Annotated in this window: 43 protein-coding genes and 1 pseudogene (1 of these 44 cut by a window edge); 21 read left to right on the top strand and 23 right to left on the bottom strand. The window is 71.0% G+C overall.

Features of this window, described 5'->3' with window-relative positions; translation table 11 throughout:
* Positions 1-119: 119 nt before the first annotated feature.
* From ACIA77_RS13860 to ACIA77_RS13845, 4 genes are all read right to left on the bottom strand, one after another.
* Complete coding sequence (locus ACIA77_RS13860) at positions 120-1,778, bottom strand: fumarate hydratase (RefSeq protein ID WP_395886190.1); 1,659 nt, start codon at positions 1,776-1,778, stop codon at positions 120-122.
* A gap of 561 nt (positions 1,779-2,339) precedes the next feature.
* On the bottom strand, positions 2,340-3,371 hold the full coding sequence (locus ACIA77_RS13855; RefSeq protein ID WP_395886189.1) for a sigma-70 family RNA polymerase sigma factor: 1,032 nt from the start codon (positions 3,369-3,371) through the stop codon (positions 2,340-2,342).
* 312 nt (positions 3,372-3,683) lie between these two features.
* Positions 3,684-4,109, bottom strand: a complete 426-nt coding sequence (gene dtd / locus ACIA77_RS13850; protein WP_395886188.1) for a D-aminoacyl-tRNA deacylase — start codon at positions 4,107-4,109, stop codon at positions 3,684-3,686.
* Entirely contained in the window at positions 4,106-5,608 is a 1,503-nt protein-coding gene (locus tag ACIA77_RS13845; RefSeq protein ID WP_395886187.1) for a methyltransferase, read from the bottom strand. The genes dtd and ACIA77_RS13845 overlap by 4 nt, the downstream gene beginning before the upstream one ends.
* Before the next feature lie 28 nt (positions 5,609-5,636).
* On the opposite strand from ACIA77_RS13845, the gene ACIA77_RS13840 reads away from it, so the two are divergent.
* Together ACIA77_RS13840 and ACIA77_RS13835 are read left to right on the top strand one after the other, a co-directional pair.
* Positions 5,637-6,902 (top strand): amidohydrolase, encoded by a 1,266-nt coding sequence (locus ACIA77_RS13840; protein ID WP_395886186.1) that lies wholly within the window; start codon positions 5,637-5,639, stop codon positions 6,900-6,902.
* Positions 6,903-6,940: 38 nt separating this feature from the next.
* Positions 6,941-7,267, top strand: a complete 327-nt coding sequence (locus tag ACIA77_RS13835; RefSeq protein ID WP_395886185.1) for a DUF3099 domain-containing protein — start codon at positions 6,941-6,943, stop codon at positions 7,265-7,267.
* 263 nt (positions 7,268-7,530) lie between these two features.
* Here the strand turns inward: ACIA77_RS13835 and ACIA77_RS13830 are convergent, their stop codons facing one another.
* Genes ACIA77_RS13830 through ACIA77_RS13815 form a run of 4 tightly spaced genes read right to left on the bottom strand, consistent with a single transcriptional unit; the run spans position 7,531 to position 10,453 of the window.
* Positions 7,531-8,400, bottom strand: a complete 870-nt coding sequence (locus tag ACIA77_RS13830; RefSeq protein WP_395886184.1) for a carbohydrate kinase family protein — start codon at positions 8,398-8,400, stop codon at positions 7,531-7,533.
* Entirely contained in the window at positions 8,397-9,311 is a 915-nt protein-coding gene (locus tag ACIA77_RS13825) for a pseudouridine-5'-phosphate glycosidase (RefSeq protein WP_395886183.1), read from the bottom strand. Before ACIA77_RS13825 ends, ACIA77_RS13830 begins: the two co-directional genes overlap by 4 nt.
* 9 nt (positions 9,312-9,320) lie before the next feature.
* Positions 9,321-9,962, bottom strand: a complete 642-nt coding sequence (locus tag ACIA77_RS13820; protein ID WP_395886182.1) for a hypothetical protein — start codon at positions 9,960-9,962, stop codon at positions 9,321-9,323.
* Positions 9,959-10,453 carry a pyridoxamine 5'-phosphate oxidase family protein gene (locus ACIA77_RS13815; protein WP_395886181.1) on the bottom strand — a complete coding sequence of 165 codons (495 nt, stop codon included), beginning with the start codon at positions 10,451-10,453 and terminating at the stop codon, positions 9,959-9,961. The genes ACIA77_RS13820 and ACIA77_RS13815 overlap by 4 nt, the downstream gene beginning before the upstream one ends.
* Positions 10,454-10,534: 81 nt before the next feature.
* On the opposite strand from ACIA77_RS13815, the gene ACIA77_RS13810 reads away from it, so the two are divergent.
* Together ACIA77_RS13810 and ACIA77_RS13805 are read left to right on the top strand one after the other, a co-directional pair.
* Entirely contained in the window at positions 10,535-10,777 is a 243-nt protein-coding gene (locus tag ACIA77_RS13810; RefSeq protein ID WP_204090275.1) for a DUF3039 domain-containing protein, read from the top strand.
* Positions 10,778-10,963: 186 nt separating this feature from the next.
* Positions 10,964-11,803, top strand: coding sequence for a hypothetical protein (locus tag ACIA77_RS13805; protein ID WP_395886180.1), 840 nt, complete (start codon positions 10,964-10,966; stop codon positions 11,801-11,803).
* Between the two features lie 3 nt (positions 11,804-11,806).
* Here ACIA77_RS13805 and ACIA77_RS13800 read toward each other — a convergent pair whose 3' ends face one another.
* Positions 11,807-13,000 carry a YihY/virulence factor BrkB family protein gene (locus tag ACIA77_RS13800; protein WP_395886179.1) on the bottom strand — a complete coding sequence of 398 codons (1,194 nt, stop codon included), beginning with the start codon at positions 12,998-13,000 and terminating at the stop codon, positions 11,807-11,809.
* Positions 13,001-13,225: 225 nt separating this feature from the next.
* On the opposite strand from ACIA77_RS13800, the gene ACIA77_RS13795 reads away from it, so the two are divergent.
* The 5 genes from ACIA77_RS13795 (at position 13,226) to ACIA77_RS13775 (ending at position 20,020) form a co-directional block, all read left to right on the top strand.
* Entirely contained in the window at positions 13,226-14,971 is a 1,746-nt protein-coding gene (locus tag ACIA77_RS13795) for a DEAD/DEAH box helicase (protein WP_395886178.1), read from the top strand.
* 405 nt (positions 14,972-15,376) lie between these two features.
* A complete protein-coding gene (locus ACIA77_RS13790) occupies positions 15,377-16,510 on the top strand; it encodes a substrate-binding domain-containing protein (RefSeq protein WP_395886177.1) in 1,134 nt (377 codons plus the stop codon).
* Between the two features lie 96 nt (positions 16,511-16,606).
* Positions 16,607-17,380 (top strand): ATP-binding cassette domain-containing protein, encoded by a 774-nt coding sequence (locus ACIA77_RS13785; protein WP_395886176.1) that lies wholly within the window; start codon positions 16,607-16,609, stop codon positions 17,378-17,380.
* Positions 17,381-17,402: 22 nt separating this feature from the next.
* Positions 17,403-18,827 carry a sugar ABC transporter permease gene (locus ACIA77_RS13780; protein ID WP_395886175.1) on the top strand — a complete coding sequence of 475 codons (1,425 nt, stop codon included), beginning with the start codon at positions 17,403-17,405 and terminating at the stop codon, positions 18,825-18,827.
* Between the two features lie 26 nt (positions 18,828-18,853).
* Positions 18,854-20,020, top strand: coding sequence for an ROK family protein (locus tag ACIA77_RS13775; protein ID WP_395886174.1), 1,167 nt, complete (start codon positions 18,854-18,856; stop codon positions 20,018-20,020).
* 498 nt (positions 20,021-20,518) lie between these two features.
* Here ACIA77_RS13775 and ACIA77_RS13770 read toward each other — a convergent pair whose 3' ends face one another.
* A complete protein-coding gene (locus ACIA77_RS13770) occupies positions 20,519-20,698 on the bottom strand; it encodes a hypothetical protein (protein WP_204090267.1) in 180 nt (59 codons plus the stop codon).
* 341 nt (positions 20,699-21,039) lie between these two features.
* On the opposite strand from ACIA77_RS13770, the gene ACIA77_RS13765 reads away from it, so the two are divergent.
* The 3 genes from ACIA77_RS13765 to ACIA77_RS13755 are packed head-to-tail and all read left to right on the top strand — an operon-like array spanning position 21,040 to position 24,023.
* Positions 21,040-21,861 carry an EamA family transporter gene (locus tag ACIA77_RS13765; RefSeq protein ID WP_395886173.1) on the top strand — a complete coding sequence of 274 codons (822 nt, stop codon included), beginning with the start codon at positions 21,040-21,042 and terminating at the stop codon, positions 21,859-21,861.
* A gap of 22 nt (positions 21,862-21,883) precedes the next feature.
* Positions 21,884-23,236, top strand: coding sequence for a glutamine synthetase (locus tag ACIA77_RS13760; protein ID WP_395886172.1), 1,353 nt, complete (start codon positions 21,884-21,886; stop codon positions 23,234-23,236).
* A 22-nt stretch (positions 23,237-23,258) separates the two neighbouring features.
* Complete coding sequence (locus ACIA77_RS13755) at positions 23,259-24,023, top strand: DUF6885 family protein (protein ID WP_395886171.1); 765 nt, start codon at positions 23,259-23,261, stop codon at positions 24,021-24,023.
* On the opposite strand, the gene ACIA77_RS13750 is transcribed toward ACIA77_RS13755, so the two are convergent.
* The 3 genes and pseudogenes from ACIA77_RS13750 to ACIA77_RS13740 all read right to left on the bottom strand — a co-directional run bounded on the left by ACIA77_RS13750 (position 24,020) and on the right by ACIA77_RS13740 (position 26,648).
* Positions 24,020-25,477, bottom strand: a complete 1,458-nt coding sequence (locus tag ACIA77_RS13750) for an APC family permease (RefSeq protein ID WP_395886170.1) — start codon at positions 25,475-25,477, stop codon at positions 24,020-24,022. The genes ACIA77_RS13755 and ACIA77_RS13750 overlap by 4 nt on opposite strands.
* A gap of 71 nt (positions 25,478-25,548) precedes the next feature.
* Positions 25,549-26,142, bottom strand: a pseudogene (locus tag ACIA77_RS13745) (response regulator); the annotation flags it as partial.
* A 104-nt stretch (positions 26,143-26,246) separates the two neighbouring features.
* Positions 26,247-26,648 (bottom strand): sensor histidine kinase, encoded by a 402-nt coding sequence (locus ACIA77_RS13740; protein ID WP_395886217.1) that lies wholly within the window; start codon positions 26,646-26,648, stop codon positions 26,247-26,249.
* A 101-nt stretch (positions 26,649-26,749) separates the two neighbouring features.
* Between ACIA77_RS13740 and ACIA77_RS13735 the strand changes: the two genes are divergently transcribed.
* From ACIA77_RS13735 to ACIA77_RS13720, 4 genes are all read left to right on the top strand, one after another.
* Positions 26,750-27,118 (top strand): hypothetical protein, encoded by a 369-nt coding sequence (locus ACIA77_RS13735; protein WP_395886169.1) that lies wholly within the window; start codon positions 26,750-26,752, stop codon positions 27,116-27,118.
* A gap of 71 nt (positions 27,119-27,189) precedes the next feature.
* Positions 27,190-27,399: a hypothetical protein gene (locus tag ACIA77_RS13730; protein WP_395886168.1), complete on the top strand. Its 210-nt coding sequence runs from the start codon at positions 27,190-27,192 to the stop codon at positions 27,397-27,399.
* Between the two features lie 19 nt (positions 27,400-27,418).
* On the top strand, positions 27,419-27,817 hold the full coding sequence (locus tag ACIA77_RS13725) for a hypothetical protein (protein WP_395886167.1): 399 nt from the start codon (positions 27,419-27,421) through the stop codon (positions 27,815-27,817).
* Positions 27,818-27,863: 46 nt separating this feature from the next.
* Entirely contained in the window at positions 27,864-28,859 is a 996-nt protein-coding gene (locus ACIA77_RS13720; protein ID WP_395886166.1) for a phosphotransferase family protein, read from the top strand.
* Here the strand turns inward: ACIA77_RS13720 and ACIA77_RS13715 are convergent.
* The 7 genes from ACIA77_RS13715 to ppgK form a co-directional block, all read right to left on the bottom strand.
* A complete protein-coding gene (locus ACIA77_RS13715) occupies positions 28,836-29,765 on the bottom strand; it encodes a hypothetical protein (RefSeq protein WP_395886165.1) in 930 nt (309 codons plus the stop codon). The two genes, ACIA77_RS13720 and ACIA77_RS13715, sit on opposite strands and share 24 nt — an antisense overlap.
* Positions 29,766-29,842: 77 nt before the next feature.
* The gene (locus ACIA77_RS13710) at positions 29,843-31,525 is read right to left on the bottom strand and encodes an ABC transporter family substrate-binding protein (protein ID WP_395886164.1); all 1,683 of its coding nucleotides are present in this window, start codon (positions 31,523-31,525) and stop codon (positions 29,843-29,845) included.
* A gap of 53 nt (positions 31,526-31,578) precedes the next feature.
* A complete protein-coding gene (locus tag ACIA77_RS13705) occupies positions 31,579-33,711 on the bottom strand; it encodes a dipeptide ABC transporter ATP-binding protein (RefSeq protein WP_395886163.1) in 2,133 nt (710 codons plus the stop codon).
* Positions 33,708-34,709: an ABC transporter permease gene (locus ACIA77_RS13700; RefSeq protein WP_395886162.1), complete on the bottom strand. Its 1,002-nt coding sequence runs from the start codon at positions 34,707-34,709 to the stop codon at positions 33,708-33,710. Before ACIA77_RS13700 ends, ACIA77_RS13705 begins: the two co-directional genes overlap by 4 nt.
* The gene (locus ACIA77_RS13695) at positions 34,709-35,686 is read right to left on the bottom strand and encodes an ABC transporter permease (RefSeq protein ID WP_395886161.1); all 978 of its coding nucleotides are present in this window, start codon (positions 35,684-35,686) and stop codon (positions 34,709-34,711) included. The genes ACIA77_RS13700 and ACIA77_RS13695 overlap by 1 nt, the downstream gene beginning before the upstream one ends.
* Positions 35,687-37,056: 1,370 nt before the next feature.
* Positions 37,057-38,475, bottom strand: a complete 1,419-nt coding sequence (locus ACIA77_RS13690) for an RNA polymerase sigma factor (RefSeq protein WP_395886160.1) — start codon at positions 38,473-38,475, stop codon at positions 37,057-37,059.
* Positions 38,476-38,709: 234 nt separating this feature from the next.
* The gene (gene ppgK, locus ACIA77_RS13685; protein WP_395886159.1) at positions 38,710-39,471 is read right to left on the bottom strand and encodes a polyphosphate--glucose phosphotransferase; all 762 of its coding nucleotides are present in this window, start codon (positions 39,469-39,471) and stop codon (positions 38,710-38,712) included.
* A 64-nt stretch (positions 39,472-39,535) separates the two neighbouring features.
* Between ppgK and ACIA77_RS13680 the strand changes: the two genes are divergently transcribed.
* Positions 39,536-40,357, top strand: a complete 822-nt coding sequence (locus ACIA77_RS13680; RefSeq protein WP_395886158.1) for an inositol monophosphatase family protein — start codon at positions 39,536-39,538, stop codon at positions 40,355-40,357.
* An 81-nt stretch (positions 40,358-40,438) separates the two neighbouring features.
* On the opposite strand, the gene cei is transcribed toward ACIA77_RS13680, so the two are convergent.
* Positions 40,439-41,122, bottom strand: a complete 684-nt coding sequence (gene cei / locus ACIA77_RS13675) for an envelope integrity protein Cei (protein WP_395886157.1) — start codon at positions 41,120-41,122, stop codon at positions 40,439-40,441.
* 560 nt (positions 41,123-41,682) lie between these two features.
* Between cei and ACIA77_RS13670 the strand changes: the two genes are divergently transcribed.
* Positions 41,683-41,991, top strand: coding sequence for a DUF4193 domain-containing protein (locus ACIA77_RS13670; protein ID WP_204090248.1), 309 nt, complete (start codon positions 41,683-41,685; stop codon positions 41,989-41,991).
* Positions 41,992-42,175: 184 nt separating this feature from the next.
* Here ACIA77_RS13670 and ACIA77_RS13665 read toward each other — a convergent pair whose 3' ends face one another.
* Positions 42,176-42,667 carry a DUF3093 domain-containing protein gene (locus tag ACIA77_RS13665; RefSeq protein WP_395886156.1) on the bottom strand — a complete coding sequence of 164 codons (492 nt, stop codon included), beginning with the start codon at positions 42,665-42,667 and terminating at the stop codon, positions 42,176-42,178.
* A 24-nt stretch (positions 42,668-42,691) separates the two neighbouring features.
* On the opposite strand from ACIA77_RS13665, the gene dut reads away from it, so the two are divergent.
* Complete coding sequence (gene dut / locus ACIA77_RS13660; protein WP_395886155.1) at positions 42,692-43,195, top strand: dUTP diphosphatase; 504 nt, start codon at positions 42,692-42,694, stop codon at positions 43,193-43,195.
* Positions 43,195-43,869 (top strand): DUF3710 domain-containing protein, encoded by a 675-nt coding sequence (locus tag ACIA77_RS13655; protein WP_395886154.1) that lies wholly within the window; start codon positions 43,195-43,197, stop codon positions 43,867-43,869. The genes dut and ACIA77_RS13655 overlap by 1 nt, the downstream gene beginning before the upstream one ends.
* Positions 43,870-44,502: 633 nt before the next feature.
* On the opposite strand, the gene ACIA77_RS13650 is transcribed toward ACIA77_RS13655, so the two are convergent.
* Positions 44,503-45,216, bottom strand: coding sequence for an alpha/beta hydrolase (locus tag ACIA77_RS13650; protein ID WP_395886153.1), 714 nt, complete (start codon positions 45,214-45,216; stop codon positions 44,503-44,505).
* Between the two features lie 102 nt (positions 45,217-45,318).
* Between ACIA77_RS13650 and ACIA77_RS13645 the strand changes: the two genes are divergently transcribed.
* Positions 45,319-45,425: the start of an OB-fold nucleic acid binding domain-containing protein gene (locus tag ACIA77_RS13645; protein ID WP_204090244.1), read on the top strand. Its footprint extends 274 nt past the window's final position; the window shows 107 of its 381 coding nt (coding positions 1-107); the start codon lies at positions 45,319-45,321; its stop codon lies off the right edge, out of view.

The raw sequence follows: 45,425 nt of genomic DNA, 5'->3' as shown, positions 1-45,425 counted from the left end.
CGGGCGTGGGCGCCGGGGGCGGGGCCCGGCCGGCCCCCCCCCCCCCCCCCCCCCGCCGCCCCGGCCGGGGCCCCCCCCCCCCCCCGGGGGGGGGGGGGGGGGGCCGCGGCCGTTTTTGGCTAGCGGAAGCTGATCTGCAGCACCGGTTCGCTGGTGGCCGCGAAGAAGTCGTTGCCCTTGTCGTCGATGACGATGAAGGCGGGGAAGTCCTCGACCTCGATCTTCCAGACAGCTTCCATGCCGAGCTCGGGGTACTCGAGCACGTCGACCTTCTTGATGCAGTCCTTGGCCAGCCGCGCGGCCGGGCCGCCGATCGAGCCGAGGTAGAAGCCGCCGTGGTTCTGGCAGGCGGCGGTGACCTGCTTGGAGCGGTTGCCCTTCGCCAGCATCACCATCGAGCCGCCCGCGGCCTGGAACTGCTCGACGTAGGAGTCCATGCGCCCGGCCGTCGTGGGGCCGAACGAGCCGGACGGGTAACCGTCGGGCGTCTTCGCCGGGCCGGCGTAGTAGACGGGGTGGTCCTTGAGGTACCGCGGCATCTCTTCGCCCGCGTCGAGGCGCTCCGCGATCTTCGCGTGCGCGATGTCGCGCGCGACGACCAGCGGGCCGGTGAGCGACAGGCGCGTCTTCACGGGCAGCTGCGAGAGCTGGGCGCGGATCTCGTCCATCGGGCGGTTGAGGTCGACGCTCACGACCTCGTCGGACAGGTCGTCCTCGGTCACGTCGGGCAGGAACCGCGCGGGGTCGCGCTCGAGCTGCTCGATGAACACGCCGTCGGCGGTGATCTTCGCCTTGGCCTGGCGGTCGGCCGAGCACGAGACGGCGATGCCGACCGGGCACGACGCGCCGTGGCGGGGCAGGCGGATCACGCGCACGTCGTGGCAGAAGTACTTGCCGCCGAACTGCGCGCCGATGCCGAACTGGCGCGTCATCTCCAGCACCTGCTGCTCGAGGTCCGGGTCGCGGAACGCGTGGCCCAGCTCGGAACCCTCCGTCGGCAGAATGTCGAGGTAGCGCGCCGACGCGAGCTTCGCGACCTTCAGGTTGAACTCCGCCGACATGCCGCCGACGACGATCGCCAGGTGGTACGGCGGGCACGCCGCGGTGCCGAGGCTGCGCAGCTTCTCGTCCAGGAACCGCGCGAGCCGCTTCGGGTTCAGCACGGCCTTGGTTTCCTGGTACAGGAACGTCTTGTTCGCGCTCCCGCCGCCCTTGGCCATGAACAGGAACTCGTAGGACGGGTCGCCTGCACCGTCCTTGTGGTAGAGCTCGACCTGCGCCGGGAGGTTCGTGCCGGTGTTGCGCTCGTCCCAGAAGTTCAGGGGCGCCATCTGCGAGTAGCGCAGGTTCAGCTGCTGGTAGGCGTCGAACACCCCCTGCGACAGCGCGCGCTCGTCGTCGCCGCCGGTGAGCACGCCCTCGGAGCGCTTGCCGATGACGATGGCCGTGCCGGTGTCCTGGCACATCGGCAGCACGCCGCCGGCCGAGATGGCCGCGTTGCGCAGCAGGTCCATCGCGACGAACCGGTCGTTGCCGCTCGCCTCGGGGTCGTCGACGATCGCGCGCAGCTGCTGCAGGTGTGATGTGCGCAACAGGTGCTGGATGTCGGTGATGGCCGTGCGCGCGAGCGTCGTCAGCGCCGCGGGGTCGACCTTGAGGAACTTGCGGTCGGCCGCTTCGACGACCTCGACGCCGTCTGCGGTGACCAGCCGGTACTCGGTGGTGGTGTCCTTGCCCAGCGGCAGGACTTCGGTGTGCTGAAACGTGGTGGACGGCACAGCCAGGCTCCTTTGCCCTGATCGGGATCCGCTCACGGTACTCAGCGATCGCCGGCGCCCCGCACCCCCGCACGGTGACTGTGTCTCACAGCACTGGCATCCGAAGGGTTGAATGATCACGGCCGTTTGACCGGCCTGGTGACTGGGTAGCAAGCAGTGGGCAACAACCCGTTCGGCCGCGTTGACTTATGACCTACGTCACGAGACTGTCGTGGCAGGCGAACGGAGCGCCAGGTGTGAGCTTCGCGGTGCGGGTGCCAGCATCCGTTTCCGCTTTCCCCGGGAGGTCGGGTCCGTCGGGGTGGGCCCGGCCTCCCGAACCACTTTTCCGGTACCGCGGGCCAAGTCCGGACACGCCGAAGGCCCCGCGGACCACGGGGCCTTCGATCTATGCGACTACAGCGTTTCGGAGAGGCAACCTCGCGCGGGGTGGTGACCACACGCGGGGGTCCAGGGGGCTTGCCCCCTGGCGGGGGTCTGGGGGTTCGACCCCCAGAAGACACCCGAGTGAAGCGGCCGGGCGAGCGCTTTCCGCGAGCACGACTCGCCCTAGCCTCCGCTTCAGGAGGCGTAGGCGCGCAGCCGGTCGGCTCGCTCGCCCTGGCGGAGCTTCGCCATGACCTCGCGCTCGATCTGGCGCACGCGCTCCCGCGAGAGGCCGAAGTGCTTGCCGATCTGGTCGAGCGTGCGGGGCTGGCCGTCGTCGAGGCCGTAGCGGAGCCGGATGACGTGCTGTTCGCGGTCGTCCAGCGTCGCGAGGACCCGGCGGAGGTCGTCCTGCAGGAGGCCGGAGATGACGGCGCTCTCGGCGTCCGTCGCCTCGGAGTCCTCGATGAAGTCGCCCAGCGGGGCGTCTTCCTCGGTGCCCACGGGCATGTCGAGGCTCACCGGGTCGCGGGACTGGTCGAGCAGATCCGAGATCTTGTGCACCGGGATGCCGGACTCCGCGGCCAGCTCTTCGTGCGTCGCGTCACGGCCGAGCTGCTGGTGCAGGTCGCGGCGGATGCGCGCGAGCTTGTTGACCTGTTCCACGAGGTGGACCGGCAGCCGGATGGTGCGACCCTGGTCGGCCATCCCCCTGGTGATGGCCTGGCGGATCCACCAGGTGGCGTAGGTCGAGAACTTGAACCCCTTGGAGTAGTCGAACTTCTCCACCGCGCGGATCAGACCCAGGTTCCCCTCCTGGATCAGGTCGAGCAGCGGCATCCCCCGGCCGGTGTAGCGCTTCGCGAGCGACACCACGAGGCGGAGGTTGGCCTCCAGCAGGTGGTTCTTCGCCCGGTGCCCGTCGCGCACCAGCGCGGTGAGCTCGGTGCGGCGCTTGGCCGTGAGGCCCTCGCCCGTGTCGAGCATGTGCTGCGCGAAGACCCCCGCCTCGATGCGCTTGGCCAGCTCGACCTCGTCGGCCGCGGTGAGCAGTGCGGTTTTGCCGATGCCGTTCAGGTACACGCGCACCAGGTCGGCAGCCGGGCTCTGGGCGTCGAGGTCGGCGTCCGTGAGCGTCCCCACACCCACGGGCTCCTCGTTCTGCTGTTCTGGAATCCCACGCTCGCGAATCCCGCGCGCTTCGCGTTCGAGAGTCTGGACTGACATTCTCTGCCTCCCCGGTCACGGGCTGAACGTGTCTCGCCGGAGCTGCGCCTGGAGCACGGGCCCTGTGGAAAACCCGTACCTTCGGCCCAGCGGGCTTAGCTGGACACCTGTGTCAACGCACCGGGTTTCCAAAACGTTCCCGGCTCGCTGAATAGAGGACGGGCGGACTCGCCACGCGGTTGCTCGACCAAAACTGAGCTTTTGCTGAGAAGCGCGTCACTGCGGGAATAATCATGAGAATTCCATGAGAATCCGCTCATGGGTTGAACCACTTCGGGCGCGGATCCGTTCCGGGGCCAGGGAAGTAGTGGTTCAGACCTCTACGAGAACCGTGAATGGACCGTCGTTCACGCTCTCCACCGCCATCATCGCGCCGAAGCGCCCCGTGGCCACGGTCGCACCCCGGTCGCGCAGATCCTGGACCACGGCGTCCACCAGGGGTTCGGCCACCTCCGGCCGCGCCGCCGAGGTGAACGACGGACGCCGGCCCTTGCGGGTGTCGCCGTAGAGCGTGAACTGCGACACCACGAGCAGGGAAGCACCGGCCGTCGCGCACGACTGCTCGTCGCGCAGCAGGCGCAGTTCGTGGAGCTTGCGCGCCATCGTCGCGGCCTTCGCGCGATCGTCGCCGGCGTGAATTCCCAGCAGCACCAACAGCCCCGGCTCTTCGATGGCGCCCGTCACGGCGCCCCCGACCGTCACGCTCGCCCGGGTGACGCGGGCCGCGACGGCCCTCACCGGCCGGCCGGCACGAGCATGCCGTGGCGCACGAGCTCGCGGACGATCGGCAGTGCCGACGCTGCCAGCTCCGTCGCGTCGAGGCCCTGGGCGGCCGCCAGCAGTTCGATCAGGTCCTCCAGCGGCAGCAGGCCTCGGCAGCCCGCGAGCAGCCGCTCGGCGAGCTCGTCGACCTCGTGCTGCCACCCGGGTCCGTCGGTGCGGTGCAGGCGCCGCACGGTGGTCTCCCAGCCCTCGTCGCCGGGGGAGTCGACGCGTTCGAGCAGCACGGTGTCCGGCACGCGGAACGCGACGTCCAGCAGGTCGTCGCCGTGCGCGCGCAGCCACTCGACGCGGTCGAGCCAGTTCGCCGCCTCCGGGCCCAGCGGGTCGTCGTACGCCTGGCGCAGGTCTTCGCACACGACCGTGGGCGTCCGGCCGGCCGCGCGGCGCAACGTGACGAAGCCGAAGCCGATGCCCCGCACGTCGTTCTCGGCGAACCAGTCGAGCCACGCGGCCGCCTTCACTCGGCCCTCGGGTGAGCGCGGGTCGATGCCTTCGTCGCGCAGCCACGTGCCCACGTACAGCGCGGGATCGGCGACGTCGCGCTGCACGAACCACGCGTCCGTCTCGGCCGGCAGCCACCGCGCCACCCGATCGGCCCAGTCCTCGCCGTCCTTGTGCAGCCAGGAAGCGAGCAGCTGCCCGACGCCGCCGTCGGTCAGGAATCCGGGCAGCTGGCGCACGACGAGCGCGCTGGCGTCGTCGCCGGCCAGCCCCGAGTCGCGGTAGGTGTAGTCCACGCGCGGCGGGCCCACCACGAACGGCGGATTGCACACGACCTGGTCGAAGCGCCGCCGCGCGACCGGCGCGAACCACTCGCCGCGCACCAGTTCCACGTCGAGTTCGTTGAGCCGGAACGTGCCCGCGGCCAGTGCCAGTGCCCGGGCCGAGACGTCCGTGGCCGTCACGCGCTGCGCGTGCCGGGTCGCGTGCAGCGCCTGCACGCCGTTGCCCGTGCCGACGTCCAGCAGCGAGCCGACGGGCCGCCGGCTGGTGGCGCGGATGAGGCTGAGCGACGCGTGCCCGACGCCGAGCACGTGGTCCTCGGGCACGACGTGGCCCAGCACGTCGGCGTCGAGGTCCGACACGACCCACCACGAGCCCTCTTCGTCGCCGTGGGGGCGGATGTCGAGGGCCGCCTTGTACCCGTCACCGTCGGCGGCGAGGATCCCCGCCGCCGCGGCGTCCTCTGCGGACAAAGGGGAGAAAGCGGATTCCACGGACTTTTCCGGCTCCGTGAGGCCGAGCAGGAACAGCCGCACGAGCACGCCGAGGTCACCCGCGTCGAGGCTCGCGCGCCGGGCGGGCTCGGGCTCGCCGCGGCCGAGCGCCGCGTGGGCCGCGCCACCGAGGGCGGCCACCACTCCGTCGGCGTCGTACGAAGCGCGCCGGAAGGCTTCGCGCAGCCGCGCGCAGACGTCGTCGGACAGGTCGGGCAGAGGCGGGTTCGTGCTCACGGTGGGTAAGCCTGCCACGATGGCTGTCGTGACCATCGAACGTGTCCTCGCTCCGCTCGCCGCCGCCCTGCCCGGGCTGGAGGCGCTCTACGTCGACCTCCACCGCCACCCCGAGCTGGGGTTCGCCGAGACCCGCACCGCGGCGGAGCTCGCGCGCCGGCTGGCGGACGACGGTTACGAGGTGCACATGGGCGTCGGCCGCACCGGCGTGGTCGGCGTGCTGCGCAACGGCGAGGGTCCCGCGGTCATGCTGCGCGCCGACATCGACGCGCTGCCGGTCGAGGAGAAGACCGGCCTGCCGTACGCGAGCACCGCGCGCGCCGTCGACGCCGCGGGCAACGACGTGCCCGTGATGCACGCCTGCGGCCACGACATGCACGCCACCTGGCTCTCGGGCGCGGCGAGCCTGCTCGGCGCTGCTCGCGACAGCTGGTCCGGCACGCTCGTCGTCGTGTTCCAGCCCGGCGAGGAAGCCGCCGGCGGCGCGGCGGGCATGGTCGCCGACGGCCTGTTCGACCTCGCGGGCCGGCCCGACGTCGTCTTCGGCCAGCACCTCGCTCCCGGACCGGCCGGCTGGGTGCTCACCCGCCCCGGCGTGGTCATGGCGGCGAGCGACACGCTGCGGATCACGCTCCACGGCCGCGGCGGGCACGGTTCGCGCCCCGAGACCACCGTCGACCCGGTGGTGATGGCGGCGTCGGTGGTGCTGAAGCTGCAGACGGTGGTTTCCCGCGGCGTCGCCGCCACCGACCCGGCCGTGGTGACGGTCGGCTCGCTGCACGCGGGTTCGGTCGCCAACGTGATCGCCGACGACGCCGTGCTCGAGGTCAACACGCGCGCGTTCGACGGCGCGGTGCTGCTGCGGCTGCGCGAGGCGATCGAGCGGATCGTGAACGCCGAGGCCGAAGCCGCGGGCGCGCCGAAACCGCCGACGATCGAGCTGCTCAGCTCCTACCCGGTCACCTTCAACGACGAGCAGGCGGCCGACGGGCTCACCGAGGTGTTCCGCGGCCACTTCGGCCCGGAGCGCGTGATGCCGGCCCCGCTGGTCACCGGCAGCGAGGACTTCGGCGAGTTCGGTTCGGCCGCGGGCGTGCCGTCGGTGTTCTGGTTCGTCGGGGGCCTCGACGCGCAGGAGGTGATCACCGCGATGACCGAGGGGCGCTTCGAACGTGACATCCCGTCGAACCACTCGCCGCGCTTCGCGCCGATCCTCGACCCGACCCTGCGCGCGGGCGTGGAGACGCTGGTCGTCGCCGCGCTGTCGCGGTTGTCGCACCCGGGTGTCGGATGACGGCCCGGAGTGGGAGCATGGGCAGTGGAGGTGGTGCTGTGAACGAGCCCGCCCGCGGATCCGATCCCCGCCCGGCCCCGGTGCTCATCACCGAGGCGGAGCCGTCCTACGACGATCAGCTCGCCGCGCGGAAGAAGAAGTACATCATCATGATGGTGTGCCGCATCCCGTGCCTCATCCTGGCCGGGCTGACCTACCACACGTGGTGGCTGGCCGTCACGTTCCTGGTGATCTCAGTGCCCCTGCCGTGGATCGCCGTCCTGATCGCCAACGACCGCCCACCGCGGAAGTCGAAGAACGTCAACCGCTACGAGCGGGAGCCGAAGCAGATCGAGCAGCGTGATCACCGGGTGATCGACGGCTGAGTTTTTCAGGGGGTTTCAAGGGGGTTTCAAGGGCTCTTTTTGCAGGGGGCTTTGCAGGGTCCTGCGCAGGGGCGTGTTGCGTGGCGTGAGCCCCCGAAGCTTGAGTGTGCTAACGGCCGGTGACCCCGTGTCAAGGCGGGAAAGCGTGCCTTGATACGGGGTCGCCGGCCGTAGAGGAGCTTCGGATCGGGGGCAGGGGCAGGGCTGGGTGCTGGGAGAGGTGCGTAGGTCTGTTGCGTTGGGTATCGGCGCCTGGGTGGGGGTTATGGCTGGGGGCCCAGGCGGGTGACGGCCAGTGCGCCGAGTCGGGTGCCGGCGCGGAGGGCGTCCACAGTGGACTTGCCGGCCAGCCAGGTGGTGAGGACGCCGGCGTCGAAGGCGTCGCCCGCGCCGGTGGAGTCCACGCATTCGGCTTCGACGGCCGGGACCGTGGTGACGCCCTGGGTGTCGACCCAGCTGGCTCCGCCGAGTCCGGCCGTCACGACCACGGCGCCGACCGTCGCCAGGAGTTCCTTGGCGCTGGCTGGATCTGCGGACCCGGTGAGAGCCACCAGTTCTTCCGTGTTCGGCATGAGCAGGTCGGTGCCGCGCACGTCCGCCAGGAACGCGGCCGGGTCCTTGATGTGGGCGGCGGCCTGCGGGTCGACCGAGGTGGTGAGGCCGGCTTCTTTCGCCGCGGCCAAAGCGGCGAGGCCGGCGGGTCGCGACGACGGATCCAGCAGGACGTAGCCCGACAGGTGCAGGTGCCGGGCGCCGGCCAGTGATTCGGGCGTCACGTCGTCGGGTGCGAACCGCTGGTTCGCGCCGCGGTCGGCGAGCATGCTGCGCTGCCCGTCGCCGTCGACGAGCACGACGACGCAGCACGTCGGTGCCTGCGGGTCCACGGCGAAGGCGCACCGCACGCCCGCCGCTTCCAGTTCGGCCTTGATCAGGCGGCCGCCGGAGTCGTCGCCGATGCGGGCGACGAGCGTGGTGTCGGCGCCCAGGGAGCGGAGCCACAGCGCCGTGTTGGCGCCCGCCCCGCCGCCGGTGAAGCGGATCTTCGCGCGGGCGTCACCGCCGTGGGGGAGCGGTTGGTCGTGGCGCGCCACCAGGTCGAGGCCGGCGTCGCCGACCACCACGATCCCGGTCACGACCGGACCGCCAGCGCCGCCGCGACCTCGGCCGCGAGCTTCGCGTTGTTGAGCACCAGCGCCTCGTTGGCGTCGATGCTCACGCCCGCGCTCGCGGTGTGGAAGTGCTCGAGCAGCGCCGGCGTCACGTCCCGGCCCTGGACGCCGCCTTCACGCAGCTTCGCGAGCCCGCCGGCCAGCAGCCGGTCGTGCAGCTCGCGGTCCATTTCGGACTCTGCGGGGATCGGGTTCGCCAGCAGCACACCGGAATCCGCGTACGCGCGGTGCGCGGTGATCACGGCGGCGGCTTCCTTCGCGGCGTCCACGCGCCAGCCGACGGGGTGGCCGGAGGACCGGAGGTAGAACGCGGGGAACTCGTCGGTGCGGTAGCCGAGCACCGGCACCGAGCTGGTTTCGAGCACCTCGAGCGTCGCGGCGATGTCGAGGACGGACTTCACGCCGGAGCAGACCACCACCGTCGGCACCTTCGCGAGCACGCCGAGGTCGGCCGAGACGTCCCAGGTCTGCGCCGCGCCGAGGTGCACGCCGCCGAGCCCGCCGGTGGCGAACACGCCGATCCCGGCCGCGGCGGCGAGCGCCGAGGTGCCCGCCACGGTCGTCGCACCCGAGCGGCCCAGGCCGACGGCCGGGCCGAGGTCGCGCAGTGACAGCTTGTCCAGTCCGGCGCCGGGCTCGCACACGCGCTCCAGCTCGGCCGCGGACAGCCCGATCACGGGCCGTCCGTCGAGCACGGCGATGGTGGCCGGCACGGCGCCGCCGTCGCGCACGACCCGTTCGAGGCGGTGGGCGACGTCGAGGTTGCGGGGGTGGGGCAGCCCGTGCGACAGGATGGTGCTCTCGAGGGCGACGACGGGGTGGCCGTCACGCACCGCCGAGGCGACTTCCTCGTGGACGAAGAGTTGAGTGGTCACGAACGAACATCATCGGCGATCGCCGGCGTTCGCGCGCCAGCGGGTCAGCTCGGCCGCGAGGTTGGCGCGCGCGGCGGTTTCCCAGCGTGCGCGCGCGATTCCGCTGCGGTACAGCACGGGCCGGGCCAGCAGGTTCGCCAGCACGGCCGCGCGGCCCGCCGCCCACGTCTCGTCGGCGTACTTCGCGTACTCGCGGCGCACGGCCGCCACGTAGCCCGCGTACGACGACGGGTCGGCGCCGAGGATCGCGAGGTCGGCGTCGAGCAGGGCCGCGGCCGCGTCGTCGCCGTCGGGCGCTTCGTGCGCCGCGGTGGCGAGGACGAGCGCTTCGGCGCGGGCGACGTGGGGTTCGGCGACGCCCGCGCGCGTCAGCCACCGCCGCAGCCACTCGGCGCTGCGACGCTCGTCTTCGCCGGGCACGGCGTCGTAGACCACGTCGTGGGCCCACGCCGCGAGGGCGATCGCCGCGCGTTCGCCGGCCGGGAGGTGCGCCGCCAGGGCCGCGCTGTCGCGCGCGACAGCCGCGGCGTGGCCGAGGTCGTGGTAGTGCCGGTGGGGTTCGCCGTAGCGCGCTTCGAGGTCCGCCTGCGCTTCGCCCGCGGTGCCGGCGTCGCCGCCGACCCGGGCCACGGCCTCGGGCCAGGTGGTCACGAGGGGAACTCCCAGCGGGTCGGCGACGTCGTGAAGTCCTTCTCCCGCAAGGCGAACACCGTCTCGGGCCGCACCCGCACCGACGCGTTGACGGCCGGGTCGAGGAAGTCGATGCCGTAGGAGGTTTCGTACTTCGCGTTCATCGCGTCGAGGAAACCCCGGATCGCGCCGAGGTCCGTGACGAGTTCGGCGGGCCCGCGCAGCACCACGGGTTCGAGCGGGTCCTCGGTCGCGACGGATACGGCCGAGCCGGCGGCGACGTTGCGCGCCTTCGCCGAGCGCAGCGACGAGGAGAACCACAGCAGGTCGCCGGTCCACACCGCCCACACGGGCATGAGGTGCGGCAGGCCGGCGGGCGTCACGGTGGCGACCCAGTAGTCGTGGGAGGTGCGCAGCCGCTCGTCGGCCCACACCCACGGCAGCAACCCGGCCGCCGCGGGCGCGATGCCGTACCCCGGCATGTGCGGTCTGGCGGCGATCGGTCCGTCCACGGCCCCTCCCCGGCTCGGGCCCCGAAGATAGCCCCGCGGCCGGTGATTCCGGCACCCCCGGCGCTGAGGCATGATGGAGGCGTGAGCACCGAGACGCTGACGAAACCGCAGACCGACAGCACCGAGTCGACCGACGACGACTCGCCGAAGATGTTCCACTACGTGCGCAAGAACAAGATCGCCGAGAGCGCGGTCATGGGCACGCACGTGGTGGCGCTGTGCGGCGAGGTCTTCCCGGTCACGAAGTCGCCCAAGCCGGGTTCCCCGGTCTGCCCCGCCTGCAAGGAGATCTACGACGGTCTCCGTCCGGGCGGCGACGAGTAACCGCCGAACGCCCCGGGCGCGGCCGCACCGGCCCGCCCGGCGCGCGAGCCGGCCTGCCCTCGGGTCGTGGCCGCGAAGCACGCTCGGGCAAACAAACATGAAAACCCTTCACCTGGCGGCTGTGCGGTCGGGGAAGAACTGGTAGATCTGCGATCCCCGCCAGTCCTTCCCGCAGGGAGACCGCACATGCGCAGAACCGGGATCGTCCTCGCCCTCGTCGTGCTGCTCGCCGCCGCCGTGCCGGGCCTCGCCGAGGCCGTCACGGGCTGGACCGCCGTCGGGTCCGACCGCGCCCGGCCCCTCGACGAAAGCCAGGGTCTCGCGACGGTCGTCCGCCCGTCGGGCACCACCATCCGCTACACCGGCGTCGCCACGGTGGACCCCGGCCTGGCCGCGCAGGGCTGGAACCACGTCGGCGACCCGGGCTCGGCCCAGGGCTGGTACGTCGAGCCCTACCAGCGCGACGACCGCGGTGCGAAACTCTTCCGCGTGCAGGCGCCCGACGGCACGCAGGCCGACTACAAGCACGCGCTGGAGCCGTGGGAGGCGAGCAACAACTCCTTCGCCGCGGTCTCGCCCGACGCGCGCTGGCTGGTGGCCGGCGAGTGGGGCACGATGGACCGCCTGCTCGTGCACCCCATGCCGGGCGTCGCCTTCACTGATCCCGCGCAGAACCTGCCCTACGCGTCCGCCATCCGCCTCGACCACCAGGTCCGCGACGTGCAGGGCTGCGACTTCGTCACGGCCACCCGGCTGATGTGCGCCTCCGACGACCCCGACGGCAGCCTCTTCGGCACCACCAAACCGCTCCTGCAGGTCGACCTCGACGGGCCGCTGTCCGGCTCCGACGTGACCGGCCACGTGACGTCGCCGGGTCAGCTCCCGTTGCAGAGCGGCTGCAGCGGGACCTTCGAGGTCGAGGGCATCGACTTCGACGAGCGCGACAACACCCTGCGCGTGATCGTCATGTCGCCGAGCGTCTGCATCGCCGTCGACAGCAAGACGTGGCGGTTCCGGCAGCAGTAGCGGTCAGGGCAGCTTGCGCACGGCGTCGTGTTCGGAGCGTCCGGGCCGGTCGGCCTGACCGGACTGGCCGCGCACGTCGGGGAAGTCCGCCGCGTTCGCGGGTTCGGCGTCCTCGTCCGGCTCGCCACCGGCGTCGGCCGACTCGTCCTCGGGCGCCGGCTGCTCGTCGTCCTGGCGCTTGGGCCGCCGCAACGGGATCGTGCTGCGGTCCCAGAGCTTGCGGCCCTCCTCGGCGCGCATGCGCTCGTTGGCGCGCTCCATCTCGAGCCGGCGCCACTTGCGGCGCTGGCGCCGGGTCGCCTTGGCGGGCCACAGTTCCTGGAGGGCGCTGTTGAAGTACGCGCCGCCGACCACGGCCAGGCCGATGAAGAACATCAGCAGCAGGAACGCGATCGGAGCGGCGAGCGCGCCGTAGGTGTAGCCGGTCTTGGTGATCCAGTTGAGGTAGATGCGCAACCCGACGCTGGAAACCAGGAACACCACGCCCGCGAGCACCGCACCCGGCAGCCCGCGGTGCCAGGGCAGCCGCCGCGGCAGCGCCAGCTTGTACAGCGTGGTCAGCGCCAGCACGATCATCACGCCCAGCACCGGGAAGTACAGTGACCCCACCCAGGCCGACACGTTGTCGCGCCACGCCACGGGGAAGAACTCCGGCAGCAGGTCCGGCCCGATCGCCAGCAGCGGCAGCCCGACCACGAGGATCACCAGCGCGCACAGGTACAGCAGCAGCGCGAAGATCCGCTGCCACACCTCGTTGCGCACGCCGTACTGGTCGTGGGCCACGGTGATCGCGTCGACGAACGACGACATCGCCGACGAGCCCGCCCACAGCGAGATGATGAAGCCCACCGACACGATCTCGCCCTTGCCGACCGTGAGGATGCTGTTGACCGTCGGCTCGATGATCTCGTTCACCGCGTTGGTGCTGAAGATGGTGCGGCAGAACGTGATGATGCGGTCGTGCACGGCCGCGACCACACCCTGGCCGAACCACTCGCCGACGAAGCCGAGGCTGCCCAGCAGCCCGAGCAGCAGCGGCGGGAGCGAGAGCGTCTGCCAGAACGCGGCTTCGGCGGCCTCGGAGAAGATGTTGCCGTCCCAGGCCTTGGCGAGCGTGCGCGTGATGAGACGCCACGGCCCCTTGCGAGCCGTCTTCGCAGCCGTCGCCGCCTCGGCGTCCGGTCTCACCTCACCCATGGTGGGTCCCAGCATGGTCCATGTCCCGGGATTTGGCTCGTCGCGGGTCCCTCACGGGGGCGGGTCGGGGGACACCACCCGTGGCGGTGCCGGGTGCGCGCGGACCCGGAAGGTAAGCTCTCCGAAGTGCCCTCACCGCAGGCGCCGGCGTCGAAGCCGGTGCCACAGTGGGGGTTTTCGCACGTCACGGCCGCGTCCCGCGGGCCGGGGAGGGGGTGAGCGAGGTTGTCCGAGCCGACGCAGGGGGTCCTCGGGGCACCGCCGGCCGAGCAGGACACCACCGCGCGTCCGCTTCGCGCGTGGCAGCGCCGGGCTCTCACGAAGTACCTGGCCACCAGGCCGAAGGACTTCCTCGCGGTCGCGACGCCGGGCGCCGGCAAGACCGTGTTCGGGCTGCGGATCGCGGCGGAGCTGCTGTCGGACCGCACGGTCGAGGCGATCACGATCGTCACGCCGACCGAACACCTCAAGCACCAGTGGGCGGCTTCGGCCGCGGCGGCGGGCATCGACATCGATTCGAACTTCCGCAACACCACCGGCGTCACGTCGTCGGACTACCGCGGTGTCGCCGTCACCTACGCGCAGGTGGCCGCGCACCCGACGCTGCACCGCGTGCGCACGGAGAACCGCAAGACCCTGGTGATCCTCGACGAGATCCACCACGCCGGCGACGCGAAGTCGTGGGGTGACGCCACGCGCGAGGCCTTCATGCCCGCCGTGCGGCGCCTCGCGCTGACGGGGACCCCGTTCCGCAGCGACGATTCGGCCATCCCGTTCGTGACCTACGAACCCGACGCGGGCGGCTTCCAGCGCAGCAAGGCCGACCACAGCTACGGCTACGCCGACGCGCTCGCCGACGGCGTGGTCCGGCCCGTCGTGTTCCTCGCCTACTCCGGCGAAGCCTCCTGGCGCACGAGCGCGGGGGAGGAGTTCACCGCGCGGCTGGGCGAGCCGCTGACCGCCGAGCAGAACGCTCGCGCCTGGCGCACGGCGCTCGACCCGGGGGGCGAGTGGATCCCCTCGGTCCTGCAGGCCGCGGACACGCGCCTGTCGCAAGTCCGCCAGGGCGTGCCCGACGCCGGTGGCCTGGTGATCGCGACCGACCAGGAGTCGGCCCGCGCGTACGCCAAGATCCTGCAGCGGCTCTCCGGTGAGATGCCCACGCTGGTGCTCTCCGACGACCCGAAGGCCTCCGGGCGCATCAAGGAGTTCTCCGACTCCACCGACCGCTGGATCGTCGCGGTCCGGATGGTGTCCGAAGGCGTCGACGTGCCGCGGCTCGCGGTCGGCGTGTACGCCACGAGCGCCTCGACCCCGCTGTTCTTCGCCCAGGCCATCGGCCGCTACGTGCGAGCGCGCAAGAAGGGCGAGACGGCGAGCGTCTTCCTGCCGAGCGTGCCCGTGCTGCTCGAGCTCGCCAGCGAGCTGGAGGCGCAGCGCGACCACGTGCTCGGCAAGCCCCACCGCGAGAAGGACGGCTGGGAAGACGAGCTGCTCGCCCAGGCCAACCGCACCGAGGACGAACCGGGTGAAGAGGAGAAAGCCTTCACCTCGCTCGGCGCGTCGGCCGAACTCGATCAGGTGATCTACGACGGCAACTCGTTCGGTACCGCCGTCTTCTCCGGCTCCGACGAGGAGCAGGAGTACCTCGGCCTGCCCGGGCTGCTCGAGCCCGACCAGGTCCGGGCGCTGCTGCGCAAGCGCCAGGAGGAGCAGCTCGCCGACGAGAAGCGCCGCAAGCCGGAGGCCGAGAAGGCCGCACCGGCGCCCGCGCGGTCCCAGTCGGTGAGCGAGCGCCTCGGCTCGCTGCGCAAGGAGCTCAACGCCCTCGTCGGCGTGTACCACCACCGCACGAAGAAGCCCCACGGCGCGATCCACAACGAGCTACGCAGGGTGTGCGGCGGTCCGCCGACCGCCATGGCGACGGTGGAGCAGCTCGAAGAGCGGATCGTCACTCTGCGTTCCTGGTAGCGGTGGGCCGTTCGGGCAGCGGTGAGTTCGGCGAAAGGCCGGGCACCGGTGCCGATGTCCGAATCCTGCCGCCGTGGGCGTGGCGCCGGGATCATCGTCCCGTCACTGGTTCCGCTCACGAAGCGTGCCCGGGGTGCTGCGCTGCGGGTTCGGTTCACGAAGAGTCAGCAGTGACGAAGTGCGTCACGCTGGGTGCGCGCTGGCGATCACTCCGTCAGTGGATTTACCCTTTCCGGGCTGTGTTCAGCCCGCGTTGCCGAACCGTGTCCAATTGGTGTCATTTAATCGATCCAGCTATCTTCCGCGAAGCAGCTCGGCGGCATATGTTGTCGGCCACAACATATGCGCAGCGGTGCGCCGGGCTCCCCGGATCGCCGCCGCGAGCATGATCCGGAAGGAACGAGGATGCGCAGCAGAACCCTTACCCTCCTTGCCGCCACGGCGAGCGCCGGCCTGGTGCTCACCGCGTGCGGTGCCAACTCGAACACCGGGGGCTCGGGGGACACCTCCGCCTCGGCTTCCGCTCCGGCGGGCGGCGGCGCCAACGGCAAGGTCGGCGTGATCCTGCCGGAGACCGCCACCTCAGCCCGGTGGGAGGCGTTCGACAAGCCGATGCTCCAGGCCGCTCTCCAGGCCCAGGGCTTCAGCGCCGACATCCAGAACGCCCAGGGTGACAACCAGAAGTTCTCGACGCTGGCCGACGGCTTCATCAGCCAGGGGGTCAAGGTTCTGGTCATCGCCCCGTCCGACCCGGCCGTCGGTGCCGCGATCGAGGCCAAGGCGAAGACCGCGGGCATCCCGGTCATCGACTACGACCGCCCGAGCCTCGGCGGTTCGGCCGGCTACTACGTCTCGTTCGACAACGAGAAGGTCGGCGAGCTGCAGGCGCAGGGCATGGCCGACGCGCTGAAGAACAAGAAGGGTGCCGCGGTCGTCCAGATCGAGGGCGCGCCGACGGACAACAACGCGACCCTGTTCGGCGATGGCCACGACAAGGTTCTCAAGCCGCTGTACCAGTCGGGCGCGCTGACACTGGTCCAGAAGCAGCCGATCAACGACTGGGACCCGCAGGTCGGCGGCACGACCTTCGAGCAGATCTTCACCCGCGTCGGGGGCAAGGTCGACGGCGTCGTCGCGGCGAACGACGAGCTCGCTGCCGCGGTCATCACCGTGCTGAAGAAGAACGGCCTCAACGGCAAGGTCCCGGTCACCGGCCAGGACGCGACCGCGGCCGGTCTGCAGGCCATCCTGCGCGGTGACCAGCTGCTGACGATCTTCAAGCCGATCAAGCAGGAGGCCGACAACACCGCGAAGCTGGCCGCCGCCCTGGCCAAGGGTGACACGGCGGCCGCCGACGCGATCGCCACCGGCACGCTGCACGACCCGAAGAACAACCGCGACCTCAAGTCGGTTCTGCTCACCCCGCAGCTGATCACGGTCAACGACGTCAAGACCGTGATCCAGCAGGGTTACGTCAAGGCCTCCGAGGTCTGCACCGGCGACGTCGCCGCCAAGTGCACCCAGTACGGCATCAGCTGACCCGTACCGCGTAGCACCAACCCAGCAGCCGGGCCGGGATGCGTTCCCCGACGACGCATCCCGGCCCGGTACCCACGCGAGAGAACAGCGAACCCCATGAGCGAGCCCATTCTCGACATCAAAGGCCTGAACAAGAGCTTCGGCCCGGTCCACGTCCTCCACGACGTGGACTTCGCCGTGCGGGCCGGTGAAGTGACCGCGCTCGTCGGCGACAACGGTGCCGGCAAGTCGACGATGGTCAAGTGCATCGCCGGCATCCACCCGTACGACACGGGCACGGTGACGTTCAACGGCCAGGAAGTCCACATCCACAACCCGAAGGACGCCGCCTCGCTCGGCATCGAGGTCGTGTACCAGGACCTCGCGCTGGCCGACAACCTCGACATCGTGCAGAACATGTTCCTCGGCCGTGAGCGGGGGAGCAGCTGGCTGATGGACGAGGCCAGCATGGAGCAGGCCGCGCGCGAGACGCTGGCCTCCCTTTCGGTGCGCACCGTGAAGTCCGTGCGCACGCTCGTCTCCGCACTCTCCGGTGGTCAGCGGCAGACCGTGGCCATCGCCAAGTCGGTGCTGTGGAACAGCAAGGTCGTGATCCTCGACGAGCCGACCGCCGCCCTCGGTGTGGCCCAGACCCGCCAGGTCCTCGACCTGGTCCGCCGGCTGGCCGAACAGGGCCTCGGCGTCGTGCTGATCAGCCACAACATGGCCGACGTCTTCGAGGTCGCCGACCGCATCGACGTGCTGTACCTGGGCCGCCTGGTCGCCGAGGTCCAGACCAAGGACGTGACGACGAGCCAGGTGGTGGAGCTCATCACCTCCGGCCGCTCGGGCGACCTCGGCCTGGCCCGCCCCGAATCCGTCGTGCTGTGAGCAACGAGAAAGAAAACCGGACATGACTGAGACCCCTGCCAAGTCCGCCAAGTCGGACGCGGCGATCGCCGACTTCGGCATCGACACCACGTCGATGTCGACGGGCGAGGCGATCAAGGACTACTTCGCGCGGATGAAGGACGGCCAGCTCGGCTCGGTCCCCGCCGTGCTGGGCGTGATCGTCCTCGCGATCCTCTTCAGCTCCCTCTCGAGCGACTTCTTCACCCTGCGCAACATCGCGAACCTGCTCTCGCAGGGCGCGGGCCAGACCATCATCGCGATGGGCATCGTCTTCGTGCTGCTGCTGGGTGAGATCGACCTGTCGGCCGGTACCGCTTCCGGTGTGTGCGCGTCGCTGATGGCGCTGCACTACGTGCGCAACGGCAACCTGCTCGGGTCCATGGGCACCGGCGTGTTCATCACGTTCATCGCGGTGCTCGCGATCGCCGTGATCCTGGCGCTGCTGCAGCGGATCTGGGCCGGGGCGGTGGTGTCGCTCATCGGGATCCTGGTGATCCTGATCGGCGCGCCGCAGAACGCGTGGCTCGAGATGGTCATCGCGATCACCACCGGTACCGCCATCGGCTGCATCACCGGTTTCCTCGTCTCGAAGATCGGCATGCCGTCGTTCGTCGTGACCCTGGCGCTGTTCATCGTGTGGCAGGGCGTGATCCTGCAGTTCATCGGTGAGGGCGGCACGCTGCCGATCAGCACGAGCGACACGCTCAACGCCGTCGCCAACGGCAACCTGTCGGTGCTCGGCAGCTGGATCCTGTTCATCGTCGCGGTCGGCGGTTACGCGGTCATCGCGCTGGGGCAGCACTTCTCGCGGCTCAAACGAGGTCTCGTGGTGCAGCCGACGCCGATCGTGCTGTTCAAGGTCGGCGTGATCGCGGTGATCTCGGCCGTCGCCACCTACCTGCTGACGATCAACCGCTCGTCCAACGACCTCGTGGTGATCGACGGCATCCCGTACGTGGTCCCGATCGTGCTGGTGCTGCTGTTCGCGGGCACCTACGTGCTCAACCGCACGAAGTACGGCCGGCATCTCTACGCCGTGGGTGGCAACAAGGAAGCGGCCCGTCGCGCCGGTATCAACGTGGCGAAGCTGCGCACCAGTGTGTTCGTGATCAGCTCGTCGTTCGCGGCGATCGGCGCGATCGTGTACTCGTCGAAGATCGGCTCGGTCAACCCGCAGTCCGGTGGCCTCAACACGCTGCTGTTCGCGGTGGGCGCGGCGGTCATCGGTGGCACGTCGCTGTTCGGCGGCAAGGGCCGGATCATCGACGCGGTGATCGGTGGTGCCGTGCTGGCGATCGTGAACAACGGCCTTGGCCTGCTCCAGCAGCCCGCGGCCGTCGTGAACATCGTCACCGGCCTGGTGCTGCTGCTCGCCGCCACGGTGGACGCGCTCTCGCGGCGCCGAGCTGCTGAGTCGGCGCGCTGACGCCCGATGTCACGCTCAAGCCGGTGATGAGCACACCCGTCGCACGACCGGACGAGGTGCGCCGGCACAACCGCACGACCCTGCTCCGGCTGCTGCACGTCGGTGGCCCGAGCACCCGGGCGGCGCTGGCCGCCGAGCTCGGGCTGAACCGGAGCACGATCAAGACGCTCGTCGACGGCCTCGCGGAAGCCGGGGTCGTCGAGGAGCGGGTGCCGAGGCCGGGCCGAGGGGCGGGCCGCCCCTCGCTCCTGGTCCTGCCCCAGCCCCACGCGGCGGTCGTGCTCGCGGTCGACCTGCAGGTCGAGCACGTGGCGCTCGCACTCGTCGGGCTGGGCGGCCAGATCCTGGGCCGCAACAGCTGGAACCTGCGCGGGCGCATGCGCGAGGCCGACGAGGTCATCACGCACGTGATCGAGTCGGCCGCCGTGCTCGCCGGCGACCTCGGGGTCACCCCCGTGGCCGTCGGGGTGTCGGTGCCCGGAGTCGTGCGGCGCGCCGACGGCCACGTGCACGAGGCGCCGAACCTGCGCTGGACCGACGTCGCCCTCGGCGAGCGGCTGACCGCCGTGCTCAACATCCCCGTCCTGGTCGGCAACGACGCCGAGCTCGGCGCTCTGGCCGAGCACCTGCGCGGCGCGGCTCGCGGGTCGTCCGACGCCGTGTACGTGTCCGCCGACGTCGGTGTCGGTGGTGGCGTGATCGCCCAGGGCTCGTCGCTGCGAGGCGGTGCGGGGTACGTCGGGGAGATCGGCCACATGGTCATCCGCCCCGGCGGCCGCGCTTGCTACTGCGGCAGCAGCGGCTGCTGGGAGACGGAGATCGGGGAGGCGGCGCTGTGCCGCGCCCTCGGCCTGCCCGAGGACACCGCCCGCGGCGCCATCCTCTTCGAGCTGCGCGAGCTGGCGCGCGACCCCGAAGCGGCGGCCGAGCGGCTCGCCGAGTTCGCGGAGTGGCTGACCCTCGGACTCGTCAACGTGGTCAACCTGCTGGGCCCGCAGCTGGTGGTGCTGGGCGACCTGCTCACGGTGCTGCCGGAGTCGGTGATCCGCTCGGTGGCCGCGGAGGTCCGCCGGCGCAGCCTGGTCAGCCGGGCGGTCGGCGGCACGCGGATCGTCAGCTCGGCGCTGGGCGCCGACGTGAAGCTCCTGGGCGCGGCCGAGGTCGCGTTCGAAGTGGTCCTCGACACAGTCTGAGACCCGGACTCGCCGAAGGCGGCAGGTGCCCGCGCACCTGCCGCCTTCGGCGTCACTGGGGGTCAACCGGACAGGAATTGTCAGTGCTGGCTGGAATTGCGCGTCCGGCCCGGGTGAGGTTCACCACGATTCGGTCCGCATTCGGCCACGGCCCGGTTTCGCCGGGGCTTTGCCCGTCGTGCCGGACAGGAATTGTCAATTCCGCACCGGGTGCGAAAAGGGAAGTTGCACAGCCCAAGTGGCGTTCGGCATTCGTCCTGCGCTGTTCGCGCTGTGCGGTTAAGCACTGCGCCGTTCGAGCACTGGTTGTGCCGGCCTGTTCGTTCGGCGACGCGTATTCGGCGCCGGCGTTGATCCGTTGGGGCCGGTGTGCTGAGCCGGTCGGCCCAATGCCCGTGCGGCGGTGCGCCCTCGGGCAGGTCCGGATACGTCGAAGGCGGCAGGTGCTTCGCGCACCTGCCGCCCCCGGGTCGAGTTGGTGGGTTCCCCTGCGGGCCCCTACTTCTGGATCTCCGCGGCCAGTTCCTTGAGCTTGGCCTCGTGCTCACGGGCGTGGTGCCCGCAGAAGAGCAGCTCGCCTCCGGAGCTGAGGACGGCGCGTACCTGAGCCGCGGCCCCGCACCGGTCGCAACGGTCGGCAGCGGTCAGTTCGGGGCGGGTGAGCGTCGGTGATGTCATGGGGGTCTCCCTCCGTCCCGGTACCGGTCGCCCGGTACCTCGATCCAGCTACGCCCACTTCGGAAGTGATGCCCTCGGCGGGGATCGCCTCCGGCTCCGTGGTGTTCGTGCTTCCAATATTGCAGACGTTTCGTGGCCCGCAAGTGTTCCCGCGCCGGTGGGACCTGTGTCACGCCGAATTACCCCGGTTGCCGTAGTGGCGTCCCGCTCCTTAGGACAACGGCACCCGTTTCCTGCTGTTTTCCGAGGTCAGGCACCATGCGGGAGTGAGTTCTACGCTATCCCGTAAACGCAGCGCGACCATTCCCGCTCCGGTCTTGTTCGTTCTCAGCGGAATTTCGATGTATGCCGGTGCGGCCATCGCGGTGGGGCTGTTCGGGCACGGCTCGCCGGCCGGGGTGGCGTGGCTGCGCTGCCTGGGGGCGGCCGTGGTGCTGCTCGCGTGGCGGCGCCCGCCGCGGGCCGCGTGGCGGGGCCGGCGGTTCCGGCTCGCCGCGGCGTTCGGTGTGGTCACCGCGGTGATGAACGTCGCGTTCTACGAAGCGCTCGCCCGCCTGCCGCTGGGCACCGTCGTCGCGCTGGAGTTCGCCGGGCCCGTGGTCGTCGCCGCGCTGGGCTCCCGCACGCGCCGGGACCTCGGCGCGCTCGTGCTCGTGGCGGCCGGCGTCGTCGCGATCGCCGACGTGCGGCTGGCGGGCGGCGCGCTGGGCGTGGTGTTCGCCCTGGCCGCCGCGGCCGCGTGGGCGGGCTACATCGTGCTCGGCAAGCGCGTCGCCGTGGCCGGCGACGGCATCGACAGCCTCGCGGTCGGCTTCGCCGCGGCTACGGTCGTGCTCTCGCCCCTGGCGGCCGGTACGGGCGAAATGTGGTCTTCGCCACGTATGCTGCTGCTCGGCATCGGTGTGGGGGTGCTCTCCACCGTGGTGCCCTACGTACTCGACCAGCTGGTGCTGCGGCGCGTCGGCCAAGCCCGGTTCGCCGTGCTGCTGGCGCTGCTCCCGGTGACGGCCGGCGTCACGGGGTACGCGCTGCTCGCCCAGGTGCCGAGCCTGCCCGAGGCGCTGGGCACGCTCGCGGTGGTCGCCGGGCTCGTGCTGCGCGGCCGGGACGACGGCACGCGCACCGGCAGCGTTGGCCGGGATCGCGCCGAGCCGCGATACTGACCCGATCCCCCGGGAGGTGGCGATGACCAAGGCAGCGTCGGCGGCGGCGAAGGACCTGGCCGCGACCGGGGTGAGCGGGGTTCACCTCGCCTGGGCGGACAACAACGGCATCCCGCGCTCGCGCATCGTCCCCATCGGCGGTCTCGCAGCGGCCGCCGACCGCGGCATCGGCGCGACCTCGCTGTTCCCCGTGTTCGACAGCCACGACGCCATCACCTACGGCCACGCCGGCCTCTCCACCCCGTCCGGCGACATCCGGCTCGTGCCGGTCATGGAGCGCCTGCGCCGGCTCTCCGGCCAGCCCTCGCTCGCGTGGGCCCCCGCGCGGCAGCTCGCCGCCGACGGTTCGCCCTGGCCGTACTGCCAGCGCTCGGTGCTGGAGCGCCAGGTCGCGGAAGCCACCCGGCGGGGGCTGGAGTTCCGCGCGGGCTACGAGCTCGAGTTCACCGTGACACCGGCGGGCAGCACGGACGTCGTCGCGGCTCCCGGGCACCCCGGCCCCGCGTACAGCCCGCACGCGCTCGTCGGCCTCGACGGGTTCGTCGCCGCCCTGCTGCACGACTTCGCCGCCAACCGCCTGGAGATCGGTCAGCTGCACGCCGAGTACGGCGTGGCCCAGCTGGAGCTCTCGCTGGCCGCCACGGACCCCGTGTCGGCCGCGGACGACCAGCTCCTGGCCCGCCAGACCATCCACGCCGCCGCGCACGCCCACGGCCTCGCCGTGAGCTTCGCGCCGCTCGTGAGCCTCGCCGCGGCGGGCAACGGCTGGCACCTGCACACGTCCGTGCACCACCGGGGCGCCAACCTGCTCGCGGGCGAGGGGCTGCCCGTCGACGACGGCGCCGCCTACCTCGGCGGGCTGCTGCGGGACCTGCCGGCGCTGACCGCCGTCACGGCTCCGAGCGTGCCGTCGACGATGCGGCTGCGGCCGGGGTTCTTCGCGGGCGCGTACGCGTTCTGGGGTGTGGAGAACCGCGAAGCGCCGCTGCGGTACGTGCCGGGGTCGGCGCTGCTCGGCCCGGACCACGCGAACGTCGAGCTCAAGGCGTCGGACGCGTCGGCGAACCCGTACCTCGCGCTGGCGGTCGTGCTGGCCGCCGGGATGGCCGGGATCGAGGACGGCGCGCCGCTGCCCGCGCCCATCGGCGAGGACCCGGGCGGCTGGACGGAGGGGGAGCGCGAGACGCGCGGCGTGCTGCCGCTGCCCGCGAGCCCCGCCGAGCAGGACGCGGCGCTGCTCGCGTCGCCCCGGGTGTCCGGGGCTCTCGGCGACGAGCTGCTGGGCGCGTTCCGGGCGGTGCGCGCGTCGGACGCGGTGTGGGCGGCGGACCGCACCCCCGAGCAGATCGTGGCGGCGCACCTGTGGCGGTACTGAATCCCGCGCGCGGAGCGGCCGCGTGACCGGGCTCTCCGCGGTGCAGTGGTTACCCGGCGCGGCCCGGCTGGTGGCCGAAGCGCGCGCCGAGCTGCCGCAGAAGGACGGGCTGGCCGCCGCGTTCACCGCGCTGGCCGCGCTGCGCGCCGCCGGGTTCGCCGTGCCGGACCAGGACGAGGTCGCCGCGGCGGCGGGCACGGTGCGCGCGCCGGGCGGTCCGCCGGCCGGCGCGAAGGGCCGGGACGACTTCCGCCTGCCCATCCCGTGCGACGCCACCGGGGCCGGCACCGATCCGGCAGCGCTCGCGGCGGCCGTGGAAGCCTTGTCGGGCAAGCGGTTGCGGGTCGTGCCGGCTGTGCCCGCGTCGGGGGAGTGGTCCGCCGACGCGGTGTTCGACCTGCTGGTGGCGCTGTGGGACGTGCCGCGCGTCGCCGTGATCGCGCGGCTCGACCCGGCCGAGCTGGGCTCGCCGGACACGCCGGAGCGCGCGCTGCTCGACTACCTCCACACGGGCGTCCCTCCCCTGTGGACGAACCGCTGGCGCCCGCCCGGGTACCACCATGTGCTCGTGGCGGGCGTGCGCCTCGGCGCCGAAGGAACGCTGCTGTCCGTTGTGGACACCTACGCGGTGCTGGGGGACAACGGGGTCCACGACCAGCCGCTGGAGTGGATCACCGCCGCGCTGGCCGGAAGTGGTGCGCTGCTGCTGATCGCGGACGCGGCCCACGCCGGCGTGCTCACCCGAGCGGTCACCGGCGCGGGCCTGGCCCCGCGGTTCCCCGGTTAGGTCTCGGACTTCGCCCGGTTGCCCGGGGCGAGGCGGGAGTGCTTGCGGCCGTAGAAGAAGTAGATCAGCAACCCCAGCACCAGCCACGCGGCGAAACGGATCCACGTGACCACGTCGAGGTTCAGCATCAGGTAGAAGCACGCGACCGCCGCGATGATCGGCACCACGGGCGAGAACGGCACCGTGAACGGGCGCTTGACGTCCGGGCGCCGCTTGCGCAGCACCGGCACGGCCACCGCGACGATGATCATCGCCGACAGCGCCCCGATGCTCACCATGTCCGACAGCGCGTCGATCGGCACGAACGCCGCCAGCACGGCGATGAGGACCGCGCCGCCGATGGTCATCCGGTGCGGGGTGCCCCAGCGCGGGTGCGTGGTGCCGATGGCCTTCGGCAGCAGGCCGTCGCGGCCCATCGCGAAGCCGATGCGCCCGATGGTCACGAGTTCCACCATCATCACCGACGTCAGCCCGGTGACCGCGCCGAGCGAGATCAGCGCGCCGACCCAGTGCTGCCCCACGCTGTCGAACGCGGCCGCCAGCGGGGCGCCGGTGTCGATGTCGGTGAACGGGATCATGCCCGTGAGCACGATCGAAACGGCGAGGTAGAGCACCGCGCACACGGCGAGCGCGCCGAGGATGCCGACGCGCAGGTCCTTGCGCGGGTTCACGGTTTCCTCACCGAGGTTGGCCAGCGCCTCGAACCCGGTGTAGGCGAAGAACACCACGGCCGCCGCGGTGACCACACCCGCGATGCCGTACACGGACTGCTCCAGCCCCAGCGCGGCCTGGACCACCGGCTGCTCCAGCACGCCCGACCCACCGGACGGCGGCTGCGCCGGCGGGATGAACGGCGTGAGGTTGGCGCCCTTGATGAAGAACACCCCGACGACGACGATCAGCACGCACACCGCGACCTTCACGACCACGAGCACGTTGGTGAGCCACGCCGACTCCTTGATCCCCAGCACGGCCACGACCGTCAGCACCGCGATGATGATCACCGCGCCGACGTTGACCTTCGCGTCCTCGCCGAACCACGTCGGCGACAGGCCCAGCAGGTTCGCCAGGTACCCGGACCAGCCGCGCGACACCACGGCGGCGCCGAGCGCGAACTCCAGCAGCAGGTCCCAGCCGATGATCCACGCGAACACCTCGCCGAGCGTGGCGAACGCGTAGGTGTAGGCGCTCCCGGCCGTCGGGACGCTCGAGGCGAGCTCCGCGTAGCAGAGCGCCGCGAGGCCGGCCACGATCGCGCCGATCACGAACGACAGCGTGACCGCCGGCCCGGCGTGCGTCTTGGCTTCGACGCCGGCCAGCGTGAAGATGCCGGTCCCGATGATGATCCCGACGCCGAACCCCACCAGGTCGCGTCCCCTGAGCCGCCGCTTCAGCTCGCCCGAGTCCTGGCGCTTCAGGACCTCGTCCACGTCCAACGTTCTGCGCACACCCATGGGGGAACGTTAGAAGGTAACGGCTTGGCGCGCAGAACGGTTTGCCGGTCACTCGCCGGTGAGTCCGGCCTCCTGGCGAGGACCGCGGCCTGTACGCGCGAGCGCGGGCCGAGCTTCGTCAGGACGCGCGACACGTGGGTCTTCACGGTGGTCTCGCCGATGCGGAGCCGGGTGCCGCTCCCAGGCAGCACAGCACCTCCCGTTCGCGGTCGGTGAGGTCGCCGAGGCCCGAGGGCGTGGTCACGGGCTTCTCCGCCGACTGCGCGTACGCCGTGATGAGCTTGCGCGTCACCTGCGGCGCGAGCACGCCTTCGCCCGCGGCGACGAGTTTCACGGCTTCGATCAGGCGCGGTGCTTCGACCGACTTGAGCAGGAACCCGGCCGCGCCGGCGCGCAGGGCGGCGTGCACGTACTCGTCGAGGTCGAAAGTGGTCAGCACGAGCACGTCCGCGAAGCCTTCGGCGATCACCTCGCGCGTGGCCGGGATGCCGTCGGTGCCGGCATGCGCACGTCCATCAGCACGACGTCGGGCTTGAGCGCGCGGGCCTTGCCGCACCGCGGTGGCGCCGTCGGCGGCCTCGCTTGCCCCCGGCGTTGCCGAGGATCAGGACGAGGCCCGCCCGGATCGCTCCGTGGTCGTCGGCCACCAGCACCTTGACCGTCACGAACGTCCCTCCACCAGCGGCAGTTCGGCCCGGACCACCCAGTCCGAACCGGCCGGGCCGGGCGCTCAGCGTCCAGCCCACGGCATTCGCGCGTTCGCGCATGCTCAGCAGCCCGTGGCCCGTCCCGCCGTCGAGCGCGGGGTGGCCGACCGCAGCTCGTTTTCGATCTCGACGGTGAGCGTGCCGCCGGCGCGGCGCAAGTTCACCACGACGCGGCCGCCGGGCGCGTGCTTCACCGCGTTGGTGAGCGCCTCCCGCGCGATCCGGTACGCGGTGAGGTCGACGGCCGCGGGCAGGCCGGTGGTTTCGTCCACTGTGGAGCCTACGACCACGTCCATCCCGGTGGCCCGCGCGGATTCCACGAGCCGCGAGAGCTCCACGAGACGCGCCGGCGCCGTGGTCTCGTACTGCTGGCCGCCACCGTCGGAAGCGCTGCGCAGCAACGTGATCATCGTGCGCATCTCGTCCAGCGCGCTGACGCTGTTCTCCCGCACGGCTTCGAGCACCGCGCGACATCTTCGGGTCGGCCGCCATCGACAGCGCCACCTCCGACTGGATGGCGATGGCCGAGAGGTGACCCGCGATCACGTCGTGCAGGTCGCGCGCCGTGCGGGCCCACCGCCGCGCGCCGGTCGAGTTCGGCGATCTTCGCGAGCTGCTCGCCGTTGGCGCGTCCGGTCGACGCGACGTCGCGCTGCTGGCGCACGTTGGCCGCCCACCACACCGGCACCAGCAGGAACGGCAGGACCGCTGGGCCGACGTGTGCTTCGCCCACCGCGTCGCCGGGGGCCCGCCGCCCGCGCCGAACCTGCGTGGCAAGGCGAAGGCCCGCCACGAGTGGCGCGAGTGGTTCAAGTGCGTGCTGGCCTGCGTGATCGCCGTCCTGCTGCTGGTCGCCATCTTCGTCATCGGCCGGCCCGGCCAGGTCGGGCCGCTGTGGGACTGGCCGCCGCTCGGTGCGCTGACGGGCATCTGACTCGTCGCCGGCCCGCTGTGGACCGAATTGGTCGGCAAGAAGGACTCGGTCGAGCGGGAGGAGGTGCCGTCGTGATCGAACTCCTGGGCCTGGTGCTGGTCAGGCAGGGCGCCGGCGGCCTCATCAACCGGCTCGCCGGCTCCGCCGACCCCAGCTGGTTCGTCCAGCTGCGCCTGCTGCCGCCGTCGCTGCACGTCGCGGCCAGCGCCGTGCTGCTCGCGGCAGGCGGGGTGCTCCTGTTCGCTTGGCGGTCGCGAAAACGCGGCCGCGATCAGCGCTGACCGCGCCTACACTGGGCCGATGGCCGACGCGACCGGCAGCGTGGCCGGGCCTCTCGTCCTCTTCGCCGTGGTCAGTCTCGCCCCCTCGGCGCTGTTCTGGTGCGCGTTGAAGGTGCCGGCGCTCGTGCACTGGCTGGCCGACCGGCGCCGCGTCCGGCTGGCCCCGGCGGACCCACCGGTGGAACGCCTGTCGGCGGACCTCCGCCGCGTGCACCGGCTGCTGGCCGGGTACCCACCGGGCACGCCGGCCGCCCGCCGCCTGGGAACGCGCCAGGCGTACGACGAACTGCTGACGACGGCGTGCCGCGAGGTCGGCGTCGCGCACCGCCTGGACTCCCTGCCGGAGGGCATCGACCGCGACCTGGAGCGGCTACGGGTGGAGGAGTCGCTGCGGCGGGAGGGGCTCGCGGTTCCCTGACGCCGTGCTCACCCCGGCACGACGGCCGGGGTGCCAGGATGATCACATGGACTTCCGCCCCCTCGAACGGCCCGCCGGGGCGTTCCAGCAGCCCCTGACCCCCGAGCAGATCGAGGCCGTGGCCGCGAGGGCGTTCGGGCCCGGCACGGAGGTCGTGTCCGCGGCGGAGCTGGGCTGGGGTGGTTACAACACCACCTACCGCGTGGAGCTGGCGGACGGGCCCGTGATCCTGCGCGTGGCACCCGAACCGGCACGGCAGACGCGGATCGAATGGCAGTTCATGCGCAACGAGTACCTCGCGGCGCCGTACTTCGCGCCCATCGCGCACCTGTTGCCGCGCACGATCGCGGCGGACTTCACGCACGAGCTGGTGCCGCGGGACTACGTGGTGCAGGCCGTGCTGCGCGGCAAGGCGGGGCCGGACGTGCTGCCGGCGTACCCGCCCGCCGAGCGGGGGCCGTTCTACCGCGAGCTGGGCCGGCTCACGCGGCTGGTCCACGGTGTGTGCGGGCCCGGCTTCGGCGCGGTCGCGGGGCCGCACTTCGCGACCTGGAGTGAAGCGCTGGTGGCCTACTTCGCCGACAACGCGCTCGACCTGGAGGACCGCGGCCTCGTCGGTGCCGACGTGCGGGAGGCAGGCGAGCTCGCCTACCGCGACGCGGCGTTGCTGGACGAGGTCACCGAACCCCGGCTGCTGCACGGCGATCTGTGGACGGTCAACGTGATGCTGGAGCCGGACCTCACCGTCACCGGCGTCTACGACCACGACCGCAGCTGGTGGGGCGACCCGGCGGCCGACTGGCCGATCCGGATGGCGCTGGCGAAGCCCGGCGCGGAGCGTGACGAGTTCTGGGCGGCGTACGGGCCGCTGGACGACTCCCCGAACGCTCGCCGCCGCATGCTCTACTACCGCGCCCGCCACCTGGGCGCCGTGCGGCTGGAGCGCCACCGCCTCGACCACGAGGAGAAGCTCGCCGACTCCTACGACGAGCTGGCCGCCGTGCTGGACGAGCTGCGTTCAGGACGGGTCGGAGCCGCGTAGGGCGGCCCACCAGAAACCGAAGCCGGCGACGAGCACGGTGATCGTCAGCCAGCCCGTGAAGCCGCTGCCGTCGACGACGGCCCAGAACGCGCCGACCACGGGCGCGACGACGAGCACCGGCAGATCCGCCCGGAACTGCCGGTGCAGCGGCACCGGCCGGGCGGCCGCGAGGGAGCGTTCCTCGTCGGGCTCGGCGGGGTTGTCCAGGCGCCGCCCGAGCGGCTCGGCGTCCCGCACGGCGCCCGCCGGGTACAACACGTCGTCGCCGAGGGACACCGCGACGTGCCGGTCGCGGCGCACGTCGCCGTGCACGGTGACTTCGGTCGGCGTCGGCAGGCCGATCAAGGTGGGGGAGAAGTACACGGGGATCCAGCGCGGGGTCGCCGTCTCGGTCTCCAGCCACGAGCGCGTGAGCAGGCCGCGCTGCACCTTCACGCGCCGCACCGGCACCGGCGCACCCGCGGGAGCGCGTGCGGTCCGGACGAACCGCGTGACCAGCAGGAACCCGTCGACGGCCAGCACCACCAGCGCGGCGACGACGGTCACCGTGGCGTAGGTCGACGCGCGGTCCTGCGCCACCAGCGGAGCCGCGTCGCGGATCACGGCGCGAGCCGGTTGGGCGGGGTCGTACAGCACCGCGACCTGCGCACCCGTCTTGGGTGCCGACCCGTCGAGCTCGACGGTCGCGGTCGCCGGCGAACCCTCGACGAGGAACCGCACGGTCGCCGAACCGTCGTCGGCGCGCACCACGGTCGCCGTGGCGGGCGTCGTCAGTCCGCGCAGCTGCGCCTGGGCGTGCGAGAACTCCAGCAACTGCAGCACGAACACCGCGGCGCACACGACGAGCACCACCGCGCTCGTCACGAGGACGTGGCGCACCGGCCGCAGCCCCAGGAACCTCCGCACGTGAACCACCCTAACCGTCTACAAAGGAAAGAGCGGCGCGAGCCGGGGCCCGCGCCGCTCTTTTCGGGGGTACTGCCCTACTTCTTCACGAAACCGATCTTCGTGTAGTCGTACGGGGTGTTCGCGTAACCCGGCGAACCGAAGTTGGCCAGGGTCTTGCGCGTGGCGAACGCGCCCGTCGACTGGAAGATCGGGAGCTGGTGGCCCAGCGCCCAGATCTCCTGGTCGGCGGCGTTGATGTCCGCGGCCCGCTTCGTGTCGTCCAGTTCCTGCGACGCGGTGTCGAGCAGCTGGTTCAGCTTGTCGTCACCGATGTGGCCGTAGTTCTGGTTGATGTTCTTCGGGTCGAGGTAGTAGATGCCCTTGCTGCCGCCGATCGGGAACGAGTTCGAGATCCAGCGGAACAGCGTCAGGTCGAAGTTGCCGACGTTGACGTAGTTCTTGAAGAACTCGGAGGTCGGCACCGCCTGGATGTCGAGGTTCACCCCGATCGCCTTCAGCTGCGACTGCAGGATCTGGCCGGTCTGCTGGCTGATCGGCGTGGCCGTCGGGATCACCAGGCGCACCTTGAGCTGCTTGCCGTCCTTGGCGCGGAAGTCACCGGACTGCTTCCAGCCGAGCTTGTCGAGGTCGGCCTTCGCGGCGTCCACGTTGAACTTGTACGGCCCGGAGTGGTCCTCGTAGGTCTTCGAACCCTTGAGGTACAGGTGGTTGCCCAGGGGCGCGGTGTCCTTCATCATCTGCCCGAGGATCGCCTTGCTGATCGACACCGTGTCGATGCCCTTGATGATCGCCAGCCGCAGGTCCTTGTCGGCCAGGATCGAGCTCGGCGCGCCGTTGAACGTCACGTGCGTGTAGTCCGGGTAGGTGGACTGGCGGACGACCGCGTTCGGGTCGGCTTGCGCGCGCTTGAACGCGTTGATGTCGTTGTTCAGGTTGAAGAAGTCGATCTGGCCGTTGGCGAAGGCGTCCGGCAGCGCGGCGCGCTCGACGACCTTGTAGGTCACCGTGTTCAGCTTCGGCTTGGCGCCCCACCAGTTGGGGTCGCGTTCGAACACCACGGTCTTGCCCGTCTGGTCGATGCTCTTGACCTTGAACGGGCCGGCGGTGATCTTCGGTTCCGAGGCCCAGCCCTTGTTGAAGGTGTCCGGGTCGGCGTTCAGCTCCTTGGGGTAGAGCGGGTTGAACAGCGACTTCCACTCGGCGAACTTCTTCGCGAAGGTCACCTTCACGTCGAGGTCGTCGGTGCCCTTCTCGACCTTGGCGATGTCCTCGTAGCCCGTGGTCTGCGAAACCTGGTAGGCCGGGTTCTTGCCGTTGAGCACGTTGGCCTGCGCCTGGAAGTCCTCCCACGAGAACTGCCGGCCGTTGCTCCACTTGGCCTTCGGGTTGATCTTGTACTCGATCACCTGCGGGTCGGTGCTGATGACCTGGGCCGAGGTGAGGTAGTTCGGGTCGATGCCCACCGACGCGTCGGCGTTCTGCGGGAACGGGTACGGCAGGATGGCGCCGAACATGTTCGCGCCGTCGAGCACCGTGCCGTCGACCTCGTCGTAGTTCCAGTTGTCGGGCAGCTGGTCGACCGGCCACTTGAGGTCGCCGCCGTCCTGCAGCTGGTCGACCGGCATCGCGTTGATGTCGGACGTCTTCAGCCCCTGGCTGCCGGCGTCCTGCAAACCGCTGTTGCCACCGCTGTTGCCGCCGCCACAGGCGGACAGGATCAGCCCCAGTGCGGCAACGGGAGCCACGAGCGTGGCCATCCTCCGTCGCATTGTGTTTACCTTTCTTTCCCTGTGTGCCAACGGATGCGTGGCTACACGACTTCGCGGGTCTTGGCGTAGTGGCAGGCGACCTCGTGGTCGTCCGCGCGCGCTTCGCGCAGCGGTTCGAGGTCGATGCACTTCTGCTTGTCCTGTTCGGACAGTTGAGCGAACACGAAACAGCGCGTGCGGAACCGGCAGCCCGACGGCGGGTTCGCCGGGCTCGGCAGGTCGCCGGTGAGGATGATTCGGGTCCGCTCGCGTTCCTTCACCGGGTCCGGGATCGGGATCGCGGACAGCAGCGCCTGCGTGTACGGGTGCTGCGGCGCCTCGAAAACCGTGCGCACGTCGCCGATCTCCACGATCTTGCCCAGGTACATCACGGCCACGCGGTCGGCGATGTGGCGCACCACCGACAGGTCGTGGGCCACGAACAGGTACGACAGGCCGAGCTTGGCCTTGAGCTCGTCGAGCAGGTTGATCACGCCGGCCTGGATCGACACGTCCAGCGCCGACACCGGTTCGTCGAGCACGATCAGCTTCGGCTCGAGCGCGAGCGCCCGGGCGATGCCGATGCGCTGGCGCTGGCCGCCGGAGAACTCGGCCGGGTAGCGCTCGGCGTGCTCCGCGCGCAGCCCCACGAGCCCGAGCAGCTCCGGCACGCGCTTGGCGATCCGGGCCTTGTCGTAGCCGTGGGTCACCATGGGCTCGGCGATGATGTCGCCGATCGGCAGCCGCGGGTCGAGCGCGGCCATCGGGTCCTGGAACACCACCTGCAGGTCGCGCCGGATCGCCTTGCGCGCCTTGCCGTCGAGTTTCGCGACGTCCTTGCCGAGCACGGCGACCGAACCGCCCGCCGGCGCGGTCAGCTCGAGGATCTCCATGAGCGTGGTCGACTTGCCGCAGCCGGACTCGCCGACCAGGCCGAGCGTCTCGCCCTCGACGATGTCGAAGCTGATGCCGTCGACCGCTTTGACGGTGCCGGCCTTGCGCTTGAACACCGCGCCCTTGGTGACCTGGTAGTGCTTCTTCAGGTCCTGGACGTCGAGCACGGTGGACCGCTGCTCGCGCGGCAGGTGCGCGACCGCGGCTTCCTCGATCACCTCGGCGCCGTACACCTCGGCCGCGTCGGCCTCGGGCCGGGCGAGCTCCTCGGTGCGGATGCAGGCGACGCGGTGCGTGGTGTCGACCGGGGCGTTCGGGTTGCCCGGCGTGATCGTGAGCAGCTCCGGCTCGGCCTGGCGGCACGCGTCGATCGCCAGCGGGCAGCGCGGCGCGAACGGGCAGCCGGCCGGCAGGTCCACCAGCGACGGCGGCTGGCCCTCGATCGGCACCAGCGGCTGCTTCTCGTGCGCGTCGACGCGGGGGATCGAGCCCAGCAGGCCCAGTGTGTACGGCATCCGCGGCTGGTCGTAGATGGTCTCGACCGGGCCCTGCTCCACGGCGCGCCCGGCGTACATGACCATCAGCCGGTCGGCGAACCCGGCGACGACGCCGAGGTCGTGGGTGATGATCACGATGCCGGCGCCGGTGACCTCCTGCGCCGTCTTGAGCACCTCCAGCACCTGGGCCTGCACCGTCACGTCGAGCGCGGTGGTCGGCTCGTCGGCGATGATCAGGTCCGGGTCGTTGGCGATCGCGATGGCGATCACCGCGCGCTGGCGCATGCCGCCGGAGAACTCGTGCGGGAACGCCTTGGCGCGAGCGGCGGCGTGCGGGATGCCGACGAGGTCGAGCAGTTCGACCGCGCGCTTGTTGGCTTCCTGCTTGCCCATCGAGCCCTTGGCGTGCACCAGCAGCGCCTCGGCGATCTGGGCGCCGACGGTGTACACGGGCGTGAGCGCCGAGAGCGGGTCCTGGAAGACCATCGAGATCTTCTTGCCCCGCAGCTTCGACAGCTCGGTGTCGGACTTGCCGATGAGCTCGGTGCCCTGGAACCGGATCGAGCCGGACACGCGCGCCTGCGGCGGCAGCAGGCCCATGACGGCGAGCGACGACACCGACTTGCCGGAGCCGGACTCGCCGACGATGCCGAGCACTTCGCCGGCCGCGACCTGGTAGTTGAGCCCGCGCACGGCGTGCACGCGGCCGGATTCCGACGGGAAGGACACGTCGAGGTCCGAGACCTCCAGGACCGTGCCGGTGGGCTTCCCGGTCTCCGCGCTCAGTTCGAGTGCGGCGCTCATGCTTGTGCTCCCACGGTCTTCGGCGACGGCGACTTCGTCTTTTCTTCGATGCGCTTGCGCTCCTTGCGCCGCGACCGGCTCGACGACGGGTCGAGCGCGTCGCGCAGGCCGTCACCCGCGAAGTTCACCGCGAGCACGGTGACCACGAGGAAGCCCGCCGGGATGTAGAACAGCCACGGGAACGTGCGCACCGCGTCGGACCCGCTCGAGATCAGCGTGCCGAGCGAAACGTCCGGCGACTGCACGCCGAACCCGAAGAACGACAACGAAGTCTCGGTGATGATCGCGACGCCGACGTTGATGGTCGCGTCGATGATCAGCAGCGAAGCCATGTTCGGCACGATGTGCTTGGCGATGATCCGCCACGCCGGCTGGCCCATGAACTTCGCGGCCTTCACGAACTCGCGCTCGCGCAGCGTCAGCGTCATGCCGCGCACGATGCGGGCGGTGATCATCCACTGGAACAGCGCGATCAGGCCCACCAGGATCAGCCAGGTCTTGCCGCGGAAGGCGGGCGAGAGGATCGAGATGATCAGGAAGGGCGGCAGGATCAGCAGCAGGTCGACGACCCACATGGCGACGCGGTCGGTCCACCCGCCGAAGTAGCCCGCCGCGGCGCCGACGATCGAGGCGACGCCCGTGGAGAACAGCGCGGCCAGCAGGCCGATCGTGAGCGACTTCTGCAGCCCGCGCATGGTCTGCGCGAACATGTCGCCGCCGATCTGGTTGGTGCCGAACCAGTGGCTGCCGTCCGGCGGCATGAGGTTCGACAGCGGGTCGAGCTCGTCGTAGGCCCACGGCGAGTACCAGGTGTAGGTGAAGGCCAGCACGTAGAACAGCACGATCACGGCCAGCGAGGTGACCGCGAGCTTGTTGCGCAGGAAGCGGCGCAGCACGAGCTTGCCGCGGCTGGAGGACTTGCTCTCGGCTTCGCTGCGCGGGTCGGCTGCCAGCACGGCCGAGTCGGCGATGTCGGCCTCGTTCACGGGAGCGGCCATCAGATCCTCACCCTCGGGTCGAGCGCGGCGTAGAGCACGTCGGCCAGCCACCCGGCCAGCAGCACGCAGACCGCGATGAACAGGGTCACGGTCGCGACGATGTTGGTGTCCTGCTTCTGGATGCCGGTGATCAGCCAGTCGCCCATGCCGTACCAGCCGAAGATCTTCTCGGTGAAGATGCCGCCCGTGATCAGCAGGCCGAACCCGAACGCGAACAGCGTCGCCATCGGGATCAGCGCGGTGCGCAGGCCGTGCTTGAACAGCGCGCGCCGCCGCGTGAGGCCCTTGGCCTGCGCGGTGCGGAGGAAGTCGGAGCCGAGCACGTCGAGCATCGCCGAACGCTGGTAGCGGCTGTAGTACGCGACCTGCGTGAGCACGATCGCGAGCGTGGGCACGATGAGGTGCTGCAACCGGTCGAGCAGCACGTCGCCGAAACTGCCGTCGAGGCCGCTGGTTTCGCCCTGCACGATGAAGAACTGGTAGCCGTCGAGCAGGTTGTCGTTCACGGACTGCGCGCCGGCCTTGAGGATCGTGGCGATCACGAAGACCGGAGTGGACAGCACGACGAACGAGAACGTGGTGGCCACGTAGTCGCTGATCTTGTACTGCCGGATCGCGCTCACCACACCGACGAGCACGCCGATGATGATGCCGATCGTGATACCCAGCAAGAACAACCGGAGGCTCACGCCGGCGCGGCGGAAGAGCTCGTCGGTGATCGGCTGGTCCGCGACGGTGCGGCCGAAGTTCCCCTGCAGCACCCCGCCGAGCCACGTGAAGAAGCGCTGGGGGATGGGCTGGTTCAGGTAGAGCTCGGCGGCCTTGGCGTCGATCGTGGACTGCGGCGCCGGCGGGTTCCGCAGTTTCAGGGCGTCCAGCGGGCTGAACGCCAATGATGCCAAGGAAAAGGCCGCGAACGTGGCGACAAGGCACAAGGCCACGTAGTTGACGAGGCGGCGGAGGAGGAAGCCGATCACGGTTTCCTCGATTCACGCCGACCGGAGGATCCGCCCCGCGCCGACGGCCACGCCTGGCTCTCGCGCGATTGAGTTTTCGTCGAAAACACTAGCCGGTGCTGCCTTCCGAATGCTGCTGACGCTCGTTGTCGGCGCAGCATAATCCGGATAAGGGCCTGCGATCTTCGTTCCCAGGCAACCAAATAATCACGATTTCCGCGCCGGGCGTGTAAAGCACCGACTTTCGGCTGTTGCGGTCGACGGGGTCCACGCGGTAATCACTACCTGCGGTTCGTCGCGGTGGGTGGTCTCCCGAATACCGCGGATCACGTTCCGGAAATGTTTCCGGAAATGCTCCGCGGGGGACGGAACGAGGGGAACGGACATATCGGACGTGGTGTGGACCAGTCTGATGGTTCAGACCGGCTGGGGCTTGGCGGCTCTTCCGGCGTGGGCGGGGAAACCGCAGTGTGGGGGAGCGCTTTCTCGGTGCGGTTCGGTGGCAGTCAGGCCCCGTGCCGGCGGGTCGCGTGCGGCGGTTGCTCGCTCCGGTGAATGGCTTGACTGGCTCTGGGCGCACTGGCCTCGGCGCGTGGATGAACCCGACCCGATCTCTCGCCGCGGGTCGGGGCTGGCGGCTTGACTTGTCCACAACTCGGGTCAGGTGTGGACAAGCAGGCTGAGCACCGGGTTTCGTCGGTGTGCACCGGTAGAATGGATCATGGGCGAGCCCCGGGAGGGTGGGTTTTGCCGTCGCGCGGGCGAGCTGGTGCTCAGCAGGAGGGGAGTGCCGCAGCGCAGAGCGAGACCGGGGCGCGCGACTGGCGCTCAGGACTGGTGGGAGGTGCGGAACCAGCGAGAGGCCTGGACCCGGGCCCGCGGGGCGAAATCGAGCAAGCGTACAAGCAGATCGGACCGCGATAGTGGAGCCAGACGCTGAGCCGGCGCTGCCGGCGTAAGCGGGCCGGGCTGCCCGAGTCAGGCGTCGAAGTGGCGCGAGGTGGGTAAGCAGACCGGGGTGCGAAATCCTAGCGGGCCGGGCTGCCCGAGTCAGGCGTCGAAGTGGCGCGAGGTGGGTAAGCAGACCGGGGTGCGAAATCCTAGCGGGCCGGGCTGCCCGAGTCAGGCGTCGAAGTGGCGCGAGGTGGGTAAGCAGACCGGGGTGCGAAATCCTAGCGGGCCGGGCCGCCCGAGTCAGGCGTCGAAGTGGCGCGCGGTGGGTAAGCGGGCTGGGTGCGAAACCCCAGCGAGGCGGGAAATCCGAGCACAGGCCCGGGAACCGCCCGGCGCCCCAGCCCCGTCCACAGTGGCCACTCAAAACCCCCTGCACAGCAAGGAACCCCGCCACCTCGAAGGCGACGGGGTTCCTCGTGATCAGGAAATCCGGCTGATCAGTCCAGGTAGTCGCGCAGGACCTGGGACCGCGACGGGTGCCGCAGCTTCGACATGGTCTTCGACTCGATCTGGCGGATGCGCTCGCGCGTGACGCCGTAGACCTGGCCGATCTCGTCGAGGGTGCGGGGCTGGCCGTCGGTGAGGCCGAAGCGGAGGCGGACCACGCCGGCTTCGCGCTCGGACAGCGTCTGCAGCACCGACTGGAGCTGGTCCTGCAGCAGCGTGAACGACACCGCGTCGACGGCGACGACCGCTTCGGAGTCTTCGATGAAGTCGCCGAGCTGGGAGTCGCCCTCGTCGCCGATGGTCTGGTCCAGCGAGATGGGCTCGCGAGCGTACTGCTGGATCTCCAGGACCTTCTCGGGCGAGATGTCCATCTCCTTGGCGAGCTCTTCCGGGGTCGGCTCGCGGCCGAGGTCCTGGAGGAGTTCACGCTGGATGCGGCCGAGCTTGTTGATGACCTCGACCATGTGCACCGGGATGCGGATGGTGCGGGCCTGGTCGGCCATCGCGCGCGTGATCGCCTGGCGGATCCACCACGTGGCGTACGTCGAGAACTTGTAGCCCTTGGTGTAGTCGAACTTCTCCACCGCGCGGATCAGGCCGAGGTTGCCCTCCTGGATCAGGTCCAGGAACGCCATGCCGCGACCGGTGTAGCGCTTGGCCAGCGACACCACGAGCCGGAGGTTCGCCTCCAGCAGGTGGTTCTTGGCGCGCTCGCCGTCGCGCACGATCCACTTGAGATCGCGGCGCATCTGGGTGACGAGCTTCTCGCCCTCCTCCTCGGCGGTGCGCACGCGCTCAGCGGCGTAGAGCCCGGCCTCGATGCGCTTGGCGAGCTCCACCTCCTCCTCGGCGTTCAGCAGCGCGACCTTGCCGATCTGCTTGAGGTAGGCGCGGACGGAGTCGGCCGACGCGGTCAGCTCGGCGTCCTTGCGCGCCTGGCGCAGCGCCTCGGACTCCTCCTCGTCCCAGACGAAGTCGGGGTTGTCCGACGACTTCGCCGTGCTCTTGTCGGCGGCGGCGGTGCTGCGACGGCGCGCGGCGGGGGTCTCCGCCTCTTCGCTGTCGTCATCGTCGTCTGAGTCGTTGTCGTCGTCCGAGGCCCCGTCGTTCACCGTCTCGTCGACGACGTCGACCTCGACCTCTTCCAGGTCCGACAGATCCGGGCTGTCGAGTTCGGCCTCGTCGAGCTCTTCGGGACCGTCGAGCTCGCCGTCTTCGGTCTTGGCCCCCTTGGTCGTCGCCTTCTTGGCCGGCGCCTTCTTCGCGGGAGCCTTCTTCGCGCCTGCCGACTTCGTGGCGGTCTTGCTCGCCGCGGGTTTCGCCGCGGCGGTGGCTGCCTCGTCGGCCGGCTCGCCGGCTGCGGTCGCTGTCTTCGTCCCGCCTCGGGTTGCGGTTCTTGCGGCTGCCACTTACGCCCTTTCGCAGCGGTCGATCATGACGAGCCGAGGTATCGCCACCTCGGCTGCCTCACATTCGGGGAACACGCCTCGGCCTGCAGTTTTCGCTCCCGCAGCCGTGGGCCGTGTTCCATTGTAACGACGGTCGGCCGGTGCGTCGCGAAGCGATCACCCTCCGGCCCGCCGCACGGTACCCGCACGTGACCCTTCCGTGACCGCCGCGTGTGCTTTCCGGCGGTGCGGACGTCAGTGCTCGATGCCCTCGGCCGCCGCGGCCGCGGCGCCGACGATGCCCGCGTTGTTCTGCAAGGACGCGACGATCACCGGCGTGCGGACGTCCAGCAGCGGCACCCACTTCTCCGACTTCTTGCTCACGCCGCCGCCGACGATGAACAGGTCCGGCCAGATCAGGTTCTCCAGCACCGTCAGGTAGCGGTGCACCCGCTTGGCCCACTGGTGGTACGAGAGGCCCTCGTTGTCCTTCACGGACGCCGCGGCACGCTTCTCCGCGTCGTGGCCGTCGACCTCGAGGTGGCCGAACTCCGTGTTGGGCACGAGCTTGCCGTCGTGGAACACGGCGCTGCCGATGCCGGTGCCGAAGGTCAGCAGCGCGGTGACGCCGGTGCGGGCGCGCTCGTCGCCGAACCTGATCTCGGCCATGCCGGCCGCGTCCGCGTCGTTGAGCATCGCGACGTCCGAGACCTTCATGCCGAGCCGCTGCGCGAACAGCGCGTCCGCGTCCGTGCCGATCCACTTGTGATCGATGTTCGCGGCCGTGTGCGCGACACCCTTCTTGACCACCGCGGGAAGCGTGACGCCGACGGGCCCGTTCCACTCGGCGATCCGGACGATCTCCGCGACCACGTCCGCGACGGCGTCGGGCGTGGACGGCTGCGGCGTCTCGATCCGGTGCCGCTCGCCGATGAGCTGTCCCGTTTCCAAATCGACCAGCGCGCCCTTGATCCCGCTGCCGCCGATGTCGATTCCGAAACCTCGGGTCGCCGTCACTGACGTGGTCCCTTCTCGCACGATTCAGAAGTCTGCTCCGGAGACTTTAACCGGATGTGGTGACATGTCGGTCGTGGGACTTGATGAGACGTTGCTGAAGAGCGTTGCCGAGCAGGTGGCCGCCGAGGCGGCCGGGCTGGTGCGCGAGGCCTGGACCGCCATGCAAGGCGGCCGCGAAGTCCGGGTGGACACCAAGTCGGCGGACACCGACGTGGTCACCGCGATCGACAAGGAATCGGAGGAACTGGTGCGGGAGCGGCTCGCCGAGCTGCGCCCGGGCGAGCCGGTGCTGGGCGAGGAGGGAGGTGGTGAGGCCGCCGGCAGCGGGGTGACGTGGGTGGTGGACCCGATCGACGGGACCGTCAACTTCCTCTACGGGCTCCCGTCGTTCGCCGTCTCGCTCGCCGCCCAGGTCGACGGCGTGTCCGTGGCCGGCGCGGTCGTCGAGCCCGTCAGCGGCCGCCGCTGGACCGCCGCCCGCGGGCACGGAGCGTGGCTCGACGACCGGCGGCTGTCCGTGTCCGCGCCGGCGCGGCTGGACCTGTCGCTCGTCGGCACGGGCTTCGCCTACGACCGCACGCGGCGCGTCCGCCAGGGCGCACTGGCCGGCGAGCTGCTCGGCCACGTCCGCGACATCCGCCGCAACGGCGCGGCCTCGCTCGAACTCTGCGCGGTCGCCGCGGGCTGGCTCGACGCGTTCTTCGAGCACGGGCTCAACCGCTGGGACTGGGCCGCCGGCGCCCTCGTCGCCGCCGAAGCGGGTGCGACGATCCTGCTGCCGGGCTCCGCCCCGGACCTCGGCGAGGACGCGACGTTCGCGTCGGCGCCGGGCATCGCGCAGCCGCTGCGGGACGTGCTGGCGCTGGCGGGCGCGGCCACCGTCTGACGGAACCGGACGCGCCGGCCCGGCTGACGAAACCGGCCCTGAGCCCTCGAGCGGGGTTCAGGGCCGGAGGCGCGGCAGGCGTCAGCAGGCGACGTCGCGGGCGGCGGCCAGGAGGGTCTGGTCGATGACGGGCGCGCTGGGGCCCGTGGACGCCTCGTTGCCGCCGCCGCCCTGGTGGGCCTTGGACCAGTCCGAGAGCGTCTTGAGGATCTGGACGGCCTCCGGGCGGGGCCGGATGTCGTCGAACAGGGTGCCGGTGACGAGGTCGACGCTGGCGTCCTTGCGGTTGTCGCGGACGAGTTCGGCGCACGGGGCGACCAGGCTGACCGTGCGGGCGGCCGCGGCGCCGTTCTCGCCGTAGCGGATCTGGCCGCGGCACTTCGCGTCGCCCTGCGGGTAGGCGGGGTCGTTGGCCGGGTCGGCGATGCCGGAGAAGCCGAGCTCGCGCAGGGCCGTGGTGGCGATGCCGCCCTGGCCGCGCGTGGTGCTGGCGTTGAGGACCTTCAGCGCGACCTTGTCGGGCGGCACGGGGGAGCGGTCGTCGAGGCCGTTGTGGGCCACGACCGTGTAAGTCGTGCCGGGCGGGGGCGTGGGGGCCGGCGTGCAGTGCACGGCCTCGTCGACGTCTCCGCGCGTGACCACGGCGTTCACCCACACGATCACCGCGCCCAGGGCGAGCACCCCGATCACGATGAGCGCGGGCAGTGGCCGGTGCTTCCGATAGGGCCGCGCACCACGGTCCCCCGAGCCGTTCCCCGACGCCACCTGCCCCGTCCCTTCCCGAACGCGGATCCCCGTCCGCGGACCCCGCAGCACCGCGAGGCCCCGCGCGCCTCGATCGGTGTAGTCCCCGGTGTACTCAGCGACACCTTCGTAGCCGGTCAGCCTAGGCGCTGCGCGCCGTGACCGGTGTCGCGGGTCACCCTCTTCCCCGTGCGGTCCGCGCCGAGGCCGGAACACGATTTCCCCGGTCGGTCGATAGCACCACGGAGACCTCCGCGGGAGCAAGCGGACACGGCCGCCGGGTGATCTTCCCGACGCGAGGGCAACCTGAACGGGGGACGGCCGTCTCACCTGCGGATTCCCCCTGTCGGGTGACGAATTCCCGGCAATTTGCGACCTGGTGCGGAGCTCGCCGAACGGTGAGCTACCCTTCCCGGGCTCCGGCCGCAGGAAGAGGGGCACCTGGCTGAGACCTCGGTCACTGCGGGCGCCGGGCACAAACAGGGGCGCTGGAACGTTGACCAGCGGCACGACGGGCTCACGGGTTCGACCTGTGGGACCGGAAGAACAGGACAGAGCTGAATCGCAGGGGTGAGGGACACATGGCTACCGACTACGACGCTCCGCGCCGCAGCGAAGCCGACGAGCTGGCCGAAGACTCGTTGGAGGAGCTGAAGGCCCGGCGCAACGAAAACCAGTCCGGCGTCGTCGACGTCGACGAGGACGCGAACGCCGAGAACTTCGAGCTCCCGGGCGCCGACCTCTCCGGACTTTCCGGTGAGGACATGACCGTGAAGGTCGTGCCGAAGCAGGCTGATGAGTTCACCTGCTCGGTTTGCTTCCTGGTGCACCACCGCAGCAGGCTCGCCGAGGACAACGGCGGCCGGCTGATCTGCCGCGACTGCGCCTGAGTGGGGCGACGTGCGCCTTGCGCGCACGGGGTCTCACACAGGGTCTCGGGGAACCACAGGGTTTTTCAGGGGAAGACAGTCGCGGCGGTTCCGGGGGGAGCTCGCTCGCGAGCTGGGCAAAGGGGGTCGGCCTGCGTGGCCGGCCCCCTTCCGCGTCTCCGGGCGCCGACGCGGTGCCGAGCGGTCAGGAACGGGCTTCGCCACGCAGCAACGCGGCGATGCGCTTCGGCTTGCGGGTGCTGAACAGCCAGTACGGCGTGGGGTCGGCCGGGTCGGTGAGCTGCACGCGCACGGCCGGGCCCACCCAGCCGCGGTGCAGCACGAAGGCCGCCGGGTCGCCGTCGCGCCCGAGCGCGCGGCGCTTGTCGTCCTTCTCGAGGATTTCGACCACGCCCGCGAAGCGCACGGGCAGGTGCGCGTCGCCGACCCACAGCTCCGGCTCGGCACCGCGCGTGACGCGCACGCGTGAACGGCCGAGCGACACCAGCAGGGCCGCCATCACGACGATCGCGATCGGCAACGGGATCCACACGGGGATCGACGGGTAGCCGAGGTGGATCTCGACGCCGAGCAGGATCGCGCCCAGCATCGGCAGCGGCCAGCCCCACCACGGCACGTACAGCCGTTCGGAGTGCGCCAGGCCGCTCTTCACGGCGGTGTTCACGGTGTCAGCCACGCGACAAGGGTAGTCTCGCCGCCCGTGTCCAGCGTTCAGGTACTCCTCACCCGGCTCGATCCCGGCGTCCCGCTGCCCGCTTACGCGCGGCCCGGCGACGCGGGCGCCGACCTCGTCACCACCTCGGATATCGTGCTCGGGCCCGGCGAACGCGGGGTGGTGGGCACCGGGGTCGCGATCGCGCTGCCGCCGGGGTACGCGGCGTTCGTCCACCCGCGCTCGGGGCTCGCGGCCCGCGTGGGGCTGTCGGTGGTGAACACCCCCGGCACGATCGACGCGGGGTACCGCGGTGAGATCCGCATCTGCCTCATCAACCATGATCTTCGCGAGCCCGTGGTGCTCGCGCGCGGCGACCGCGTCGCGCAGCTCGTGGTGCAGAAGGTGGAGCACGCGGAGTTCGTCGAGGTCGCCGAGCTCGGTGACACCGAACGGGGCGCCGGAGGTTACGGCTCGACGGGCGGGCACGCCACACTGGTCCCGGACGTGCCGGCCGCGGACGCGGCCACCGGGGAAGGAACGGAGAAGTAGTGGGGATTTTCGGACGCAAGCGCCGGTCCGAGGGCGGGGACACCGAGCCCGCCGAGTTCGACGACGCCACCGGCGCCACCGCCGAGGACGCCGGCGACTACGACGTCGAGCCCGAGAACCAGCTGTCGGAGACCGACGACGGCCCCTTCGACCTCACCGAGGTCGAGGAGGACGACGGCATTCCGCGCATCGACCTGGGCTCGGTGCGCGTCCCGGTCCCGGACGGCTCGCAGGTGCAGGTCGAGATGGACCCCGAAGCCGGTGGCGTGCGGGCCGTCCACGTGGTGACCGAGCAGGGCCAGATCACGATCTCGGCGTACGCGGCCCCCCGTTCCGGCGGCCTCTGGCGCGAGGTCGGCACCGAACTCGCCGACCAGCTCCGCAACGACGGCGCCAAGGTCACCATCGGCCGCGGCGAATGGGGCCTCGAAATCTCCGCCATCGTCGGCGACGTGGCCCTCCGCTTCGTCGGCGTGGACGGCCCCCGCTGGATGCTCCGCGGCGTCATCGCCGGCCCGCAAAGCGCTTCCTCCACGGCCCCCGACGTGCTCCGCGCCATCGTCCGCAAAACCATCGTCGACCGCGGCGCCTCCCCGATGCCCGTCCGCACCCCCCTCCCCATCACCCTCCCCGACGCCGTGGCCCAGCACATCGCCGAACAACAGCAAGGCTGAGCCCCGACCACCAGAGAGGCCCCCGCACCCCCCGGTGCCGGGGCCTCTTCTCTTTCCCCCCACAACCCAAGGTGACAAAACGCCACCTACAAACCGCCGCCAAACCAAGCACCAAAAGCTGCACCCAGCCCCTGCCCACCCAAGGCGACGCACCACGCACACGACACCGCCGCCGAACTGAGCAGCTAAGGATGCGCCCAGGCCCTGCCCGGCACCTCGAATGACGACGCACCAAGCGCATACGACACCGCCGCCCAACGGACCCACAGAGGATGCACCCAGCCCCTGCCCGCCACCTCGAACGGCGGCCCATCACACGCATACGAAACCGCCGCCCGACCACACAACTGAGGATGCACCCAGCCCCTGCCCGCCACCTCGAACGGCGGCCCATCACACGCATACGAAACCGCCGCCGAACTAAGCAGCTAAGGATGCACCCAGCCCCTGCCCGGCACCTCGATCCGAAGCCTCCACACGGCCGCCGACCCCGTGTCAAGGCACGCTTTCCCGCCTTGACACGGGGTCAGCGGCCGTAGTCACACTCAAGCTTCGGGGTGCCTACGCCACGCAACACGCCCCGCGAGGGCCCGCATCAGCACCACAGACCAACCGCACCCCCCAGAACCACCCCTACCCAAACCAAGCCTTCAAAAACCCCACCAAAGCAGCTCTCCCCAACACCTCCCGATCCCTCCCCACCCCCACCAACGACGTCTCTCCCATCCCCCCGCACCCCACCGCCCCAACCCACTCCCTCGCCACCGAAACCGGATGCACCGGATCATCCGCACACGCCCCCACCCCCACCGGCACCCGAACCCCCGCCAGCTCCACCAACGACGGCGCCCTCCTCCCCGCAGCAACCCGCAACCCGTCGACCAGCCCGGCCCCGTGCCGCCGCCAAGCCCGCCCCAGCTCGGCCACCAGCCACTGAGGACTCCCCACCGCGGCGACCCGCAACGCCTCGTCGACCCCGCGCGCCTCCACGAGATCCGCTGAGGCCCGCGCGGCCACCGCCGCGACGGCTTGCCCCGGCTCCCCGTTCCACGCCGGGAGAGCGCAAACCAGCCCCTCGCACCGTCCCGGGTTGGCGACGGCCCACTCCGCCGCGAGGTGGGCCCCGAACGAAATGCCCCCGACCACCAGCGATCCGTGGACCCGGGCGAGCCGGTCCAGCTCCGCCAGGTACCCCTCCGCGAGCGCCGCGCCGGGCGGCGGCGGGGGCGCGATCAACTCGAGCCCCAGCGCGGCCAGCGGCCCCGCGAACACCGAGCGGACGAACACCTCGTCAGACCCCGTCCCGGGCATCAGGACGACGGGCTGGTTCGGGATTGCGGACGTCACGTTGCGATCTTGGCGCAAACCCGTTTCGCTGTCGTGGACCACAGCTACGCTGGATTACGCACGGGCCGCGAAGTCGGAGGCCCCGGAGCACAGGAGCACACCATGTCCGCCAAGGACGGCGGCTACTTCAGCCGGTTGGTTCGCAAGCTGACCAGCGACGTCGAGGACCTCGACGCCGACGAGATGTCCGAAAGGTCCGGGGCCGAAGG

The sequence above is a fragment of the Amycolatopsis sp. NPDC051903 genome, assembly GCF_044452505.1.
Classification (GTDB): Bacteria; Actinomycetota; Actinomycetes; order Mycobacteriales; family Pseudonocardiaceae; genus Amycolatopsis.
This window is presented reverse-complemented; position numbering and strand designations above follow the sequence as displayed.

Bases quoted from the DNA above. Each gene is read 5' to 3' on its own strand.
- ACIA77_RS13700 (WP_395886162.1), bottom strand. From the start codon at position 34,709: ATGGCCGCTCCCGTGAACGAGGCCGACATCGCCGACTCGGCCGTGCTG.
- ACIA77_RS13670 (WP_204090248.1), top strand. From the start codon at position 41,683: ATGGCTACCGACTACGACGCTCCGCGCCGCAGCGAAGCCGACGAGCTG.
- ACIA77_RS13750 (WP_395886170.1), bottom strand. From the start codon at position 25,477: ATGGGTGTGCGCAGAACGTTGGACGTGGACGAGGTCCTGAAGCGCCAG.
- ACIA77_RS13720 (WP_395886166.1), top strand. From the start codon at position 27,864: ATGGACTTCCGCCCCCTCGAACGGCCCGCCGGGGCGTTCCAGCAGCCC.
- ACIA77_RS13775 (WP_395886174.1), top strand. From the start codon at position 18,854: ATGAGCACACCCGTCGCACGACCGGACGAGGTGCGCCGGCACAACCGC.
- ACIA77_RS13785 (WP_395886176.1), top strand. From the start codon at position 16,607: ATGAGCGAGCCCATTCTCGACATCAAAGGCCTGAACAAGAGCTTCGGC.
- ACIA77_RS13765 (WP_395886173.1), top strand. From the start codon at position 21,040: ATGTATGCCGGTGCGGCCATCGCGGTGGGGCTGTTCGGGCACGGCTCG.
- ACIA77_RS13760 (WP_395886172.1), top strand. From the start codon at position 21,884: ATGACCAAGGCAGCGTCGGCGGCGGCGAAGGACCTGGCCGCGACCGGG.
- ACIA77_RS13770 (WP_204090267.1), bottom strand. From the start codon at position 20,698: ATGACATCACCGACGCTCACCCGCCCCGAACTGACCGCTGCCGACCGT.
- ACIA77_RS13725 (WP_395886167.1), top strand. From the start codon at position 27,419: ATGGCCGACGCGACCGGCAGCGTGGCCGGGCCTCTCGTCCTCTTCGCC.
- ACIA77_RS13800 (WP_395886179.1), bottom strand. From the start codon at position 13,000: ATGGGTGAGGTGAGACCGGACGCCGAGGCGGCGACGGCTGCGAAGACG.
- ACIA77_RS13780 (WP_395886175.1), top strand. From the start codon at position 17,403: ATGACTGAGACCCCTGCCAAGTCCGCCAAGTCGGACGCGGCGATCGCC.
- ACIA77_RS13790 (WP_395886177.1), top strand. From the start codon at position 15,377: ATGCGCAGCAGAACCCTTACCCTCCTTGCCGCCACGGCGAGCGCCGGC.
- ACIA77_RS13855 (WP_395886189.1), bottom strand. From the start codon at position 3,371: ATGTCAGTCCAGACTCTCGAACGCGAAGCGCGCGGGATTCGCGAGCGT.
- ACIA77_RS13680 (WP_395886158.1), top strand. From the start codon at position 39,536: ATGTCGGTCGTGGGACTTGATGAGACGTTGCTGAAGAGCGTTGCCGAG.
- ACIA77_RS13805 (WP_395886180.1), top strand. From the start codon at position 10,964: ATGCGCAGAACCGGGATCGTCCTCGCCCTCGTCGTGCTGCTCGCCGCC.
- ACIA77_RS13710 (WP_395886164.1), bottom strand. From the start codon at position 31,525: ATGGCCACGCTCGTGGCTCCCGTTGCCGCACTGGGGCTGATCCTGTCC.
- ACIA77_RS13705 (WP_395886163.1), bottom strand. From the start codon at position 33,711: ATGAGCGCCGCACTCGAACTGAGCGCGGAGACCGGGAAGCCCACCGGC.